The organism is Enterococcus sp. DIV0712 (assembly GCF_050554855.1).
Taxonomy (GTDB): Bacteria; Bacillota; Bacilli; order Lactobacillales; family Enterococcaceae; genus Enterococcus; species Enterococcus faecalis.
Window position 1 is genome coordinate 2,715,001 of the sequence record NZ_CP187333.1, and the last position, 48,762, is coordinate 2,763,762.

The 48,762-nt window shown below is 39.6% G+C and carries 42 protein-coding genes, 1 rRNA gene and 1 other annotated feature (1 of these 44 only partly in view); of the genes, 5 read left to right on the forward strand and 38 right to left on the reverse strand.

Going from position 1 to position 48,762, the window contains the following annotated elements; translation table 11 throughout:
* A 16S ribosomal RNA gene (locus tag IGL42_RS12945) occupies positions 1-1,297 on the reverse strand (it extends 264 nt beyond the left edge of the window).
* Between the two features lie 666 nt (positions 1,298-1,963).
* On the opposite strand from IGL42_RS12945, the gene IGL42_RS12950 reads away from it, so the two are divergent.
* The 3 genes from IGL42_RS12950 (at position 1,964) to serS (ending at position 5,430) form a co-directional block, all read left to right on the forward strand.
* The gene (locus IGL42_RS12950) at positions 1,964-2,653 is read left to right on the forward strand and encodes a response regulator transcription factor (protein ID WP_002355963.1); all 690 of its coding nucleotides are present in this window, start codon (positions 1,964-1,966) and stop codon (positions 2,651-2,653) included.
* A complete protein-coding gene (locus tag IGL42_RS12955; protein WP_002363566.1) occupies positions 2,643-3,824 on the forward strand; it encodes a sensor histidine kinase in 1,182 nt (393 codons plus the stop codon). Before IGL42_RS12950 ends, IGL42_RS12955 begins: the two co-directional genes overlap by 11 nt.
* A 40-nt stretch (positions 3,825-3,864) precedes the next feature.
* Positions 3,865-4,071, forward strand: a binding site (T-box leader).
* 87 nt (positions 4,072-4,158) lie between these two features.
* On the forward strand, positions 4,159-5,430 hold the full coding sequence (serS, locus tag IGL42_RS12960; protein ID WP_002355965.1) for a serine--tRNA ligase: 1,272 nt from the start codon (positions 4,159-4,161) through the stop codon (positions 5,428-5,430).
* Between the two features lie 168 nt (positions 5,431-5,598).
* Here serS and guaB read toward each other — a convergent pair whose 3' ends face one another.
* From guaB to IGL42_RS13120, 32 genes are all read right to left on the reverse strand, one after another.
* On the reverse strand, positions 5,599-7,080 hold the full coding sequence (gene guaB / locus IGL42_RS12965; RefSeq protein ID WP_002355966.1) for an IMP dehydrogenase: 1,482 nt from the start codon (positions 7,078-7,080) through the stop codon (positions 5,599-5,601).
* A 157-nt stretch (positions 7,081-7,237) separates the two neighbouring features.
* Complete coding sequence (locus IGL42_RS12970; protein ID WP_010710938.1) at positions 7,238-8,920, reverse strand: 6-pyruvoyl-tetrahydropterin synthase-related protein; 1,683 nt, start codon at positions 8,918-8,920, stop codon at positions 7,238-7,240.
* Between the two features lie 166 nt (positions 8,921-9,086).
* Positions 9,087-9,776, reverse strand: a complete 690-nt coding sequence (locus IGL42_RS12975; RefSeq protein WP_002363563.1) for a DUF1129 domain-containing protein — start codon at positions 9,774-9,776, stop codon at positions 9,087-9,089.
* A gap of 112 nt (positions 9,777-9,888) precedes the next feature.
* Positions 9,889-11,004 carry a redox-regulated ATPase YchF gene (ychF, locus tag IGL42_RS12980; RefSeq protein ID WP_002355971.1) on the reverse strand — a complete coding sequence of 372 codons (1,116 nt, stop codon included), beginning with the start codon at positions 11,002-11,004 and terminating at the stop codon, positions 9,889-9,891.
* Between the two features lie 56 nt (positions 11,005-11,060).
* Complete coding sequence (locus IGL42_RS12985; protein WP_002355974.1) at positions 11,061-11,246, reverse strand: DUF951 domain-containing protein; 186 nt, start codon at positions 11,244-11,246, stop codon at positions 11,061-11,063.
* A gap of 117 nt (positions 11,247-11,363) precedes the next feature.
* On the reverse strand, positions 11,364-12,254 hold the full coding sequence (locus IGL42_RS12990) for a ParB/RepB/Spo0J family partition protein (protein WP_002355975.1): 891 nt from the start codon (positions 12,252-12,254) through the stop codon (positions 11,364-11,366).
* Positions 12,247-13,008 (reverse strand): ParA family protein, encoded by a 762-nt coding sequence (locus IGL42_RS12995; protein ID WP_002355976.1) that lies wholly within the window; start codon positions 13,006-13,008, stop codon positions 12,247-12,249. Before IGL42_RS12995 ends, IGL42_RS12990 begins: the two co-directional genes overlap by 8 nt.
* Before the next feature lie 15 nt (positions 13,009-13,023).
* Positions 13,024-13,740: a 16S rRNA (guanine(527)-N(7))-methyltransferase RsmG gene (gene rsmG, locus IGL42_RS13000; RefSeq protein WP_002363562.1), complete on the reverse strand. Its 717-nt coding sequence runs from the start codon at positions 13,738-13,740 to the stop codon at positions 13,024-13,026.
* Between the two features lie 247 nt (positions 13,741-13,987).
* Positions 13,988-14,974, reverse strand: coding sequence for a DUF3114 domain-containing protein (locus IGL42_RS13005; RefSeq protein WP_010710939.1), 987 nt, complete (start codon positions 14,972-14,974; stop codon positions 13,988-13,990).
* 558 nt (positions 14,975-15,532) lie between these two features.
* Entirely contained in the window at positions 15,533-17,305 is a 1,773-nt protein-coding gene (locus tag IGL42_RS13010; protein WP_002361446.1) for an oleate hydratase, read from the reverse strand.
* Between the two features lie 200 nt (positions 17,306-17,505).
* On the reverse strand, positions 17,506-18,183 hold the full coding sequence (locus IGL42_RS13015; RefSeq protein ID WP_002359191.1) for a fructose-6-phosphate aldolase: 678 nt from the start codon (positions 18,181-18,183) through the stop codon (positions 17,506-17,508).
* Positions 18,184-18,210: 27 nt separating this feature from the next.
* Positions 18,211-18,567 carry a PTS glucitol/sorbitol transporter subunit IIA gene (locus IGL42_RS13020; RefSeq protein WP_002355981.1) on the reverse strand — a complete coding sequence of 119 codons (357 nt, stop codon included), beginning with the start codon at positions 18,565-18,567 and terminating at the stop codon, positions 18,211-18,213.
* A gap of 23 nt (positions 18,568-18,590) precedes the next feature.
* Positions 18,591-19,586, reverse strand: a complete 996-nt coding sequence (gene srlE / locus IGL42_RS13025) for a PTS glucitol/sorbitol transporter subunit IIB (protein WP_002355982.1) — start codon at positions 19,584-19,586, stop codon at positions 18,591-18,593.
* Positions 19,587-19,602: 16 nt separating this feature from the next.
* A complete protein-coding gene (srlA, locus tag IGL42_RS13030) occupies positions 19,603-20,157 on the reverse strand; it encodes a PTS glucitol/sorbitol transporter subunit IIC (protein ID WP_002355983.1) in 555 nt (184 codons plus the stop codon).
* Positions 20,157-20,642: a transcriptional regulator GutM gene (locus IGL42_RS13035; RefSeq protein WP_002355985.1), complete on the reverse strand. Its 486-nt coding sequence runs from the start codon at positions 20,640-20,642 to the stop codon at positions 20,157-20,159. The genes srlA and IGL42_RS13035 overlap by 1 nt, the downstream gene beginning before the upstream one ends.
* On the reverse strand, positions 20,639-22,501 hold the full coding sequence (locus tag IGL42_RS13040) for a BglG family transcription antiterminator (protein ID WP_002367533.1): 1,863 nt from the start codon (positions 22,499-22,501) through the stop codon (positions 20,639-20,641). The genes IGL42_RS13035 and IGL42_RS13040 overlap by 4 nt, the downstream gene beginning before the upstream one ends.
* Before the next feature lie 15 nt (positions 22,502-22,516).
* A complete protein-coding gene (locus IGL42_RS13045; protein WP_002355987.1) occupies positions 22,517-23,317 on the reverse strand; it encodes an SDR family oxidoreductase in 801 nt (266 codons plus the stop codon).
* 171 nt (positions 23,318-23,488) lie between these two features.
* A complete protein-coding gene (mnmG, locus tag IGL42_RS13050) occupies positions 23,489-25,387 on the reverse strand; it encodes a tRNA uridine-5-carboxymethylaminomethyl(34) synthesis enzyme MnmG (RefSeq protein WP_002396445.1) in 1,899 nt (632 codons plus the stop codon).
* A gap of 19 nt (positions 25,388-25,406) precedes the next feature.
* Positions 25,407-26,804: a tRNA uridine-5-carboxymethylaminomethyl(34) synthesis GTPase MnmE gene (gene mnmE, locus IGL42_RS13055; protein ID WP_104842537.1), complete on the reverse strand. Its 1,398-nt coding sequence runs from the start codon at positions 26,802-26,804 to the stop codon at positions 25,407-25,409.
* A gap of 232 nt (positions 26,805-27,036) precedes the next feature.
* The gene (locus IGL42_RS13060) at positions 27,037-31,731 is read right to left on the reverse strand and encodes an Ig-like domain-containing protein (RefSeq protein WP_104680688.1); all 4,695 of its coding nucleotides are present in this window, start codon (positions 31,729-31,731) and stop codon (positions 27,037-27,039) included.
* A 740-nt stretch (positions 31,732-32,471) separates the two neighbouring features.
* On the reverse strand, positions 32,472-33,341 hold the full coding sequence (gene citG / locus IGL42_RS13065) for a triphosphoribosyl-dephospho-CoA synthase CitG (protein WP_002359201.1): 870 nt from the start codon (positions 33,339-33,341) through the stop codon (positions 32,472-32,474).
* A gap of 6 nt (positions 33,342-33,347) precedes the next feature.
* Positions 33,348-34,520, reverse strand: coding sequence for an NAD(P)-dependent malic enzyme (locus IGL42_RS13070; protein WP_010710949.1), 1,173 nt, complete (start codon positions 34,518-34,520; stop codon positions 33,348-33,350).
* 117 nt (positions 34,521-34,637) lie between these two features.
* The gene (locus IGL42_RS13075; protein WP_002355994.1) at positions 34,638-36,035 is read right to left on the reverse strand and encodes an oxaloacetate decarboxylase subunit alpha; all 1,398 of its coding nucleotides are present in this window, start codon (positions 36,033-36,035) and stop codon (positions 34,638-34,640) included.
* Positions 36,028-36,564, reverse strand: a complete 537-nt coding sequence (citX, locus tag IGL42_RS13080; protein WP_002386428.1) for a citrate lyase holo-[acyl-carrier protein] synthase — start codon at positions 36,562-36,564, stop codon at positions 36,028-36,030. The genes IGL42_RS13075 and citX overlap by 8 nt, the downstream gene beginning before the upstream one ends.
* Positions 36,557-38,089 (reverse strand): citrate lyase subunit alpha, encoded by a 1,533-nt coding sequence (citF, locus tag IGL42_RS13085; RefSeq protein ID WP_010710950.1) that lies wholly within the window; start codon positions 38,087-38,089, stop codon positions 36,557-36,559. Before citF ends, citX begins: the two co-directional genes overlap by 8 nt.
* A 2-nt stretch (positions 38,090-38,091) precedes the next feature.
* The gene (gene citE / locus IGL42_RS13090; RefSeq protein WP_002355998.1) at positions 38,092-38,979 is read right to left on the reverse strand and encodes a citrate (pro-3S)-lyase subunit beta; all 888 of its coding nucleotides are present in this window, start codon (positions 38,977-38,979) and stop codon (positions 38,092-38,094) included.
* Positions 38,967-39,275: a citrate lyase acyl carrier protein gene (gene citD, locus IGL42_RS13095; RefSeq protein WP_002355999.1), complete on the reverse strand. Its 309-nt coding sequence runs from the start codon at positions 39,273-39,275 to the stop codon at positions 38,967-38,969. Before citD ends, citE begins: the two co-directional genes overlap by 13 nt.
* 5 nt (positions 39,276-39,280) lie before the next feature.
* Positions 39,281-40,273 (reverse strand): [citrate (pro-3S)-lyase] ligase, encoded by a 993-nt coding sequence (gene citC, locus IGL42_RS13100; protein ID WP_002356000.1) that lies wholly within the window; start codon positions 40,271-40,273, stop codon positions 39,281-39,283.
* A 32-nt stretch (positions 40,274-40,305) separates the two neighbouring features.
* Positions 40,306-40,440 carry an OadG-related small transporter subunit gene (locus tag IGL42_RS13105; RefSeq protein WP_002356001.1) on the reverse strand — a complete coding sequence of 45 codons (135 nt, stop codon included), beginning with the start codon at positions 40,438-40,440 and terminating at the stop codon, positions 40,306-40,308.
* A gap of 21 nt (positions 40,441-40,461) precedes the next feature.
* Positions 40,462-41,577, reverse strand: a complete 1,116-nt coding sequence (locus IGL42_RS13110) for a sodium ion-translocating decarboxylase subunit beta (protein WP_002383526.1) — start codon at positions 41,575-41,577, stop codon at positions 40,462-40,464.
* Positions 41,578-41,606: 29 nt separating this feature from the next.
* Positions 41,607-42,008, reverse strand: a complete 402-nt coding sequence (locus IGL42_RS13115; RefSeq protein WP_002363547.1) for an acetyl-CoA carboxylase biotin carboxyl carrier protein subunit — start codon at positions 42,006-42,008, stop codon at positions 41,607-41,609.
* Positions 41,992-42,354 (reverse strand): hypothetical protein, encoded by a 363-nt coding sequence (locus tag IGL42_RS13120; protein ID WP_002356004.1) that lies wholly within the window; start codon positions 42,352-42,354, stop codon positions 41,992-41,994. The genes IGL42_RS13115 and IGL42_RS13120 overlap by 17 nt, the downstream gene beginning before the upstream one ends.
* A 403-nt stretch (positions 42,355-42,757) precedes the next feature.
* Between IGL42_RS13120 and IGL42_RS13125 the strand changes: the two genes are divergently transcribed.
* A complete protein-coding gene (locus IGL42_RS13125; RefSeq protein ID WP_002356005.1) occupies positions 42,758-44,155 on the forward strand; it encodes a CitMHS family transporter in 1,398 nt (465 codons plus the stop codon).
* A 133-nt stretch (positions 44,156-44,288) separates the two neighbouring features.
* Positions 44,289-44,984, forward strand: a complete 696-nt coding sequence (locus tag IGL42_RS13130) for a GntR family transcriptional regulator (protein ID WP_002356006.1) — start codon at positions 44,289-44,291, stop codon at positions 44,982-44,984.
* Between the two features lie 43 nt (positions 44,985-45,027).
* Here IGL42_RS13130 and IGL42_RS13135 read toward each other — a convergent pair whose 3' ends face one another.
* From IGL42_RS13135 to rpmH, 5 genes are all read right to left on the reverse strand, one after another.
* Positions 45,028-45,750, reverse strand: a complete 723-nt coding sequence (locus tag IGL42_RS13135; protein ID WP_002363545.1) for a response regulator transcription factor — start codon at positions 45,748-45,750, stop codon at positions 45,028-45,030.
* 177 nt (positions 45,751-45,927) lie between these two features.
* Complete coding sequence (gene jag, locus IGL42_RS13140) at positions 45,928-46,704, reverse strand: RNA-binding cell elongation regulator Jag/EloR (protein ID WP_002356009.1); 777 nt, start codon at positions 46,702-46,704, stop codon at positions 45,928-45,930.
* Between the two features lie 14 nt (positions 46,705-46,718).
* The gene (locus IGL42_RS13145) at positions 46,719-47,546 is read right to left on the reverse strand and encodes a YidC/Oxa1 family membrane protein insertase (RefSeq protein WP_002356010.1); all 828 of its coding nucleotides are present in this window, start codon (positions 47,544-47,546) and stop codon (positions 46,719-46,721) included.
* A complete protein-coding gene (gene rnpA / locus IGL42_RS13150) occupies positions 47,546-47,902 on the reverse strand; it encodes a ribonuclease P protein component (protein WP_002356011.1) in 357 nt (118 codons plus the stop codon). The genes IGL42_RS13145 and rnpA overlap by 1 nt, the downstream gene beginning before the upstream one ends.
* A gap of 203 nt (positions 47,903-48,105) precedes the next feature.
* Entirely contained in the window at positions 48,106-48,240 is a 135-nt protein-coding gene (rpmH, locus tag IGL42_RS13155; RefSeq protein WP_002356012.1) for a 50S ribosomal protein L34, read from the reverse strand.
* Positions 48,241-48,762: the final 522 nt, after the last annotated feature.

A 48,762-nucleotide genomic window follows, 5' to 3' on the forward strand; every position in this document is an offset into this window, starting at 1 on the left:
TTGCATGACCTCGCGGTCTAGCGACTCGTTGTACTTCCCATTGTAGCACGTGTGTAGCCCAGGTCATAAGGGGCATGATGATTTGACGTCATCCCCACCTTCCTCCGGTTTGTCACCGGCAGTCTCGCTAGAGTGCCCAACTAAATGATGGCAACTAACAATAAGGGTTGCGCTCGTTGCGGGACTTAACCCAACATCTCACGACACGAGCTGACGACAACCATGCACCACCTGTCACTTTGTCCCCGAAGGGAAAGCTCTATCTCTAGAGTGGTCAAAGGATGTCAAGACCTGGTAAGGTTCTTCGCGTTGCTTCGAATTAAACCACATGCTCCACCGCTTGTGCGGGCCCCCGTCAATTCCTTTGAGTTTCAACCTTGCGGTCGTACTCCCCAGGCGGAGTGCTTAATGCGTTTGCTGCAGCACTGAAGGGCGGAAACCCTCCAACACTTAGCACTCATCGTTTACGGCGTGGACTACCAGGGTATCTAATCCTGTTTGCTCCCCACGCTTTCGAGCCTCAGCGTCAGTTACAGACCAGAGAGCCGCCTTCGCCACTGGTGTTCCTCCATATATCTACGCATTTCACCGCTACACATGGAATTCCACTCTCCTCTTCTGCACTCAAGTCTCCCAGTTTCCAATGACCCTCCCCGGTTGAGCCGGGGGCTTTCACATCAGACTTAAGAAACCGCCTGCGCTCGCTTTACGCCCAATAAATCCGGACAACGCTTGCCACCTACGTATTACCGCGGCTGCTGGCACGTAGTTAGCCGTGGCTTTCTGGTTAGATACCGTCAGGGGACGTTCAGTTACTAACGTCCTTGTTCTTCTCTAACAACAGAGTTTTACGATCCGAAAACCTTCTTCACTCACGCGGCGTTGCTCGGTCAGACTTTCGTCCATTGCCGAAGATTCCCTACTGCTGCCTCCCGTAGGAGTCTGGGCCGTGTCTCAGTCCCAGTGTGGCCGATCACCCTCTCAGGTCGGCTATGCATCGTGGCCTTGGTGAGCCGTTACCTCACCAACTAGCTAATGCACCGCGGGTCCATCCATCAGTGACACCCGAAAGCGCCTTTCACTCTTATGCCATGCGGCATAAACTGTTATGCGGTATTAGCACCTGTTTCCAAGTGTTATCCCCCTCTGATGGGTAGGTTACCCACGTGTTACTCACCCGTCCGCCACTCCTCTTTCCAAATGAGTGCAAGCACTCGGGAGGAAAGAAGCGTTCGACTTGCATGTATTAGGCACGCCGCCAGCGTTCGTCCTGAGCCAGGATCAAACTCTCATAATAAAAGTTAGAACAATCTTACGATTGTTAAGCTCAATTTGTTTGCTAGCATATTGCTTGCTTGTTAAAAATGTTTGTTGTCTTGAATTGAATCAAGACGCCCTACACATTTGGTTCGTCTATTCTTTGTTCAGTTTTCAAAGGTCTACGTTACCTCGCAGCAACTTTTATATCATAACAAACTTTCGTTTGAATGTCAAGAACTTTTTTAAAAAAGTTTTTTTAAGTTGTTTTGCTCGGTTGTTGTTGTCTGTTGTGACAACTTCTATATCTTATCATCTCGTTTGTTATTTGTCAACAACTTTTTTGTTGTTTTTTCAAACTTTTTTCGAGAGATTTGAAATCAAGAATTGTTATTTAATTATTGATTTCTGAATCGCTCAGCTGTGTGACTCGCCTTGCGACATGTAATAATATACCAAGATTTCAAGCATTGGTCAATCATTATTTTCACTTTTTTTAAACTTTTTTTCAATACCGATTATTATGATTGGTATAGGTATTTTCGTTCGCTTTTTACCCCCTTTCATCCTTTTTTGGCTATAGTTTATTAACTTTTAGCAAAATCTTCTAAATTTATCGTAATATATCAAGGATTTTGTCCTTTTTAGCAATTATTTGTTAAAATATGGAAAAGAGATTTTTTATATATGGAGGAAATGAACGCTTATGAAAATTTTAGTTGCAGATGATGATAAAGAAATTGTAGAACTATTGAGTATTTATATTCATAATGAAGGATACGAAGTCGTGAAAGCTTATGATGGAAAAGAAGCGTTATCCAAATTGCACACAACACCAGATATCGATTTATTAATCTTGGACATTATGATGCCAATCATGGATGGAATGGAAGTAGTGAAAGAACTTCGAAAAGAATCGCAAATTCCAATTATTATGTTAACAGCAAAAACAACCGATATGGATAAAATCAAAGGCTTAGTTGCTGGTGCAGACGATTATGTCACCAAGCCTTTTAATCCTTTAGAAGTAATGGCTCGGGTGAAGTCTATTTTACGTAGAAGCCAAATGCAATTAACCAAAGAAGAACCCGATGAATTAGAAGTCGGCCCATTAATGATTAATAAGGACTCTCACGAAGTCAAAACAATAGAAGGAAAAGAAATTCAATTAACCGCTCTTGAGTTTGGTATCCTCTATCTATTAGCTAGTCATCCAAATCGTGTATTTAGTGCGGATGAAATTTTTGAGCGTGTGTGGCAACAAGAAAGCATTGTTTCTGCTAAAACCGTGATGGTTCACGTCAGTCATTTAAGAGATAAGATTGAAGAAGCAACTGGTGGAGAAAAAGTCATTCAAACAGTGTGGGGAGTTGGATATAAGATCGATGCTCGTTAAACCTAAAAAGATTGAAAAACAAAAACGAATTACCTTAACTTCTAAAGAAATCAGCGAGTTATTAGCAGAAGCAATTGTGACAATTGTTTTATTACTACTATTAAATGTCTCAATTATGTTCCTTTTAGGACAACTACTTAGTGAAAACTCGCCCTTAGCTGGTGTCATCTGGGCCACTAAGGATGCGGTCGCTAAAGAATTAAATACTGATTTGTTTTGGAGCTGGAATAAATTTGTCTTACCCATTTTCTTTTTAGTAGATGCAGCTGTTCTCTATTGGCGCTTAATTCGTCGCTACCATCAAATGCAATTACGTCATATTATCAGTGAGTTACATTACATCGCTGATGGTAATTACAATCACCGCATTCCGTTTGAATTAAGTGGTGATTTAGCAAAAGTCGTGACGAGTATTAACGGTCTGGTGGATAGTACTGTCGCAGCCATTGAAGATGAACGGCGAATTGAAAAATCAAAAGATGAATTAATTACGAATGTCAGTCATGATATTCGGACACCGTTAACTTCTATTATTGGTTATCTGGGATTGATTGAAGATCGTCAATTTCATAGCCAAGAAGATTTACTGAAATATACGCATACCGCTTACGTCAAAGCGAAACAAATGAAATTATTAGTTGATGATCTTTTTGAATATACAAAAGTCCGTCAACCAAGTGTACCGATTCATACGACGACTTTTGATATGGCACAATTAATTGAACAGCTTGCTGCCGATTTTGAATTGGAAGCGAAAAAGATTAATATGCAAATCCAAGTAAAAGCCAATCCAGCTTCTTTAATGATGGAAGGCGATACAGAAAAACTAGTCCGAGTCTTTAACAACCTTCTTTCAAACGCTTTGAAATATGGCAAAGGCGGCCATCATATTGTGATGGAAGTAGACAAAGTCGGCACCGAAGCAATTATTGCTGTTCGCAATGATGGACCAGCTATCCCTAAACATTCTTTAGATCAGTTGTTTGACCGCTTCTATCGTGTCGAAGAATCCCGATCACAAGAAACGGGGGGTACTGGTTTAGGTCTGGCTATTGCACAAAGTATTGTCGCTTTACATGGTGGATATATTTATGCGAAGTCTGATCAAAAGTGGACTTCCTTTATTATTCATCTACCCTTACAGCGTACCAACAAGAAATCAGAGAGTTAATTGACATCCCTGAACTTTTTCGGTATTCTATAGAAAAGAGAAAACTAAGAGAAAAAGTATTTATGGCACTGAATTCCAGAGAGTTTGCGGGGGTGCGAGCAAACATTCATCTATAAAGAAGTCCGTCTCTTCCAGGTGTCCAGCGAAATAAGTTGGAACGGTCTGCAGCCGTTATCTGCAAATCAAGGGCAGTAACATTACTGAACTTGGGTGGTACCGCGAGATTTCCAGTCATTTCGTCCCAAGAATATTTATTTTTGGGGTGAGATGGCTTTTTTGTTGTTTTCTACAACAGTTATTATTGATTATGTACTAATTTTAAGGAGGAAAAAATATGTTAGATGTAAAAATGATGCGTCAAAATTTTGACGAAGTAAAAGCAAAGCTACAAACCCGTGGTGTGAAAGAAGAAATCTTAGTGGAATTTCTGCGTTTAGATGAAAGTCGCCGTGATTTATTAGTCAAAGTCGAAGAAATGAAAAAATACCGGAACGATGTGTCTGCTGAAATTGCTCAATTAAAACGGAACAAAGAAGATGCAACGGCTAAAATCGCGGAAATGAAAGAAGTCGGCGGTAATATTAAAGCGTTAGATGCAGAAATTAATGCTATTGACGAAGAGCTACGTGGGATCACAACTACTTTACCGAACTTGCCAGATGATTCTGTGCCTGTTGGTGCTGGTGAAGAAGAAAATGTAGAAGTACGTCGTTGGAGTGAACCAAGAACTTTTGCTTTTGAACCAAAACCACACTGGGAAGTCGCTGAAAACTTAGGCATTCTAGATTTTGAACGTGGTGCCAAAGTAGCTGGTAGCCGTTTTGTTTATTACAAAGGCTTAGGTGCTCGCTTAGAACGTGCGTTATACAACTTCATGTTAGATTTACATGTTTATGAACATGGGTATACAGAAATGATTACGCCTTATATCGTTAATGACACCGCCATGTTCGGGACTGGCCAATTTCCTAAATTTAAAGAAGATGTCTTCCAATTACAAGATACGGATTTAACGTTAATTCCAACTGCGGAAGTCCCTCTAACCAATTACTACAACAATGAAATTTTAGATGGCAAGGATTTACCGATTTACTTTACGGCCTTGAGCCCTTCTTTCCGTTCTGAAGCTGGTAGCGCTGGTCGTGACACACGTGGGTTAATTCGTTTACACCAATTTAATAAAGTCGAAATGGTTAAATTTAGTGATGCAGAGCATTCTTATGAGGAATTAGAAAAAATGACGAATAATGCCGAAGAAATTCTGCAAAAACTGGGATTACCTTACCGTGTCATGGCTCTTTCAACAGGTGACATGGGCTTCTCAGCTGCGAAAACTTATGACTTGGAAGTTTGGATTCCCGCTCAAGAGACATACCGTGAAATCAGTTCATGCTCAAACTGTGAAGATTTCCAAGCGCGCCGTGCGATGATTCGTTACCGTGATGAAAATGATAAAGTCCAATATGCGCATACACTCAATGGTTCTGGTTTAGCCGTGGGACGGACAGTCGCTGCTATTTTAGAAAACTACCAAAACGAAGATGGCTCTGTGACTGTACCAGAAGTCCTAGTACCTTACATGGGTAACCTAACAGTTATTAAATAAAGGGAAGATGAAGGTCGTTGTCTGATATCAGATAACGGCTTTTATTCTACAGAAAAAGGAGCCTGATAAACGGCGGAAACAGAAGCAACTCCTTCATTCTACAGAAAAAGAGGCAGACGTCGAAATGACGTCTGCCTCTTTTAAATTTCAAAAAAATCAGCTTTTATTTTATTGAACAGAATAGTTTGGTGCTTCTTTTGTGATTTGAACGTCATGTGGATGTGATTCTTTCAATCCGTTACCACTCATTTGAACAAATTGTGCTTCTTCACGCAACGCTTTCAGGTCTGCTGCACCGACGTAACCCATCCCTGATTTCAAGCCACCGATTAATTGGAAGACAATATCAGAAACGCTTCCTTTGTAAGCGACACGTCCTTCGATTCCTTCTGGCACTAATTTGTTTGCTTCATTGACACTTCCTTGGAAGTAACGATCACTTGATCCTTTTTCCATTGCACCCAATGAGCCCATGCCACGGTAAGTTTTGAAACGACGGCCTTGATAAATTTCAAATTCGCCTGGAGATTCATCTGTACCTGCTAACATACTTCCTAGCATTACAGCATGTCCACCAGCAGCTAAGGCTTTCACGATATCACCAGAATATTTAATACCGCCATCAGCGATAATTGCTTTACCATATTCTCTAGCTACAGAAGCAGCATCATAAATCGCTGTTAATTGAGGAACACCAACACCAGCAACGACACGTGTTGTACAAATTGAACCAGGTCCAATACCAACTTTGACAACGTCAACGCCGACATCATACAATGCTTTGGTTGCTTCAGCAGTGGCAACATTACCAGCAATTAATGTTGCTTCAGGGAACGTTTCACGAATTTCTTTAATTTTGCGAATAACGCCGGCACTATGGCCATGTGCAGTATCGATAACAATCGCATCGGCACCTGCTTCTAATAATGCTTCCGCACGTTCGAACGTATCACTAGTGACGCCGACTGCTGCCGCCACAAGTAAACGACCGTGTTCGTCTTTGGCAGCATTTGGGAATTCAATCACTTTTTCAATGTCTTTAATTGTAATTAAGCCACTTAAGCGACCTGCTTCATCAACGATTGGTAATTTTTCGATTTTATGTTTTTGTAAGATTTTTTCTGCATCTTTTAAAGATGTGCCAACTGGCGCAGTGACTAAATGATCTTTTGTCATGACTTCTTCAATTTTGATTTGGTAGTCGGTTACAAAACGCATATCACGGTTTGTAATAATTCCGACTAATTTACGGTTTTCCATTGTTTCTACAATCGGCACACCGCTAATACGGTAACGACTCATTAATTCTTCTGCATCCGCTACTAAGTTTGTTGGTGTTAGAAAGAATGGATCAATGATAACGCCGCTTTCAGAACGTTTGACTTTACGTACTTCGTCTGCTTGTTGGGCGACAGTCATATTTTTATGTACGACACCTAGTCCACCTTGACGAGCCATCGCAATTGCCATATTACTATCTGTAACAGTATCCATACTGGCACTCATCAATGGAATATTTAACTTGATATTTTTAGCTAATTGTACACTCATGTCTACATCATTTGGTAAGACATGGCTTTCTGCAGGGATTAATAGCACATCATCAAATGTAAGACCTTTTTTCGCAAATTTTGTTTCCCAATTTGACATTTTTTTGTCCACTCCTCGACTTAATTTTATATATGAAAATAACAGATAATACTAAGGAAGTCAACTAGATTTGTTTAAATAATCAATGAGGAATAAAGGACAAAACGCCGAAATCGGTTTGTCCTTTATTCAACTCTTCCTAATTAAGGTCCTACTTTCATCGTTGTTCTTTTATCTTGTGTTTCTTTTTTTGTTGTAAAAATCGGCTAAATCCAAAACCACCGACAGAAAGCAAGGTCATCATTGTCCCTATTTTTTGCACTTTTGTTCTTTGGTAACGGATGTCGACATGTCCTGTACCAGATAAAGAAAGAGCGGCTAAGCCTCCTTGGTTGGTTAGGCTCATTTTTTTAGCGCCCGTTTGGTTTTTCATTTGAATCGTGGCTTGATAGCCTAAGTAATAAATAAAAGGAACGGTCACCTTCGCTGATTGATTCACCACTTGGTAGTCAAATGAAATTTTCCCATAAGGCATTCTAACATTTGTAATGGTTACTTGTGCTGCCGAATAATCAAGTTGTCGTTTTTTCTGTTTCAATAATTCCTGATAATTGATTTCATCTGGCAAATATTCATGGCCCGCACCGATATAAAAAGGCGTTGGTTGCTCATACTCAGCTTTTGTTAACAGGTGGCCTTGTTGTGACTGAATACTTTGATATTGATAAATGCCTAAATTGCTGATGGCAAGGAAAACCAACAAAGCCACAGTCCAAGATTTACGGAAAACGCCCCATTCGTCTTGTGCAATGAAAAAAGCGAGCATTACGGAAAGAATCCCTAAAAACCGCCAAGGAAACTGAATCGTATTTAAAGGCGTGTGGTTCAGCAAGTGCCAAGGAAAAAGCGTGGTAACCATCAATAAGAGTACCAGCGTCAAACCAATAAACCGTTTGTCCTGAATTTTTTTGCTGGCAAGCGAAACCACTGCTACAACAAGCCCCACAAACAAAAGGGTTCCTAGATTCGCTGTTTTCGCGTGAAAAACACTGCTCTTTAAACTATTAATGAAAAGAGAAACAATGGGATAACTTCTTTCGGAAATATAAGTGAGTGGATTGGAGGTAACTTTAAACACTTGATTTTTCATTTGTTCAGCAACTGGTAAAAGATAAAAGGCCAGCCAAAGCAGCGTCAGACCTGCAGCCTTCGCTAATGCCCACAGGACCTCCTTTTTAAAAAACTGCTGCCAATAAAACAGAATGTATAACCCAATCCAAATAGAAACCATTTCAATAGAAATAAAGTGAGCCAACCCAATGCCAGTCATCGCCAGCGTTAACAACGGCCAATATTTCGTGGTTCCCTTTCGTAATAAAAACAGGCTCGCTAAGACCAACGGAAAAAAGCTTAGCGCCAAAAATTCTCCTAACGCTTGGCGATTAAACAAGTCTTGCATGCGGTAAATAGATAAGCCATACAAAATGGCAAAGAGATAGCTTCTTTTTTTAGAGAGCGCCATTAATCGGCCTGCATAATAAGTAAGACTAAATGTTGCCAAGTTTACTGCAAACACAAAAATCGCCATACTAGCGACAAAGGAAAGCCCCAGAACACGCAAAAGCGCAGGTAAATAAAGATACGCATCTGGATAAAACAAACTAGAGGCATAGCCATAGCCTCCCAAGAAAAAATAATTGATTTTAGGAAACCAGTCGTTGTTTTTAATTGCTAATGCGAGACCTTCCACCCGATTTTGATGAAAGCGGAAATCACTTGCTCGTAAAAAATTCTCTTGAAAATAGACAAAATAGAGAGAAAGTCCACTTAATAAGAGAAAACTAATAAAAATGAGTAGCCGCTCGTGTTGACGGCACCAAGACTTCACTTGTTGTCCCATAAGAGGCTCCTTTCTTTAGCAAACTTCTGAAAACAGAAGCCTGGGACACTAGTTTTTTCGACTAATCCCCCAGGCTTTAACTGTTAAAACGCTCTATTGAGAGAGCGACTTTGCTTGTTGCAGTTTCTGCGTCAGCCGAGCGCATTCACAATTGAGCGCGCGCCGTTTATTGACGTGTCATGAAACTACCTTGAATATTGTATTTTTTCTTGAAGAAATAGCGTGCTACAAAGGCTAACGCACCGATTACTAAAGCAATCATCGGATCTAAAATGGGATTGATCACTGGTGGCAACATCGCTGAACCAGCGAAAACTGCAATCCACAAGAACATCCCACCAAATAGAATGGCGGTCGTTTTTAACCAACCAGGACGTTTGCTTTTGTCGCCACCTTGACGATCAAAACGGTAAACATATTTGTGCATTAGATAGAAAACATAACCCCCAGCCATCGCACCTAAGATATATGTGGTTAATCCGAGAGGTTGTGCGGTTCCTTTTGAAAATAGAGACATCGCCGCTAACATGATTGTTAATAAACCAAGTAATAGTAAGGTATTGTCGAGCCAAATCATCCAGCCCGCTGGTTCTTTGACTTCTGCTGGTTTATTTAAAATTGCTTCCGTCCGTTCTGAAACAGTGCCAAATAACTGACGGGCTGTTTTACCTGTTTTTTGACCGGCTACTAATTCTGGTAAAATACCGTGTAGAGCCAATGCTAGCTCCTCTTCAGATAAATTAGCCGCTTTTAATGATTTTTTTAAGTCAAAAATGTATTGTTCATTTCTTTTAGTCAAATTCTGTTCTAATTGACGATTCTCAGCCACGATTGCTCGTAATGCTTCTGCTTCCATAGTTGTATCCTCCTCACCCTCATGTAGAGGGAACCTCTTTCTAAACGGCTGAATGGCCTTAAATATGTGGGCTTACCCCAAAACAAATTGCTTGTTGGGCATGGGTCTTTTCTTAAACGTTAAAACGGAACAACATAACATCGCCATCTTGAACGACGTAGTCTTTTCCTTCTAAACGAACACGGCCCGCTTCTTTGGCAGCTTGCATATTGCCATATTTATCTAGGTCTTCATAAGAAACTGTTTCCGCACGAATGAAGCCTCGTTCAAAGTCACTGTGGATAATCCCAGCTGCTTGAGGTGCCTTGATTCCCTTACGGAACGTCCACGCACGAACTTCTTGTTCACCAGCTGTAAAGTAGGTAGCTAAGCCTAACAAATCGTAAGCCGCACGAATCAATTGATCTAAGCCAGATTGTTCAATGCCCATTGCTTCTAAAAATTCAGCCTTGTCTTCTTCAGAATCCAATTCAGCAATTTCTTCTTCTGCTCGCGCACTAACTACGATTACTTCCGCATTTTCACTGGTTGCAAAATTACGAACTTGTTGTACATACTCATTGTTGTCTGGATCTGCCACTTCATCTTCTGAAACATTTGCTACATAAAGGACCGGCTTTGTGGTTAATAAGAAAAGAGATTTAACAATTTTCTCTTCTTCTGGCGTAAATTCAATCGTACGAGCAGATAAACCTTCTTCTAAAACTGGTTTAATTTTGTCTAAAACAGCTAATTCTTCCACCGCTTCTTTATCTTTTGCTTTCGCCATTTTAGCCACGCGAGTATAGCGCTTATTGATTGAATCTAAATCTGCTAAAATTAGCTCTAAATTAATTGTATCGATGTCTGCTAAAGGATCAACGAAATCCGCATCTCGATTTTGTTCACGCATGATATTTTCGTCATCAAAACAACGAACCACGTGACAGATTGCATCTACTTGACGAATGTGACTTAAAAACTGATTTCCCAGCCCTTCTCCTTTGCTGGCACCTTTAACAATTCCGGCGATGTCTGTAAATTCAAACGTTGTGGGAACTGTTTTTTTCGGTTTTACTAGTTCTGTCAAGCGTTGTAAACGGGCATCTGGTACTTCAACCATGCCGACGTTCGGATCAATCGTTGCAAAGGGATAATTTGCAGCTTCTGCTCCTGCTTTTGTAATTGCGTTAAATAGGGTCGATTTACCAACGTTTGGTAAGCCGACAATTCCAGCTGTTAGTGCCATTTGTTTTCCACTCTTTCTCTCAGTCTATTCTCTTTTCTATTAGAGGCATCAAAGCATTAGTCTGCTTTTTTCTCGATTACTTTTTTTAATTTTTTAGTAAAATCACGACGCGGCATCATGACAATATGCCCGCAATTCGTGCACTTGATTTTGATATCAGCGCCCATGCGAATGATTTGCCAACGATTTGCTTGGCAAGCATGCGGCTTTTTCATTTCAACAATATCGCCTAAATCATACATGTTCCAAGCCTTCTTTCTTCTCTTACTTATATAAAAATACCATGATTACAATACCATTTTTTAACGAAACTAGCAAAAGGATTTGTGACTTTCTGTCTTACTTTCTCACTTTGCTTTTTATTCCTCGTCAAAATGAATATCTAAAATATCTAAAATTCTAGCCAAATCCGAAGAGGACAAGTACTCAATTTCAATTTTTCCTTTGCCTTCTTTTTCTTGAATTGCTACGGTTGTCCCAAATTTATCCATTAAGCGGTCTTCACTTTCACGAATATAAATGGGTTTTTCTTTGATGGCTTTTTTCGCTTTTTTGCCCTTTTTGCCTTGTGTTTCGTTTAATTCAGCGACAAGTTGTTCTAATTGTCGAACCGTTAAATTGTCTTTAATACAACGATTAGCTAATGGCAATAGCTGTTCTTTGTTCTTCAAGCCTAATAACGTCCGTGCTTGACCCATTGACATGCTTTGTTTTTGAACCATTGCTTTGACCGCATCAGGTAAGGTTAGCAATCGTAAATAATTGGCAATATACGGGCGACTTTTGCCCAAACGTTCTGCGACTTCCGCTTGTGTTAATTTCAAATTTTTCATTAGCATTTCATAGGCTTCTGCTTCTTCTAGCGGATTTAAATCTTCCCTTTGTAAGTTTTCCAAAACAGCAACTTGCATCATGGATTCTTCATCAAATTCGCGAATAATTGCGGGAATTTTTTCTTTGCCGGCTAATTTAGAAGCCCGGAACCGACGCTCACCTGCAATAATTTCATAGCCTTTAACTGCCGATTTACGAACAATAATCGGTTGAAACACACCGGAATGTAGAATCGAGTTTGCAAGTTCTTGTAAAGAGGTTTCATCAAATGTTTTCCGTGGTTGGTAAGGATTGGGACGAAGTTCGTTTAATAGAATTTCTGTCACTTGTTCGTTCTTAACGTCGACATCTTCTAGCTTTGCGATATCTTGAAACAAGGCATCGATGCCTCTGCCTAAACCTTTGCCTTTATTCATTCTCCAACACTTCCTTTGCTAGTGCTTGATACACTTCGGCACCTTTTGAGCGAATATCATAGTCAATGATTGGTAAACCATGACTTGGTGCTTCGGATAAACGGACATTTCTTGGAATAATCGTATCATAGACTTTTTCACGGAAATATTTACGGACTTCTTCAACGACTTCGGCACCTAAATTGGTCCGAGCATCGTACATGGTTAACAAGACCCCTTCAATTTTCAATTCAGGGTTAAAATGTTTTTGAACCAAGCGAATCGTATTTAGCAATTGACTCAAGCCTTCTAATGCGTAATATTCACATTGAACAGGAATTAGAATCGAATCACTTGCTGTAAAAGCATTGATTGTTAAATGCCCTAGAGAAGGCGGGCAATCAATTAAAACGAAATCATACATGTCTCTTACTTCATCAATTGCTAATTTCAAGCGCGATTCTCGAGCCATCATTGAAGTTAACTCAATTTCGGCGCCTGCTAATTGAATAGTTGCAGGGACAATATCTAAATTTTCACGGCTGGTATGTTGAACCACGCTAGTGATTGGTTCTTCATTTACAAGGACATCATACACATCGTGTGCGACATCTGGTTTAGGGACACCCATGCCACTGGTAGCATTTCCTTGTGCATCAATGTCGATCAGTAAGACTTTTTTGCCTAAGTTTGCTAAACATGCGCCTAAATTTACAGTGGTCGTTGTTTTACCAACGCCGCCTTTTTGGTTCGCTACAGAAATAATTCGTGTCATGTGTGTGCCTCCATCTTATTTAATCGGTTGTTTATTTGGTAATCCAGGTTTTCTGGGATATTTTTTAGGGGTTTCTTTTTTCTTTTGAATCACGACAATGTGGCGTTCGTCTGCCGTAATCGGCAAAGTAAAACCAACTTCTTTCTGAAATTGACCGCCTAATGTAGCGATTGCAGGTTTTGCTTCATTAATTTCTTCTTCACTTTTCGATGCTTTTAAGGCTAAAAAATAGCCTTCTTTTTTAACTAAGGGTAAACACAGTTCACTTAAAACATTTAATCGTGCAACTGCTCGCGCTGTAACGTAATCAAACGCGCCACGAAATTCTGCTTTTTGACCAAATGTTTCTGCACGATCATGATACAAAGAAACATTAGCCAAACCTAGTTGATTCACCAACTCTGTTAGGAAAGTAATTCGTTTATTTAAAGAGTCAACAATTGTGACATTTAATGAAGGAAAAACAATTTTCAAAGGAATACTTGGAAATCCTGCGCCTGCGCCAACATCACAAATGGCTTTGTCACTGGCAAAGTCTTCAAAGAATGCCAACGAAACAGAATCATAGAAATGTTTCAAATAAACTTCTTTTTCTTCTGTAATGGCTGTTAAATTCATTTTTTCATTCCATTCTACTAGTAAATGGAAATATTGGTCAAATTGTGTCATCTGTTGGTTTGTCAATTCAATGCCTTTTTCGGCTAATAGTTGTCTAAATTCTTCGGGTAGCATAAAGACTCCTTCCTTTTTTGTGAAACAGAAAAATGTTTCACAATCATCTTTTCCTACTTTAACGCAAATAGCAATTTCTTGCAATGCTTTTCGGAAGATTTTTGCCTGAATGATAAAAGAAAAACCCGCCTTTTTATGTAGTAAAAAGTCTCTAGCCACGGGCCAAAATGTTCAATTGGCGGCAACGAAAACCGCCTTTCTCTAAGAGTAAAACAAGCCAATGTTTCATGTGAAACATTGGCTTGTTTTACTTACTATAATCATCGCACTTTATTTGTCGTTCTCTGCGGTAGTCGTATTCTTGGATACGGGGACTTAACCAACCTTTTTTGGCTGTTTTTCGTAATTGATGATCAAATCTCCCTGGTGGTGAACTATCTAGTAATTCATGGGTACGATTATTCCGATTTGCATAATTAAACGATTCACCATTCAAGACTTTTTCCTGGTATTCATTGTTTTTGGCCGCTTGATAATAAGCTGGATTACTAATTAATCTGCCTCGCCAGTCTTCAACTAACACATCCCACTGGGTTACAAAGGTCCCTTCTTCATTCAAAATAAACTCACTGTGAAAATTAGGCGTCAATCGTTTCTTATTAATCAAAGAATAAGATGCCCCCTCAGGGTATTTGTTGTGTAAACGAGCAGAGCTTTTTTTCAGTTTCCGCCCGCCCATTCCTTGCGGCTTGGCCGCAAAAACATAGCGTTTTAATGCCTGTTCATCGGTGTCCCCTTCTTGTTTAAAAAAATCGCGGATATACGTGATATTTTGACGATCAATATACATTCTTAATTGATGTATCTTTTTCGCTTTCTCTTGATTAAAGCTCCCAAGAAGACCTAACGGATAGGCTTTTTGAACTGTTTTTGCCAACAAATGCCAAAACGTCGCATGCGGTGCAATCGTCTTCGAGAAACGATAAGGTCCTACTAATTGCAACATGCCATGCTGATCCAACACTGCACCTAATTGCCATAACAGTAACGAGAGCTTTTCTTGCGGACGATAAGCCGAAAAGCGAAATAATCGCTCATACGCTGAAGAGCCCACTTCTTCCACTTCAGAAAACAGTTCCGTGACTGCTGTTTTCGCTTGCTCAAGTGGCAAGAAACGCGTGTCTTTTATGGCGCTTTCCACTAATCCATAAATAGCTTGGCGGTCCCAGCCAGCGTCAATCGCCGCCTCTACACCAGCACTCATTGCTTGTTGTAATTCTTGCCAACGTCCCATCTTCTCGCCGCCTTTTTCTATATACTTCTTCTATAATGATAATCCTTTCCCCGCAAAATGCCAACTGCTTTAACGCAAAAAAACAACCCGCCCTTTGGGGAAGGGCGGGCGGAGGAGTTAAAAAATGAAAAAGTGTTTTGTTAGGGTTTTGTTTATCGGGTATGTTTAAATAATAGCCGTTAAATGTGAAGAAACTATGGTAAAAATGCGCCTTCTTTTCAACAAAATTTTGAAAAAGTCTCTTCAGAAATTAAGATTTTTTTGCGAAGTTGCCCACTGGCTACTCCCATTCAACATATTATATATTTAATATTCATAAAATCATAAAAGAAATATACATAATAATGAATATTTATTCAACGGTTGATAATCCAACAAAAAAGAGCATGGGACAAAAATCACTTTGGATTTTTGCTCCACGCTCAAAAACTGATAAACGGCGGGAACAGAAGCAACTCCTTCGGAAATAAGCCGAAATTCTCCAAAAATTATAGAACAATTTTCGGAAATTCCTTCTTATTTCTCGGAGTTAAACACTTCTATCCCGACCTCTTTCAACTAAATTAAATGATTTTCTCTTAAAATATCACCAATATACGTATCCTCAAATTTCTTCACAAAGTGTTCAACCATTTTGCGTTCCACGAACGGCATATCCATTTCTGTTAATTTTTTCTTGTCAGATAAATAATAAACAGAGTTTGCTAAGACGCGCAAGTCGTATGCAGAAGCAAACACTTCTGGTACTCCGCGTTCAACCTCTAGCAATTGATAAACAGCTTCCATCGCTGTCCGTACAGAATACTCTGTTGTAAACACCGTATCTCGTTCAGTATCTGCGAAGTTCCCAATGAAAGCAAGATTTTTAGAGCCGTTTGGTACAACTAATGGTCGATCGCCTGGTTCTCTTAACATAAAGTAAGAAGTGATAAACGGCATATAAACCGGAATAGTGGTAGCCGATTCTTCTGAAATACGTTCAATTTCCCCTTCTGGGACCCCTAAATGATAAAGTAACTCTTGCGTAATTTCTTGGCCTGTACATTGTTCGATTGGTTTTTTGATATAATTTCCTGGTTTATTAGAAAGTAATCCATATACCCAAGTTATAGATTGTTGATCATTTTGTTCTTTAAAATGCGGTTGTCTATGCATAGCGAAACTCATCATCCAATTAGAGTCTTTGATAGTAATAATACCACCTGTGACAATTTTTCCTGTCCGTAATTTACGATGTGTTAACCGAGAAAGATACGGTTCAATATCGAAATTTTCCCACGTAATCGTTGCTGAGACAAACCAACTTTCATCTGGTAAATTTTCACAGAAAACTTCTGGGTGCCCAAATTCTGGGGATTGTTTTGCTAAGTTTTTCCAGAGATTCCAACTTCCCCCTAGTTCATGAGTAATTGGTGCTGGTGTATGATGATCTCCTTGCGTCGAACTTTCAGTAATTGAGCCATTCGTTACGAAGACTAAATCATTTTCAGTTAAAGGAATTTCTTTGGTTTTGCCCGCTTGTGTCAACAATAATCGCCGAGCAACTTTAGTAGCTCCTTTGATGTCGACTTGGATATCATTGATCGTTGTTTCATATTGAAAGTCTACCCCTTGATTGGTTAAAAAGCTTAATAATGGTTTCACTAACGATTCGTATTGATTGTATTTGGTAAACTTCAAGGCTGTAAAGTCAGGCAAACCTTTGATGTGGTGGATAAAGCGCATGATGTAGCGGCGCATTTCAATGGCAGAGTGCCATTTTTCAAAAGCAAACATTGAACACCAATAGATCCAAAAGTTGGATTCAAAAAATTCTTCGCCGAAAACATCTTCAATTTTTTTGCCAATTAATTGATCTTCAGAAGTCATAAATAAATCAACGATTTCTTTTTGTGCTTTTTTGGATAAAGTAAATTGTCCATCATCGGGGACACGTTCGCCACGGTTATGAATAATGCGGCAATTTGAAGAATTCGGATCATCTAAATCTAACCGGTAAAACTCATCTAGGACAGAGGCATCTTCTACTTCTAATGATGGTACCGAACGAAATAGATCCCACAAACACTCGAAATGGTTTTCCATTTCGCGTCCGCCGCGAGTGACAAAGCCATCATGGGGAATAAATTTACCATCTAAAGAACCGCCAGACAGCGTGAGTTCTTCAAAAATGTGAATATTTTCGCCCTTCATTTGACCGTCACGAATTAAGAAAACAGCCGTTGCTAAACCTGCTAGGCCACCACCAACGATGTAGGCACTCTTGTCATCTACACCTTTTGGTTTTCTTGGTCGAGCAAATGCTTCATAATTTCCATTTGTGTATCTCATTCTCGTTTCCTCCTATCATTTGATACCCTCATCATACTGCTACCAAAAAAAATACCCAAAAGATAACCCTTTTTTTTAAGAAATTCTTTGACAAATAAAGAAAATTGTCTAATTTTTAAGCAAGTGAATAATCGTAGATGTTTCATGTGAAACAAAAAAAGAACGAGAAGAAAAATGGCCGCTTTTTCTTCTCGTCCTTTTTATGCTAATTCGTTTACCGTTTCTACTCCAAAAACAGCAACCCAATCTTCCTGAAAATCAGTTACTGCTTTTTGAATGGCGGGCATTGCCAAGCCTTGTGTCACGAGTTCTGGTGCGATAGTGACCGCTTGCGCCCCCATTTGACAGGCTTGATTAATTTGTGCCACGTTTTTAAAACTAGCAGCTAAGATCTTACTCTTTGCGTTCGTCCGTTTAATTTCTGCAGCTAAATGCTCAATAACCTTTTGAGAATCAATTGTTAAATTCTCCATCCTATTATAATAAGGCGCTAAATAATCTGCACCTGCCGCAATCGCTAGGTAGCCTTGAAATTCTGTATAAATAGCGGTTGCTGTTATCCGATAATTTGCCTGCTTTAGTTGTTTGATGGCTACCAAGCCTGCTTCATTGACTGGGATTTTAATGAATGTTTCTTGGCCTAATTGTTGTACAATGGTTTGGGCATCTTCTAGCATCTCTTCTGTCGTTTGACCGACCACTTGGACGTGCAAACTCGCTTGTCCAATCGTTTTTTTGATTTCTTTCATCTGCGCAAAGAAGTCAATTTTTCCTGCTTGCTTAACAATACTAGGATTAGACGTTACGCCTGCCAGTGGTAAAATTTTCTGATACTTTCGAATAGCCTCAAGATTAATTGTATCTAGCATAAATTCCATCTTTTACGTTCCTCCCTTAAACGATAATTATAGAATAGTGATTGTTGTACCAACAGTTATTTCAGGAATAGCTTTTTCTTCAACATATAATGTACCTGGTAATTCAGGTGTTGTTGCGCCATCAAATTTAATAGTAATGTGACCCAATGTGTCTAAATTAGTTAATACTACCTCGCCTACAGCGGTAATCTGGTAAGTTTGTTCATCAATCACTAACGTTTGCTTGTCCGTAATCGCTTCTGTGACTGGCTGAACCTCAATGTTATAACAATAATCTGCTAAAGCATCTGGTGCATCTTTTCCAAATAAGATGACCATTTTTTCTTCTTTAAATAATTCGGCTTCTGGTCCAATAGACTGAACCTTTGTTGTAAATACTGACATTTCCCATCCTCCAAAAAAATTTTTTAACTATACAATCCAAAACTTGCTAACCAAGCAACTAGTACTCGAGGGGCACCATTTAAGAAACGAGAATATAAAACAGAAGGGACCCCGACTTCAACGGTTTCGGCTTCAGCTTCTTCCAAGCCTAAGCCCACGGGAATAAAGTCGCACGCGTTTTGTGTATTAATAGCAAACAATGCTGGTAAGGCTAGTTGTGGCGGAATGTTGCCTTTCCCAATTTCCACACCAATTAACGTACCAATTACTTGGCTGATTACTGCTCCAGGACCTAATAAAGGAGAAAGAAATGGCAGAGAACAAATAAAACCAATAATTGTTAAACCCACAATGTTTCCTGCCAATGGCGCCATGATATTGGCAAAAAATTCACCAATTCCTGAACCTTGAATCACACCAATTAATAAAGAAACAAATGCCATAAACGGAATCACTGTGTTGATCATCGTTTGTACGCCTTCACGGGCTGATTGGTTGAATGTCGCTACAACTTTTCCTGCACCCATACCAATTTTCGCAACAAAACTTTGTTGTTCCGCTTTTTGTTCAGTAATTTTTTTACTTGTATCATATTTAAATTCTGTTTTTTTCGAGGTGGGCTTTTCTGTATCAGCAGCAGCTTCTTCTGATGTCAATGTAATCTGTTTCGGGCCTACAGCGGAAACATAAATTGTCTCATTAATGTATTGTGCTAAGGGACCACTTTTGCCAGTTGGAACAACGTTAATAGTAGGAATTCCTTTTTTAGGATAAATTCCGCAACGAAGAGTGCCTCCACAATCAATAATGGCTAATGCGATTTCATCATCTGGAATCGATGTCTTAAAACCATTGACCGCTTCCATTCCTGTCAATTCTACGATTTTATCAACGATTGCGGGTTTCTCGCCGCCACCTGTAATGTAAATAAATTTATGTTTTTCTTCTGTCGGTGTAATCACTAAGGGCCCACCATAACCGCCATTTCCTTTAACTACCTTAATACTATTGTACGTCATCTCACCTTGCTCCTTTCTAATCCACAGCAATCTCTACTGTTTTACTAAGGGTAATTCCTTGTTGTTTGCAAACATAGGCGGTAGTGAAATCGGTAACCCAACCGCCAATAAAATTCATTAATATCCCTACAAACATATAGCGAATCGCTAGGTCCATCGAATTTAGTCCTAACGTATCAATCCCTTGCGCAATCCCTAACCAAACGAACAATTCACCAGGATTAATATGAGGAAAAACTCCATTACTGGTATGACAAAATTGCGCTTGTGCAGCATAATAGCTAGGTTTATAGTATTCTGGTAAAAATCGTGCCATCGTAAAGGACATTGGATTGCCTAACATAAACGCGGATAAAAAAGGCAGCACTAAATACCGCGTAACAGGATTTTTGGCAGAAAGTTTGGCTACCTTGGTTACTCTTTCTTCTCCTAGAAAAGCAATTAAAGTATTCATAGCTACCATTAACATCAAAACAACAGGTACGATGCCTGTCATCCAAGAAATAAATGTTTCTGCTCCTGTTTGGAAAAGGTGCATAAATCCTTCCGCAAATTTTGTAATATAAGACATTACTCGACACTTCCTTTCAATTTTGTTTGTACTTTATTTTTCCATAATTGCCATTGAATTTTGGCTCCATTAAGCGGCGTTAATGGTTGTGTTTCTTGATAATTGCCAAGCTCAACACGTAAGTAAATTTCTCGTGCATTTTCCATCGCTTGTTGGGTTAATTTATTTTCCTTTTGTACGAGTGGATGGTAATGATCCATATAATGAATATCCTCGTTCACGTACTGAGGTAAGGGATGAAATTTAGCTAGAACGGTGACACCTTGCATCTTTCTAGCGGCTAAGATTTTCCCTTGCGAATCCACAGCAAACAAGATAATCGTGCCTGCTTTTAACTTCCCTGCACGTCGACCAATCGCGACTTTTCCTAATTGTCGCAATTCTTGGTAGTTTTGATTAAAGTGTTTAATCTGTTTCATTCCCATAGCTATCTGAACGAAGTAAGCTGTTAAAAAAAGCGCCCCGAATACGTAGATAAAACTCATATGATAATCCCCTTCCTTTGCATCCACTCTTTAACTGCTAAAACATCTCGTTGCTTCCGTAACTCATTACGTAAACGTTCGTCTCCTGCGATTGTAAACAAGCGGTCATATAGTTGTAGTAACTCTGCTTCAACAGTGGCAGTCAGCTCTTCTGGAATACCCAACAGCAAAATAACATCAACTTTACCTTCTGGTGTAACCAGTGATTCTTCAAAAACCCCAATCGATAAAATAATCGTTGGTAAGGCTTGATTAATTGTATGGGGAAAGGCAATCCCCGATTCAAAAATAGTTGTTTGTTGATCTTCTCTAGTAAAAATTCGTTCGATAAATTGGGGATCTACTAATTTTTCTGCTTCTAAATCAGCAATCATTTTCTGGATATTCGCTCGGTAACCTTGAGTATTCTCTAATAATTGATAGGTCATATGAATATTTTGAGATTCCACGGAACGAATTTCTTTTGCTCTCTGCCACTCATTTCTGAGCCAAGTATCGTTAAATAAATTAGTTAAATGGATCATCGGTGTTTGTGGTCGAATATTTTTTAAGGGAATGGTTGTAAAAATAGCAAAATATTGATTCAATTCTCTTCTCTCTGCCTCTTCTTCAGAAAAATGGGCAATCTGGACGTCTGGACCCAAAACTTTTTCCAATTGCCGCTGAATGATCAAGGCCGTTCCATGACCTGTACTGCAGATTACAGCGATTTCTTTTTTGGCTCCCGCTTCATAGTTCCCTCTCAATGCTAGCTCAAAATACAAAGCGAGATACCCAAATTCAACCGTCGGCACACAACGATTTAACAAACGGCCCAATTCTTGCAAGCCAATCTTGGCTAATTCATAGGCCAAAGGATATTGTCGTTCAATTTCTCCGTAAAATAAATCGTGACATTCCACATGAAAAACGAGTCGATTCATCACGTTTCTTAAATGATCTTTCATTTCTGAAAACAAGAAGTCCTCATCAAATTCAACAACAACTGAATGATGAATTTTTTTCATCATTTTTTGAAAATAGTCAGCTAAGAGTCCTTCATCAGCCAATAAAGAATTACGAATATGGTTTGTGTTGATGTTAAAAGGAAAGCTGATAAAGGAACGTTCCCATTGGCTTAACGTTACATTATAGGTTATTTCCAAGTGATACATCAGTTCTTCAATCTGCTCGTTATGACGAACATAATCAACATATTCTGGTGGTAGTTCCGTAATGAGTTTTCCAGCTAAAACACGCTGCAAAACAATTGAAACCACTCTTCGTAAAAGAAAACTATCTTGTTTCGCTAGTCTTGTTTCTTTGATTATTTTTTGTATCATTTGTTTGGTAGTTTCATGAAGAAACTGTTCTTCAAAATATTCTTGGACGTAATTCACATGAAGTAAGCGTAAATCAAACTCTTTTCCTTCTAAATGAATGCCACGGTTTGGCGTGCCTACAACCGCAACCTGCCAAGGAGCAATCAGCTCTTTCATGCGCTTAATGTCTTTATTAACTGTGCCGCGACTAACGGCGAGTTCTTCGGATAAATCATAAGTTGAAATAAATTGATCTTCTTCTATTAATCGTTTGATAATGTAGGAAACACGCTTGCTTGAAGAATTAAAATCAGATTCCCTTTTTAGCCGTCCAGACAAAACCTCTTCAAAACCTTCAAAGTTATTGATTTCTAACTGAAAGAGATTTTCCTTCTGAATAATTTGGGCGATACCGATTAATTCATCATTCAATGTATCAATGTTTTTACGAACTGTTTGAGGACTTGCGGCTAATTTCTCTTGCAATTCCTGTAAGCTCATTCCTTTGTGATCAACTAGTAATTTTATTACTTGGTACCATCTATTTACTAGCGTCATTTAGTTTTCCCACCTCTATCCTCTTGTTTTACCTCCAGCTACGTTTGTGGTGATGCCTGTAATATAGCTTGAACGGTCTGATAAATAATAGCATACTAAGTCAGCGACTTCATGGAGTTTTCCGCTACGACCTAATGGAATCGTACTTGTTTTTGAATAACCTGCTCGCAATTGCTCAACAGAAATATTTCGTGTATAAGCCAATGCTTCTTCGTATGCTAAAGTGCGCAAGCCCGTTTCTTCCATAATACCTGGCGCAATCCCCACGACACGGACGTTTGATTTTCCTAACTCTTTAGCCCATGAACGTGTATAACTGCTGACCGCTGCTTTCGTTGCAGCGTAGGCGCTTTGCCCTTCGGATCCTTCTAATCCAGCTTCTGAAGACATATTAATAATGACACCTGCTTGTTTTTGTACAAGAATCCGGCCCACTGCTTGGCTCATTAGGTAGAGCCCTTTTTGATTGATGGCTACAATTTTGTCGAATACCTCATCCGATAATTCATAAGGCCCATGAGGATGATTTTTATCCACCAATAGACGAGGAATATTGATTCCGGCATTATTTACTAGGCCATCTACGGTTCCAAATTTTTCCACCACTTGAGCGACACCAGCTTCTACTTCTGCTCGAGAAGTTACATCGACTTTCACAAAGAGTAAATGCTCATGTTGCGTTTCTGATGCTGAAATATCAAAATTAGCGACATAGACCTCTTGTGCTAACAAGCTTTCAACAATGCTGCGACCAATACCAGATGAGCCTCCTGTAACAATCACTACTTTTCCTTTAATTCCTAACCAATCTGTCATTTGTTCCACTCCTATCATTTGTTTGCGCTTTCAGTATAGGTCAGTTTGTGAAATTATTTAAGACAGTCTTTTTTTGCAGTTTAGAAAAAAAAGTAGACTAATTCAAAACAAAAAAGCAGTTGCTTCTTCACAATCAATCATCCGTGAAGAAGCAACTGCTTCAAATTTTTATTATCCTTGCACTTTCGCGATTTTTCCTTGTTCGATGTAGACCATCAAAATGCTAATGTCAGCGGGGTTCACACCGCTGATACGGCTTGCTTGGGCAATCGTTTCTGGTTGGATTTTTTGTAGTTTTTGTTTTGCTTCTGTAGCCAAGCCGTTAATCGCTTGGTAATCGATGTTTTCTGGAATGCGTTTTGCTTCCATGCGTTTTAGTTTCTCAACTTTTTCCATGGCTTTTTTTATGTAGCCTTCGTACTTGATTTGAATTTCTACTTGTTCAATCACTTTTGAATCAAGCGCCTCTTCAGGTGCGGGAATAAATTGAGCGACTTCTTGATAACTGATTTCTGGGCGTTTCAGAAAATCTCTAGCTAAAATACCATCTTTTAAGCCAGCAGCGCCTTTGGTTTCCAAAAATGCTTGCACTTCTTTGGTTGGTTTAATCCGATGTTTGCCTAAGCGGGCAATTTCCGCTTCAACAGCCGCTTTTTTGACTAGATAGGCGGCATATTGTTCTTCTTTGACTAAGCCAATTTCATGACCCATTTCTGTTAAACGTAAGTCCGCATTGTCATGTCGTAAAATCAAACGATACTCCGCACGTGACGTTAATAAGCGATAAGGTTCGTTAGTGCCTTTTGTAACTAAATCGTCAATCATGACGCCAATATAGCCATCACTACGTTTTAAAACAAGAGGCTCTTTGCCTTGAATTTTCAATGCAGCATTAATTCCTGCCATCAAGCCTTGACCAGCAGCTTCTTCGTAGCCACTAGTTCCGTTCGTTTGACCTGCTGTATAAAGATTTTCAATGACCTTTGTTTCTAATGTTGGGCGTAATTGGTGAGGGACTACCACATCGTATTCAATGGCGTAACCTGTACGCATCATTTCTACTTTTTCTAATCCTTCAATAGAATGAAGCATTTCTGTTTGGACATCTTCTGGTAAAGAAGTAGATAAGCCTTGGACGTAAACTTCTTCGGTATTCAACCCTTCTGGTTCCAAGAACAATTGGTGTCTTGGTTTGTCTGCAAAACGAACAATTTTGTCCTCGATGGATGGGCAATACCGAGCGCCCACACCTTCCACAATCCCAGTAAACATTGGGGCGCGGTGTAGATTTTTTTGAATAATTTCATGCGTTGTTTCATTCGTATAAGTTAACCAACAAGGTTCTTGGTTTTGATTGTAGGCACTATCTGGCGTGCTGTAACTAAAGTGGTTGGGTTCTTTATCGCCTGGTTGTTCCTCTGTCACAGAATAATCAATCGTACTTGATTTTACTCGCGGCGGCGTTCCTGTTTTAAAGCGATCGATTTCTAAACCTAATTCTTTTAAATGATTGGCTAAACCAACGGAAGGTTGCGAATTGTTTGGTCCTGATGAATATTTTAATTCACCAATAATAATTTCGCCACGCAAGGCAGTACCGGCAGTAATCACCACTGCTTGACTACGGTATGCGGCACCTGTTGAAGTTACAACACCACGACAAACGCCATCTTCCACGATTAATTCTTCAACAATCCCTTGACGAAGGGTTAAATTTTCTTCTTTTTCAATGGTATGTTTCATTTCTGTCGCATAGGCATGTTTGTCAGCTTGCGCGCGCAACGCACGCACTGCTGGACCTTTACCAGTATTTAGCATCCGCATTTGGATGTAGGTTTTATCAATGTTTTTACCCATTTCGCCGCCTAATGCATCGATTTCTCGGACAACGACTCCTTTGGCAGGTCCACCAACAGAAGGGTTACATGGCATAAAAGCAACCATATCTAAATTAATCGTTAAAAGTAACGTTTTAACGCCCATTCGTGCGGCTGCTAAGGCTGCTTCAGAGCCAGCATGTCCAGCACCGACGACAATAACATCATATGATTCTGCTTGATATTGATTCATAAAAAATTCCTCTCTTGTCTTATTTTCCTAAACAAAATTGACTAAATAACTGTGTAATTAATTCATCTTGGACACTATCGCCGACGATTTCCCCTAAATAATCCCAACAACGGGTCATATCAATTTGAACTAAATCGACTGGCATACCTGCTTCGATGCCGTTAATCACTTCTTGTAACGAAAGCGCTGCTTGATCCAGCAAAGCAATATGACGTGTATTAGAAATATAGGTAGCATCTTTTTCGCCTGTTTGGCCGCCAAAGAAAAGATCAGCAATTTTCGCTTCTAACTGATCTAAGCCTGTGTTTGACAACACCGAAACGGATAAAATTTCTTCTGCAGGGACTAATTCTTGTAATTCGTTAGGATCTAGTTTTGTCGGTAAGTCCATTTTATTTAAAAGAATAACGCGTTTTAAGCCTTTCGTTGCTTCCAACAGTTGACGATCTTCCTCTGTCAATTCTTCGCTTTGATTTAAGACTAACAAAATTAAATCCGAATCTGCTAACGCTTTGCGGCTACGTTCGACACCAATTCGTTCCACAATGTCTTCTGTTTCGCGAATCCCCGCTGTATCAATTAATTTTAAAGGAACGCCGCGAACGTTAACGTATTCTTCAATGACATCACGTGTCGTTCCAGCAATATCTGTAACGATGGCTTTTTCTTCTCGTAACAGATGGTTTAACAAACTGGATTTCCCGACATTTGGTCGGCCAATAATTACTGTACTTAGACCTTCTCGCAAAATTTTTCCTTGTTTAGCGGTCGTTAATAATTGTTGAATCTGCGCTTTCACAAATTCGGCTTTTTCTAAAAGTAATTTCGTGGTTAATTCTTCGACATCATCATACTCTGGATAATCGATATTAACTTCTACTTGTGCTAAAGTATTTAAAATTTCTTGTCTTAATGAACGAATTAACGCCGACAAGTTACCATCCAATTGATTCAATGCAACATTCATCGCTTTATCTGTTTTAGCACGGATTAAGTCCATCACTGCTTCTGCTTGTGAAAGATCCATTCGGCCATTTAGAAAAGCACGTTTTGTAAATTCCCCAGGTTCGGCCATTCGTGCGCCTTCACGTAACAGTAATTGCAGTAGTTGGTTCACCACGACAATGCCGCCATGACAGTTAATTTCTACCACGTCTTCTCGTGTAAATGTTTTCGGTGACCGCATCACAGAAAGCATGACTTCATCAATCAATTGATCGTTTTGCGGATCAACAATATGACCATAATGAATCGTGTGCGTGGGGACTTTAGCTAAATCTTTAGTGCCTGACCGATAAACTTTGTTTGCAATAGCAACTGCTTGCTCGCCACTTAAACGAACAATACTAATCGCACCTTCACCTGGCGGCGTAGAAATCGCCGCAATTGTATCAAATTCCATTGTAGCTGATTGCATAATTAGCTTCCTTTCTTCATAACAACAAAAAAAGCGCCCACTCCTCCTGCATTAAAAAATTCAGGTTGGATTTAGCACTTTCACTGCTTGTTCCTTCGATTTTCTGAAAATAGAATAGCACATTTTATTCTATTTGGCAATTTTTCTTCATTAAATGGAACGAGAAAACGTATCATTGAGTGGGGAATTCTCAACAATACGTTTTCTCATCTATAGGAATTAAAGGAGAGAGCTAGTTTTTACGTTTGCGTTTGATGATTCCCATGCTCGCAAGGAGTGCGACAAAGGCGCCAAACAAACTTGTTGTCACGGCTGAAGACTCTTTTTCACCTGTGCTAGGTAAGAAGCCTGTTTTCCCGTGATTTCCAGTGCCATAACTGATGGTACTTAGTTTCGGATTGTAGCCACTACCATTTGTACCGAGGACATTGCCTAGTGAACCTAAGCCAGAACCTGTTGTGCCTAAACCAGAACCTCCATTTGGATTTGAACCTGTGTTTGAACCATTTCCATTATTCCCGCCAGTTGCGCCATTGTTTCCTGTGTTGCCGCCTGTATTGCCGTTATTTCCGCCAGTGTTACCATTGCCTCCTCCAGGATTCGTTGGGTCGGCTGGTGTCATGAAGGTTGTAGCCGTACTGTAATGTCCTGCGCCATCGGTAGCTGTCGCAAGTAAACTTTGTTGAGCAGTCGCTTGTCCCGCTGTTAATTGGATAGCGAAGTTGCCTTCAGCATCGGTGGCACCTACAGCAATCACACTTCTTAATAGTCGGTTACTAATTTGAATGATTCGGTTTGGTTCAGCTGTTCCTTTGATGAGGTAGCCGGCTTTAGACGTTCCTAAAACTGAAGAGACAGTTGGTGCCGCAATTTTAATTTCTGGTTCTCCCGTAATATCGGCTGGCGTCATAAATGTGGTTTTAGGACTCACATTTCCTTGTGTATCTGTGGTTAGTGCGGTTAACGTTTCTTTTTCTGTTGCTAACCCTGCTGCAATATGAACGGAGAAGGTGCCTCCAGTAGTTGTATTGCCACTTGCCAATAATTGTTCACTGCTATTGTAAAATTGAACCGTGACATTTGGATCAGCAGTTCCAGTGACTGTATAGCCATTGGCTTTGTTTCCTTCAACCTTCGTAATAGTTGGCGCCGCTAAAACAACATCCGCTGGAATAACGGCTGTAGCTGGTTGACTTTCATTGCCAGCGCCATCTTTGCTAATAATCGTAATCGTTTCTCCTGGTGTCACTACGCCAGCTGGTAGAGTCACCGTATATTGGCCGGTTTCGTTAGCAGTGGTAGCAGCAATGATGGTTCCGTCTGCGTCACGGACATCAATAGTGGTTTTGGGCTCCGCCGTTCCAGTGATTTCGTAACCTTTACCAGAATTTCCGGTAATAGAATCAATGGTTGGTGTGGCTAAGTCGGCTGGTGTAGTTGCTGTAGCTGGCTGACTTTCTTTCCCTGTTGCATTTTTCGCTACGACAGTTATTGTTTCGTTAGCTGAGGCCTTCCCTGGCTCTAAAGTCACTGTGTATTTGCCATCAGTTCCAGTAGTTGCCATGCCAAGGACTGTGCCATCGGCGTCACGCACCTCAACTGTTGTACCAACTTCTGCTGCTCCTACTACTTGATAGCCTTTTGTCGTGCTACCAGTGATTTTGTCAACAGTAGGTGTCGCGACTGGTGCATCTGGATCAGCAGGTGTTTTGAAAGCAGTCGGATTACTTTCTTTCCCAGCAGCATCTTTCGCAATGGCAGTTAAGGCTTCGTTGGCTGTTGCTGTGCCCGTCGGAAGAGTGATTGTAAATGCGCCAGCACCATCAGTCGTTCCCGTAGCAATAACTAAACCTGCTTCATTGTGAATCTCAATGGTGACATTTGGCTCTGCCGTGCCGGTTACTTGATACCCAGTGGCAGTTGTTCCTGTAACAGTCGTCACAGTTGGTGCTGCTACGGTTGCATCTTCAGGGACCGTCACTTCCGTTGGTTGACTTTCATTGCCGTCACCGTCTTTTCCAACAACTGTTAATGTATCACCAGGATTAGCGGCTCCCGCTGGAAGGTCCACAGTAAAGTTTCCTTGATCATCCGTTGTCGTTGTACCAATAATTGTTCCATCTGGGTTCCGCACTTCAATGGTGGTATTAGGGTCCGCCGTCCCAGTGATTTCATAACCAGTTGTTGAATCTCCAGTAATGTCACCAATTGTTGGTGTGGTAACATCAGCGGGTGTCATAGCTGTAGTTGGTTGACTCTCAAGTCCAGTATCATTTTTAGCAACTACATTCACTGTTTGTTTAGCTGTTGCTTTTCCTGAAGCTAACGTCACAGTATATTGGCCAGTCGGTCCAGTTGTTGCGGTGCCTAAAACTGTTCCGTCTGTTGCACGAACTTCAATGGTGGTGCCAAGTTCAGCGGTACCTGTCACTTGATATCCTTGTGTTGTATTCCCAGTAACTTTGTCGACACTTGGCGGTGCCACTACTTCATCTGCTGGTGTTTGGAAGGTTGTCGGTGTACTTGTATTGCCAGCAGGATCTTTGGCTAACGCTGTCAATGTTTCATTCGCATTTGCCGTCCCAGCTGGAAGGTTCACAGCAAAGGAACCAGTCCCATCGGCAGTCCCTGTTGCAATCACGTTCCCATCTGCATCACGAATTTCGATGGTAGCATTCGGATCAGCGGTGCCTGTCACCTGATAACCAGCAACTGAATTACCTGTTACTCCTGTTACAGTTGGTGCTGTAACCGTGGCATCAGCAGGAACAAGGACTTCAGTCGGTTGACTTTCATTTCCCGCGTTATCCTTTCCAATCACTGTTAACGTATCCCCAGGATTGGTCGTTCCCGTTGGTAGCGTTACAGTAAAATCACCATTCGTATCAGAGGTACCTGTACCAATGACTGCCCCAGATGGATCACGAACTTCGATTGTTGTGTTAGGGTCTGCTGTTCCTGTAATTTCATAACCCGAACCAGAGTTGCCTGTGATGTTATCAACTGTTGGTGCAGTGACATCAGCTGGTGTTGTCGCCGTTGCTGGTTGACTTTCCGTGCCACTAGCGTTTTTCGCTACAACGCTCAGCGTTTGATTTGCTGTTGCTGTTCCTGAATCTAAAGTCACTGTATATTTTCCGTCAGTTCCAGTTGTTGCAGTACCAAGGACCGTGCCAGCTGCATCGCGAACCTCAATGGTGGTGCCAACTTCAGCAGTCCCTTTGACCTCATAGCCTTTTGTTGTACTACCTGTTACAGTCTCAACAATTGGCGTCGCCACGGGCGTATTAGGATCCGCTGGCGTTTGGAACGTTGTTGGCGTACTTTCTGTGCCGCTGGCGTTTTTCGCTACGGCGGTTAACGTTTCATTGGCACCTGCTTCACCTGCGGGAATGGTAACTGTAAATGCCCCTGTCCCATCAGCGGTACCTGTACCTATCACGGCACCTCCTGCATTTCGGATTTCAACCGTGGCATTGGCATCGGCAGTTCCTTTGACCTCGTAACCTGCCGTTGAATTACCTGTCACTCCTGTGATTGTTGGTGCGGTTACGGTTGCTTCATCCGCTGGTGTTTGGAACGTTGTTGGCGTACTTTCTGTACCGCTGGCGTTTTTCGCTACGGCGGTTAACGTTTCATTCGCACCTGCTTCACCTGCGGGAATGGTAACTGTAAATGCCCCTGTCCCATCAGCAGTACCTGTACCTATCACGGCACCTCCTGCATTTCGGATCTCAACCGTGGCATTGGCATCGGCAGTTCCTTTAACTTCGTAACCTGCTGTTGAATTGCCTGTTACTCCTGTTACGGTAGGTGCGGTTACTTCACTAGTAGTACCTGCAGCAAAATAAATGTTGGATACACCGTCTGCTGTTGCTAATAAATTAACGTCTAAAAGATCTGTTTGAACGACTGTTCCTACAAAACGAGCATCTAAATTATTGGATAAATTTTGAGGTGTTGAAACGGTAGTTGGTAAAGTAACCGTAGTTGCGCCTAGTAAAGAAGCATCCACTAACTCATTCACACCTGAACCACCAACCGCTAATAAAGGCAAAGCACCTGAAACAGCCACGTTTACCGTGCCTTTGACAGGAAGCAAGGCTGCATTTATGGCTGTGGCGACAAGATTACTTGGGATACTGGTTCCTTTTGCCTCCAAAGCTTGAACTGCCGCATTCAAATCTTGTAAGATGTTTGAAACATTTTGGGCTAAAACTAACCCTAAACCATCACTAATTGGTGCGCTAATGTATGAGCCGTCAGCTGCTAACGTTTCCGGAGCTGTAAATGAAGCAGCACCTAAGTTTTCAATGTTATTCACTAATTCCAATTGACGATTCACTTCCGTCAGATCAATATCAACACCAGTTAAATTCCCTAACGCTCCACTGGTAATTTGAGTAATGACATTGGTTAAATCATTGGCTGCATTCAAAACGGCAGTCAAAAAAGTAACTTTTGAAAGATCAATCGTAACGTTGGTATTGATTGCTGCGCTGCCTGCTGCAGCTACATTTCCTCTTAACTCAGGAGGAATCACTAACACCGCTTGTTTTTGTCCACTAAACACAGCGGAAGCATCTGCTAAAGCGCCACCAGAAACCGTGAAATTAACTGGTTGATTTTGGTTTGCGGCTGTCCAACGATTACTCGTTGAAGTGCCACTGTCATTATTTGACGTAACATTTGATAATAATTCGATATCCAAGACCGCTGCTGATGCACTGATTGTGCCAGAGGTAACAGCTATACTTACAGGGATTGCTAATGACGTAAATAATAAACCACTTGATATTGCTAAATTAAGCATCTTGCGTTTTGTCCATTTTTTATGCTGACTTTTCCGATTAAAATCCTCAACAATTTTCTTTTTCATCTGATCGTCCCTCTTTTCTTTAAAATAAACGATAAATACCAAGATCATTAGCTTCCCCTAGTTGTTCATCTCCCCCTTTAGCGATTTAAATGGATTTAACACCTGCAGTTTAGTACATTTCCTCAGCTTTTCAAAATATAATGCTGTGAATTTTTATATAAAAATTCATTTGATAACAAACATCCTGGATATGTTAAAAAACTCACTAATTCATTAGTGAGTTATTATACAATGAGAGGAAAATGAGGAAGTTTATACATTTCTCCTCAATCATTAAAGATAAATAAATTATTTTATTATAACTTATCGTTTGATAAATTGATAATTAAATAACGGAAAATTTTTTTATTTTTTTGAGAAATTCCACTATTATTTTTTCTGCTTCTTTGACTGTTTTTATCAATTTTATGGCTGTAAGTCATAAAAACTTTACATCAAAAAAATGACTCTAATCTATAACAATTTTTTCTGTTTTTAAGATTTTTTTATGAAATTTTTTATATTAAAAAAATTTCATAAAAAAAGGCGACAGCCGTTTTTGAACGAATGCCGCCTTTTAGATAAACAAAAACCTGATTCTAAAAGAATCAGGTTTAGGAAAAGCAAATCAAGATTCGCTTCAACTGTTTATCATCGTATTTGTATACTCTGATAAGAATGATTTCGTAATAAAATATACTGTGTTTCGTGGTATTTGTCAATCGCTTTCTTGAATTCTCTTGAGACCTTTCCATAAGCATATAAGGTCAAAATAACTGACCAAATCAGCGTTGTAACTATCTTTTTAATTAAGGGGTCAGCCAATTTAATTTCATTAGTTTATCTAAAAACACCACCAAAATTAAAGCATCTGCACTGCCACCAATACTCCAATTTTTTTCTTTGAATAAGTGATTCAATCTTTCTAAACAAAGGGTTCCCCGTAACGTTTGTGTCCCCCCTAAAGCAAAATATTCCTGGATTAACGGTTGATATATTTCAAAAATTTGGACATTTTGACTTCGTTTAATCAAATTCGTATCCTCAACATAGAGCGATAAATAAAGGAGCGTATCAATGAGTTTTTGTTGTTGTGTGCCTTGATGTTTTTGATAATAAGGCACTCCCTGTTCAAAGACAGCGGGATAACCTTGTTGCGCCTCACCACGGATTCCAGTCAAGCCATGCTGAACAAATAGTCGTTCACCCCAAGTTAGTTTTTCTAGCTCATTCGTAGCGAGGTTTTCAAAGTCAGCCAATAAGTCTTGCGTCATTGTTTGAAGCGTTTGTTGAAACAATTGTAAGGTGCAAGGGGTCTCCCAAATCATTAAACGACCACAGACAGCTAAAAAAATACCTAGAGAAAAAATCGCTCCTTTATGTGTATTGATACCTTCTGTTGCCTCAAACATCGCTCGTTCTGCTTCTAAACCAACTTGTCGAATTGCGCGAAATGTTGCCTCAATCGGCAAATGACGTAGCTCTGTCCCAGCTTGAACGAAGGTTTCAAAATAAGGAGTCAAAACCACACTACTTTCTAAAAAAGTGAAAACATCCATATCTTGATGGGCGCCTGCATCGACTGGATCCACCAAGCCTGGTTTATTTAAACAGGTCACTTCATAGAGTAGTGCCAATTGTGCTTGCTGCGCTAATTTACTCCTTGCTTGCTTTGTCATTGCCTTTTACGTCCCTTCTTCTGCCGTGGTCTTTTCTTGTTTTATATAGTCTAGTACAGCATTAAAAACCGTGTCAACTACGCCGCCATCAAATACATTAGGTATAAATTTTTCTGCTGTGGGTTCTGAAATCATAGCGGCCAAGCTTCGTGCTACTGTCATTTGCAAACCGACATCGACTTTTCTGCCTTTCGCTGCCAATAACCCTTTAAAAAGACCTGGAAAAGCTAAAATGTTGTTCACTTGATTCGGATATTTGGAAGAACCAGTTGCTAATAAACGGACGCCATTGGCTTGGGCGAGGGCTGGTTCAATTTCTGGTTTAGGATTTGCTAAAGCAAAGATAATTGGGTCTTGGTTCATTGATTTAATCAGGGCTGGCGTTAGCACATCCGCTTCTGATAAGCCTAAAAAAACATCCTGATTGACGACAGCGGTGGCTAAATCTTTGTTTTCTACTGATGGTTTTATTACCTGTCGAAGCAAAGCACGTTGGTAAGGATTCAATGTCGGGTCTTCTTCTCTTAAAACACCTTGGCGATCTACTAAGGTGAGATGCGTAATTCCCGCTTGAATACATAACTTAGCGGTCGCTACACCAGAAGCACCAACTCCGTTAATCACCACACGCAATTCATTTAAAGGTTTTCCTTTAATTTTGGCTGCGTTGATTAGCCCAGCTAAAACGACAATGGCTGTGCCTTCTTGGTCATCATGATACACAGGAATGTTCAAACGTTGTTGAAGTTTTTCTTCAATTTCAAAACATTTTGGTGCAGAAATATCTTCTAAGTGGATTCCTGCAAAACTATTTTGTAAATTTTCAATTGTTTGAACCATCTCGTCAACTGATTTTTGTTCCAGTGCTAAAGGAATAGCATCGACCCCCGCCAAATTTTTATAAAGTAAAGCTTTGCCTTCAACAATTGGCAAGCCCGCTTGCGTGCCCATATTGCCGAGACCCAGAACAGCTGACCCATCTGTAATAACCGCAATTAACTTACCACTAATGGTCCACTCGCGCGCTAATTCATGATTTTGGGCAATCATTAAACTCAATTCTGCGACACCAGGTGTATACATTTTGGCTAAATCATGATGGTTTAACACCGCTTCTGTTGCTTCAAGACTTAGTACACCAATATTTTTTTGATGAATTGCTAGAACTTCTTCTAACACATTGTCACTTCCTTTCACGGGCTGCCTTTTTTCTATTTGATGAAGTAAGGGTTTGAACAACCGTTATCGTCGCTCAAACCCTTGCTTCTTTATACATTTGCGGAGCACTTGCCCGTTCTATTCTGGCAAGTCAAGTTTGACTGTCACTTTCTGTAACGGTACATCGTAAAAAGGATCTTCACGACGTCCTAAAAAGTCTTTTCCTTGTTGCGGGAACATCGCATATAATAGGACATCCTCTTCAGATTTTGCGTATTGTTGGATTTCCTTTTCTAAACTATGCAACTCTGGTTTCAATAAATCCGCTGGTCGACAAGTAATTACTTCTTCATCCCCAATGATTTTTTGCTTAATCTCTTCTGCGATAGGTGCTGGTGATTTGCCATATTCTCCGCGCACATAATCTTTGATTTCATTCGGTATTAAGGAATATCTTTCCCCAGAAATCACATTCATTAAGGCTTGTGTTCCAACCATTTGTGAAAGCGGCGTAACTAGTGGTGGATACCCTAAATCTGCTCTTACTTTAGGTACTTCAGCTAAAACTTCTTCATATTTGTCTTGTAAACCTTGCTCCGTTAATTGACTTAATAAGTTTGATAACATACCACCAGGCACTTGATAAATCAAGGTTTTCGGTTCCGTATCTTTAACTTTAGGGTTTAAAATGCCTTCACTTCTAAAGCGATCACGAATCGGATTGAAATAGTCAGCAATCTCTGTTACTTTTTCCATATTTAAACCTGTTTCAAAGCCTAAATCTTCTAACGCAATGGCTACAGATTCTGTGGCTGGTTGACTCGTACCGCCAGCGAAAGAAGAGATAGCTGTATCGATGATATCCGCACCTGCTTCAGCAACTTTTAAATAGGTCATCTCAGAAATACCACTAGTCGCATGCGTATGCACCTCTAAAGGTAAATCAATGGCATCTTTCATTTTGCTCACTAATTCAAAACCAGTTTGTGGCGTCAAAACGCCTGCCATATCCTTAATACAAATGGAATCCGCTCCTGTTTGACTTAATTCTTTGGCTAATTTTACAAAGTAATCGATGGTATGAATTTCACTCGTAGTATAAGAAATCGCTGCTTGACAGTGTCCGCCAGCTTCTTTTGTTGTTTGAATTGCTGTTTGTAAATTACGGACATCATTCAAGGCATCGAAAATACGAATAATATCAATCCCATTTTCAACTGATTTTTCGACAAAGGCCCGCACCACATCATCAGCGTAATGACGATATCCTAGTAAATTTTGTCCTCGTAATAACATTTGAAGTTTGGTATTTTTAACTTCTTTGCGAATTTGGCGAAGACGTTCCCAAGGATCCTCGTTTAAATAGCGGACACAGGAATCAAACGTTGCCCCGCCCCACATTTCTAATGCATGAAATCCTGCCTCGTCCATTGTTTTAATAATCGGCAGCATATCTGAGGTTGGCATCCGTGTTGCAATTAAACTTTGTTGTCCATCCCGTAGCACCGTTTCTGTAAAACGAATTTTTTTACTCACTTGGCTGCTCCTTTCGTGTCAAAATTATTTCTGTTATTTTTTCTTGCATTGCTTCAAGACTGTGACGTCGATTTCGTCCACAGACTTTCGCCTCTTCTTGGCACATAAAACAGCGCCGTGGTGGCAAGCCTAAATCTCCTCGATGAAGGCTTTTTAGCTCCTCATTTCCCCATAAAACATCTAGGTCCACTAAACGACCATAAGGATGTGTTTCTTCAATTTTGACCATTCTTTGTTTTAATTCTTGTGGGGCTAACGAAACCGCCAAATAATATTCAGGCCCTGTTTTTTCATTCCGGTAAAAATTAACAATCGGTACTTGATCCAGCAATTGTTGCTCGACTTCGTCAATTACTTCTAAAAAAACAGCCGTTAAGGTGGGCGAATTTTTCACTTCTCCAGGAATATTCATTGTGGCAGATAAGAGACTAGCTTCTGGTGCTGTTTCTAACAACTCCTTCTGTGTGGCAGCTCTTTGTTCGCGAGCATCCAACATCTCTAAAAGTGTTACTTTTTCCCCATTAAACATTGCGTACCACATCAATTAGACTACCATCTCGGTATTCAATTAACGCAACGACTTTGTCTCCATATTTAATTGGTTCCGGGGTGCCAACAATGTTGTAGGCTTTGTCTTTCAACTCTTCTAACGTAAACTGAGGAACGTTTAAGGTTTTAAAACAATCAATTAAGTCTGTTCTTTTTGGATTGATTGCAATGCCAACTTCTGTTACTACGACATCGACACTCGTACCTGGTGTAACGACTGTATTTACTTGCTCAACGATTGTTGGAATCCGTCCACGAACAAGTGGTGCAATCACTAGACTCATTTTACAAGCCATACTTGTATCGGAATGTCCGCCAGAAGCACCACGGATGACACCATCTGAACCAGTAATGACATTTACATTAAAATCTGTGTCCACTTCTAAAGCAGATAAAATAGCTGTGTCTAATTGATTAATAACCGCCCCTTTGCTAAGCGGTGAAGCATACATATTGGCATCAATTTCATAATGATTGGCATTTTCCCCTAAAGAAATAGCTGATGGATGATCAAAGTCTTGGACGTCAATAATTTTTTCTACTAAGCCTTCTTCCAAAAGTTCCACCATTGCATTCGTAATTCCGCCTAAAGCGAAACTTGCTTTAATGCCATCTTTAAGCATTTGTTCTCTCATGAACCGCGTAACTGCTAGTGAAGAGCCACCTGTTCCTGTTTGGAATGAGAAGCCTTCTTTGTAGTAAGGAGAATGTGTAATTATTTTTGCGGCATATTCAGCAATCAATAATTCTTTAGGATTCTTTGTAAAACGTGTCGCGCCTTTGGCAATTCCATCTGGATCACCAATTGCATCAATTTCTACCACATAATCAACATCTGTTTGTGGAATACTAATAGGGGTATTAGGATATGGTACTAATGTGTCAGTAATGATGACCACTTGATCCGCATATTTTGCATCGACCATCGCATATCCAAGAGAACCACAGGTAGCTTTTCCTTTGGTTCCATTCGCATTTCCATAAGCGTCTGAACTTGGTGCACCTAAGAAAGCTACATCAATATGGATATCGCCTGCTGCTACTGCCCGTGCCCGGCCACCATGTGAACGAATCACCACAGGATTTTCCATTATACCTGCTGAAATAGCGGCGCCTACTTTATCTCTCAAACCAGAAGAAGTAATGTTGGTGACTACTCCATTTTTAATGTGTTCGATCAAAGGTTCATGAACATTTGCAATTGAACTAGGTGCAATCGAAATATTTTTCAGCCCCATGGCGGCAATCTCGGCTAAAACTAAATTCATCACATAGTCTCCTTCACGGAAATGGTGATGGAAAGAGATGGTCATGCCATCTTTTAAACCTGTTTTTTCAATTGCTTCACGAATACTTCCTAAAAGTTTTGTCTCCCGAGGTTTCACTGGTTTAATTGCTCGGCTCGCTTCTTGATAAGCATCAATGTGTGCTAATTCTCCTTCATAAATGCCGTATTGCTCTGCATAAGATTGAGGAATGTCTTTGCCTACTTTATTTACTACCATGTCTATATTTCCTCCTCGGTAATTAATTTAGCCGCCAATGCTAACGCAATGACCCGTTCAGCTCGTTCAACAATTGGTTTATCAACCATTTTTCCATTTACGGAGATAACACCGGAACCTTTAGCTTCGGCTTCCCGAATGCCCCAGATTACTTCCTTAGCATTCTGGATTTCTTTTTCTGTTGGCGCATAAATAGTATTAACCAATGGGATTTGACGAGGGTTAATCACCGATTTCCCATCGAAACCTAGCTGTTTAATCAAACGAACTTCGGCTTCAAAGCCTTCCGTATTGTCTACATCTGAATAGACCGTATCAATAGCTGCAATCCCAGCTGCTCGAGCGGCATGTAAAATCATGCTACGAGCAAAGAATAGTTCTTGGCCATCTGGATGGCGCCGTGTTTTCATATTGGTAACATAGTCTTCGGCGCCTAACGCGATGCCAATCAAGCGAGTTGAACTTTTGGCAATCGCGGGCGCATTTAGAACACCTTCAGCCGATTCGATAGCAGCCATCATTTTCGTTGTTCCTACGGGAATGTCATTTTGCTGTTCTACTTCTGTAATGACTGCCTCGACATCAATGATATCTTGGGCTGTTTCTGTTTTTGGTAAACGAATCACATCGACACCAGCTAAGACCATTGCTTCAATATCTTCTGCGCCACCGGCATCTAAAGCATTGATCCGAACAACAATTTCAATATTGCCATAATCGAAAGTTTTCAAAGCAGAATGGACTAAAACACGGGCAGAGTCTTTTTCTTTTAATGAAACTGCATCTTCTAAATCAAACATGATTGAATCTGCCCCATACAATGGTGCATCTCTTAGCATTGCTGCGTTCGCTCCAGGGACAAACATCATTGTTCTTCTTAAACGTTCCATGAGTCCAACTCCTTCCAATCATACGTTTCTTTTTCAGCGCCTCGATGTAAAACTGTAATCATCCGAGCTTTGATTGTACAATCTAATGCCCCTTTATCAATCGCCTTGACCGCAACGCCTTGGACATCTAAATGTTCCAAAGTTGTCGTAATCACCTGACGAATTTGATTGCCAAATTGTTTTTCGACACTACTTTCTAATTCAATGGTATTTTCTGTTGATTCAATGGGTTGGACGGTAATCATAATATCACTTGATTCTACTGTCCCTGCAGTAGCATTTTTGATAATCTTCACTTTCTTCACCTCATTAGTTTCTTGTGTTCTACTAAGTATTGATAACTTGTTGCTGGTAAAAACTTCTTGAGTGTCTCTTTGTCGCCTTCAGCCATCGCTTTGCGAACTTTCGTCGCACTAATCAGCTCTCCATCACTCGCTAATCGCGGGACAATGGTTAGCGTTATCGTTTGTCCGAAAACTTGTTGCATTGCTTGATTGTAGACAGCGGTCACTTCTGAATAAGGCTCTTCTCCCACATAACGTTGCTGAATTTCAAGTATTGGCGCAATTCTTTCTTTAAATAACGTTGCATCAAGCGTTGCTTGAATTGCAGCTACCTCTAATGGCGCTTTTTCTTTCAAAAAATAGGTAGGAAAAGTCGCAGACGAAACTAAGTAATCTTCTGTAGATAGGACTGTCACATTGGGTAAATGGGCGACCCCTTTTTGCACCATTGCGAAACGTGCTTCTTTTGAAAATAGCGATTTATCTTCAGATAAAACAAACACATAAACGTGTGGACTTTCTTTGGCTGCTTTTTCGACTAAGTACTGATGGCCTTTCGTAAAAGGATTTGCATTCATGACAATGCTACTGGCTGGCCCTGCTTTTTTATGCTGTGTCAGGTAACCAAGATAATCGGCAAAATCTGGTTTGCCTTGCTCCATAAATAGCACCTCTTGGTTCGCAACCACTTTTTGAAAGCCTAGCGACTGAAAAATTTGTTCATTTTTTGGTTTTGTATACAAAAAACTGTGTAATTGGTTTTCTTCTCTCAGTTTTTCAAGTAGATGAACCACCAATTGGGTTAACAAATTTTCAGATTGATATTTTTTACAAACGGCCACGCACTTAATCGTTTTGCCTGAAAGCGAGCCAGAGGCGATTAATGCTGTGTCATCATATATGCCAACGGTGTAATCAAGTGCTTCTGTCGTTTGCAATTCGGCTTTTTCCATTAATTCGCGCCAAGCTTGATAAGCTTTTTTATCTTTTTGCAACCAGATTCTTTTCATTGTATATACGCTGCTCACAGCAATAACCTCCTTTATTTTTTAATTGGAAATAATTTTGTTAGTAATTTAGATGCTAGATAAATGATAAATAAAACAACGAAAACGCCGCCCCAACCAAAACCTAACAGTTCAAAAGCAATTTTTAAATCTTCCATGTTAACAGACATGTATTCGTTCTCCTTTCCGTCCTATGTTAAAAAGGCTAATAGTAAGCCACCAGCAATTACAGAAGCGATTTGTCCTGAAACGTTGGCACCAGCAGCATGCATTAAAATAAAGTTTTGTGGGTCTTCATCTGTAGCCATTTTTTGAATGACCCGACTAGACATTGGGAAAGCGGAAATACCCGCAGCACCAATCATTGGATTGATTTTTTCTTTTCTAAATAAATTCAAGAATTTAGCAAAAAGTACGCCGCCGACTGAGTCCATAATAAAGGCGACTAACCCTAAGCCAATAACCATCAACGTATCGACTTTTAAGAACTCTGCATAGTTCATGCTAACGGAAATAGATAGTCCTAGCAAGATACTAATAATATTCACCAATTCATTTTGAGCTGTAATGGATAAACGATCCAAAACGCCACATTCTCTTAATAAGTTCCCAAACATTAAGAAACCAACTAATGGTAATGACACCGGCGCAATTAACCCTGCGACAATCGTAATAACAACCGGGAAAAGAATTTTCGCTGTTTGAGAAACTTCACCGGCCCGATAAGTCATACGGATACGACGTTCGGCTTTCGTCGTCACTGCTTTAATCGCTACTGGTTGAATAATCGGAACTAACGCCATGTAGGAGTAAGCGGCAACCATTATGGCCCCCATGTATTTTGAATGTAAGGTATTTGCTACGAAAATAGACGTTGGGCCATCAGCGGCACCAATAATCCCAATCGAAGCAGCATCGTTTAAATCAAAACCTAATAAAACAGCCATAATAACTGTAAAGAAAATCCCAAACTGTGCAGCGGCACCAAACATCAACATAAACGGATTTTGTAACAATGGACCGAAATCAATCATTGCCCCAATCCCAATAAATAATAATAACGGGAATAACTCTGTTTTTATTCCAAAATCAAAAAGAACATTAAACGGACCCGGCTCGCCGCCAGCGCTCAATACGCCGGAATTAGGAAAGTTCACTAAAATCGTTCCTAAACCCATTGGCACTAAAAGTGTTGGTTCATACTCTTTTTTTATTCCTAAATACATTAATAGTCCACCAATCAGCATCATCACAATGCGTCCTGGTTCTTGGCCCATTCCTATAACACCTTGAATCAGTGTCTCCACACAAATCACTTCCTCTTCTTAAATTAATTCTAGTTAATTGTTATTAATGGTTCCCCTGGATTCACAATTTGACCTTGGGTAACATGAATTCCTGTTACCGTACCTGCTTTCCCTGCAACGATTTCATTTTCCATCTTCATTGCTTCTAAAATTAACAATGGTTGGTTCTCAGACACCGTATCACCAACATTGACTAATACTTTTAACACAGTTCCTGGCATTGGCGCAGGCATTGCATCTGCTCCTGCTGGGGCGGCTGGCTGTGCTGCTGGCGCTGGGGCTTCTTCAACAGCAGGGGCTGGTGTTTCTGTCGTAGCAACTGGCGCTGTTGGTTGTGGCGCAACAGGTGCTGGTTGTGGGACGCCACCGATTTCTTCCATCTCGACTAAATATTCTTTCCCATCAATTGAAATTTTAAATTTGCGTAACATAATGATCCTCCTCAAGGTTTTGTTTTGAAATTCTTTTGACAACTAGCTGAGACTCTTCTGAAAGCTCTGCAGCTATACTGGCTGCAATAATGGCAACTTCTTTTGCTTCTGGATTTCGTTTTGCGATTTTTTTGATAACAAAACGACTTTCTGGAAACTCTCCTGCTGCGATGGCAGTGGCCACAATACTTACCAATTGATATTCTTTTGGCTCAGCAGGAATATATGCTGGTATATCTATCCATCGCTTTTCCAAGTTATCCGCTTCACGTTGGATAACGCTTTCATTAATCTCGGTATCCTGTGTGTGTTGCTCTTTCTTGAATAAGGACTTAAATAGGCCCATATTGTCTCTCCTTTCACTAATTCTTGGTATACGTTCATTATAGAAAAAACCGTTAAAAAACCTAGTGAAAACACTAGCTCAGATTGTTCTTTTATTGTTTATTTTGTGAAAAAAACTCTGTAAACATTGGTATATAAGCATTTATCAGCCGTTAAGATTCTATTAATATTATATTAAGTTATTAATAAGAATTTGATTGTTGAATTGTTTTTTTGATGTTCTTTTTGTTTTAGGCTATTTATTCTCTGCGAAAGTTTGTATATTCTCACACTATAGACAAACACAAAAAATATTTTTTGTTGTAAACCAGAATACTGTGAAACATTTCTCATGGCTATTCTTTTTTATTAACACCGGTTGTTAACGCTTACAAAAAAGTTCTAAAAAAGAAAGGAAGAAAAACATGTTACTCACTATTTTAGCTTATGGTATGATTATCATCTTTATGTATGTAATCATGAAAAAGAAATTGTCACCGTTTACATCTTTAGTAATTATTCCTCTTATTTTTACTTTGATTGCAATTGCAACTGGAGTAGCGAGTCCGCCACCTGGTGCTGACGGTGTTGTCCCTGAAGTCAACATTGGAAATTTCGTCTTAGATGGGATTTCAACTACTTCAAAAACTGGTATTATGTTATTATTTGCCATTCTTTACTTCTCTATTATGTTGGATGCTGGTTTGTTTGACCCAATCACTAAAAAAATGATTTACTTTGCTAAAGGCGATCCAATGAAAGTCTTGATGGCTACTGCGGTAGTTGCTGCTGCTGTTTCCTTAAACGGAGATGGAACAACCACGACCTTGATTTGCTGTTCTGCGTTTATTCCCATCTACAAAAAACTTAATATGAAATTGATGAATTTAGGTGTGCTTGTTATCTTACAAAACACCATTATGAACTTATTACCTTGGGGCGGTCCAACAGCTCGTGCCATGGCCGTACTAGAAGTTGATGCCGACATTCTTTCTTATTTAGCACCTGGTATGATTTTATCTGTATTGTATGTTATCTTCTTTGTTGCTTATCGCATGGGGAAAAAAGAACGTGCTCGCTTAGGCGTGACAACGCTTACTGATAAAGAATTGGAAGAAATGACTATTGTTAACGATCCTGAGTTATTAGAAATTCGTCGTCCAAAGAATTTTGCGTTCAATGGTATTTTAACGATTGTCTTAATCGGTTGGTTAGTCTTAAGTTCATTCGTTGGTCAATTAGGTTTGCCTTCGTGGATTGAAATGCCACCGTTATTATTATTCCTAGTTGGTACTTGTATCGCTTTAATGATTAACTATCCAAAATTAAAAGATCAAAGCAGCCGTATCAGTGCAAATGCTGGTGACGCTGTGCAAGTAGTTATCTTAGTTTTTGCTGCTGGCGTCTTCATGGGCTTATTCCAAGGTTCTGGTATGGCCAATGCCTTAGCAAATAGCTTTGTTAATATTATTCCAAAACAATTAGCCGGCGCTTGGGGCTTAGTGATTGCGTTCATTTCAGCACCAGGAACATTCTTTATTTCAAACGATGGTTTCTATTTCGGTGTCTTACCAGTCCTAGCAGAAGCTGGACGTTCTTATGGATTTGACAATATGTCTATGGCTTTAGCTTCCTTAATGGGGCAAGCGTTCCACTTATTAAGTCCATTAGTGGCATTTATTTACTTGCTATTACGTTTAACTGGTTTAGATATGGGCCAATGGCAAAAAGAATCGGCAAAATATGCCTTAGGAATTTTCGTTATTTTCGTTGTTACAATTGTTGCTTTAGGTCACATGCCTTTATTTATTCCACAAAATTAAACGTCGTCGCTGAAACCGTAGGAGTGCCTTTTCTCCTCGGTTTTCTTTTCATTTTGTCTTTTCTTGCGTTATATTTTCATTTTTAATATTATATTTATTATCTATAAAAATAACCTATAGGGAGGTGCCTCATATGAATCCAACGGTTGAAGCAGTAAAACGGAACTTAGATTTAACCAGCAGTAAACCTCTAAAAATTTGTACCTACGAAGCCTTTAAAAAAACCATTATTTTAGGGGATATTCCTGCGGGTGAACGGATTAACGAAAAAGAATTTTCCGAGCAATTAAACATTAGTCGGACGCCCATTCGCTTTGCTTTACAAGAATTGGTCAAAGAACAATTGGTGGAACATATACCTATGGTGGGTATCGTGGTTAAAGGGATTAGTATGAAAGATGCTTATGAAATTTATGATATTCGTAAATCTTTGGACACTTTAGCAACCATTAAAGCCATGGAACTCATGACACCAGAAGATTTTGATGAATTGGAAGCCTTACTTCTCGAAGGAGAACAATACAATAAAAATAACCAAGTAGATGACTTACTACAGAACTTTTCAGATTTTAATTCCTTTATTTATACTAAGAGTCAGATGCTACGTTTAAAAAAAATTGTGACTGATCTCCATGCTTACTTAATCTATTTCAGAGATATTGCGATTCGTGCCTCAGAACGTCGTAGTATTGCCCTAGAAGAACATTGGTTAATTTTCCGCGGAATGAAAACAAAGAATATTGACCAGATCACACTTTTAACCCATGAACATCTAAATCGTTCGCTTCAATTTATTTTGAAAGAAATGGAACGTCGGCAAATTGAATAAGCAAAAAAGACCCGCAGTCGCTCGTGCAACTGCGGGCCTTTTTTCATTTTTTTTGTACGCAACCATCTGGCGTAAAGGTATAACCAATGCCCCAAACGGTCCGAAGGTAACAAGGTTCTTTCGGGTTTTCTTCTAATTTACTTCGTAAACGATTAATAAAAACCATAATCGTATTCGCATCGACATCCCCGGTACCCCAAACACTGCTGTAAATTTGTTCTTTAGAGAATACTTGCTCGGGATTCTCCAGAAAAAATTGAATTAATTGAACTTCTTTCGAAGACAATGAAATAGGTAAATCCTTTTTAAATAGTTGATAACGACCATAATCAAAACGGAAATCACCTACCTGTAGCTCTTCTTTTTTATAAACATTCAATTGTTTTCGAATCATTCGAGCTCGATTCAACGAAGCAATCACCTGAGCCTTAAAAACATTCAAGGAAAAAGGTTTCGTTATATAACTATCCACGCCCATTTCCAAGGCTGCAATAATATCCTCTTCTTCTTTTTTGCTACTAAAAAAGATAATTGGCACTAGTGGATATTTCTCTCTAATCATTTGGACTAAGTAGTAACCATCACTGTCATGTTCCAAGTTATCATCTAAAATGAACAAATCAAAGGTAACTCTGGACACGATATCTTTTGTTTTTTCAATTGATTCACTTTGGTAAATAAGAATACCTGTTGATTGTAATGCTTTCCAAATCAAGCGACGAACTGCTGCATCATCATCTACAACCAGTATTTTCTCCGTACGCATACCTGTTGCTCCCCCTACGTCTCTTTACAAAACTTTTTCATTTGAATTTACTACTGGAGTAATTACTGATTATCATAACATAAAAAAAGAAACGGAGACGGCTAAAAAATCATTTAACAAAGAAACGTTGGCAACTATTCAGTCCCTGCTGAGAGTTGCCAACGTTTCTTTGTTTGTTTAAAAATACTTCTTAACTGGTTCAACCACTAAATACCGATAAGGTTCATCCCCTTCAGAATGGGTTTTGATTTGCTCATCTTTACTTAGCGTGTGATGAATTTGTTTTCTTTCAAAAGCCGGCATTGGTTCCAAGAAGACTGGCCGCCCAGTGCGTTTGGCTTTTTCCGCGGTGCGTTTCGCTAAACGTTCCAAAATTTCATGACGTTTTTCACGATAATTTCCGACATTCACAACAATCGATAGCTTATTGCTTGCAATGCGGTGAATAAAGACTTGCGCTAAATACTGTAACGCATTTAACACTTTTCCGTGTTTTCCAATTAAGATACCTTGTTTTTCTGTTTCTAAATGGAAGATAATATTGCCATTCTCGCGCGCTATGCGAACCATGGCAGGGGCGTTCAGTTCATTTGAAATATTCGTTAAATACATCGCTAATTCAGTAATAGCAGCTTCGTCTTCCAGATTTTCTAAAGAATGTGTTGATTCCTCTGAGAGACTAGGAATTGCTTCGGTTAATTCCTCAACTGCTTCTTCCACTGCTTTTGCTTCATCGGCAACAACAATATCTTCCACTGTTTCTTCGACCGCTTCTGTGACTTGCTCACTAATCGTTGGTTCCATTGAAATTTGGGCAAGTTTTTTTCCTAGACCTAAAAATCCTTTTTTTCCTTCGTCTAACACATCAATTGTAACATCCTCTTTGGTTAAACCAAGTGCTTGTAAGCCTTTCTGCGTTGCTTCTTCGATTGTATTTCCTTCATAAATCGGCATCTGAACGACCTCCTTTATTTTTTCTTCCCTTTTTTCTTAGGACTTTTTGCTCGTTCAAGCGCTCGCTCCCGTGCTTTGGCTTGACGTGCTGCTTCCTCCCGCTCTTTACGGATTTTGAATGGGTTGTTTAATAACAATGTTTGCCCTGTTTGGAAGGCATTTGAGACCACCCAGTAAAGAGATAAACTGCTGGCTAATGAAATCCCCATAAAGAAGATCATCGCTGGCATAACGTAATTCATAATTTTCAGTGAGGCATTTGTTTCTAGTTGGCTCATACTTGAAAGATACGTACTAGCAAACGTAAAGACAGCCGCTAAAATCGGTAAAATTAAATACGGATCCGGCTTATCGAGGCTTAACCACAAGAACGTTCCTTCTTTTAACTCAGGCACGCGTGAAATGGCTTGATACAAAGCCATCATGATTGGTAGTTGAACCAACAGTGGTAAACAGCCAATGTAAGGATTCACATTATTCTCTGCATACAAACGTTGCTGTTCTTCTCGGAATAAGCGTTGTGTTTCAGGATCTTTTGAAGAATATTTTTGTTGCAAGGCCTTTAATTGAGGTTGCAACTCTTGTGTTTTACGCATACTCTTCGTTTGGAAATGCATCAACGGCAATAAAATAATCCGGATGACTAACGTAAATAGGATAATCCCAATTCCGACACTGCCGCCTAATGATAGGAACTTAATCGCTTGGGCAAAATAATAAACAATGTATCGATCCCAAATTCCTGTACTACTTTCACTTACGGGCGCGGTTCCGCAGGCGGATAAAACAAAGACTAAGGTCACTAACCCAGCCATTAATAATAAGCGCTTATACTTCTTCACTACTCAATTCCCTCTCTTACATCTAATATTTTAGCTAAATTTAACACATGTGTTAAATTAGCTTTCACTTCTTCAGACGATAATTTTTCCAATCCTGGACGTGCAATCACGATAAAATCAATTTCTGGAGAGATACGGTCTTTTAATTGAAATAAACTCGCGCGGATTTTCCGCTTCACAGCATTTCTTGTGACCGCGTTTCCAATTTTCTTCCCAACAGAAATCCCCACTCGAAAATGGGCTTGTTGTGGTTTCTCTAAAACGTACACCACGAAACGACGATTTGCACAAGATTGTTTTTTATTAAACACCTGTTGAAATTCTTTTTCTTTCTTGACACGGTATGACTTTTTCATCGGCATCCCTTTGTTTCTATATTTTTTTACTTCTTAATAATAATAGCATATTTCCGCTCTTTTTTAGTAGCCTTTTCTATAGAATCCTGCTTTCTTTTATTGAAAACAGAAAAAGAACCCTTAGTTATCTTCACATCTTCCAAAAAATTATGGAGATAACTAAGGGTTCTTAGAAATTGACTGTTTAAAAGACCAGACCATCATTAAGCAGAAATAACTTTTCTACCTTTACGACGACGGCTTGCTAATACGCGACGGCCATTTTTAGTGCTCATACGTTTACGGAATCCGTGAACTTTTTGGCGTTTACGTTTGTTTGGTTGATACGTTCTTTTCATGCAATTACACCTCCTGAAATTGTAACTATCCATCAATATATAGACATACTTTGATAGTATAACGAGTAATAGGGTATTTTGTCAATAAAATTTAAGAAATATTTCCTGAGAAAGATTCGTTTCAATTATCCACAAATTAAATTTTCCTGTGAGTAGCTTGTGGATAGTTTTCCACATTTTTTTCTGTTCACAGCCATTTTTCCACTAGTTTTACACAAAAAAACAGCCTGTTAAAAAGTTTTGCACAGGTGTTTTTTCAGCTGTTGATAAGTTCTTGAAACATTATTGTGTCAAGCTTAATTATTCTCAATTTTTTGTGGATAACTCATTCAACAACCACTTTCTTCCGCAAGTGTCGACACCCTGTGGAAAACTTTTTTCACCCTTGTGTACTTTTTTTCCACATTGAACAATTGCTTGTGGAAAAAGTTTTAAAAAAATGCTAAAATCGACTATGCTCATTCTTTTAAGTTATCCACATTTTTTAGATAACCAAAATTTAAACATATAGGAGGTCACTGT

Bases quoted from the DNA above. Each gene is read 5' to 3' on its own strand.
- jag (WP_002356009.1), bottom strand. From the start codon at position 46,704: ATGCCGATTTATGAAGGAAATACAATCGAAGAAGCAACGCAGAAAGGC.
- IGL42_RS13040 (WP_002367533.1), bottom strand. From the start codon at position 22,501: ATGACGCTAGTAAATAGATGGTACCAAGTAATAAAATTACTAGTTGAT.
- IGL42_RS13020 (WP_002355981.1), bottom strand. From the start codon at position 18,567: ATGTCAGTATTTACAACAAAGGTTCAGTCTATTGGACCAGAAGCCGAA.
- IGL42_RS13035 (WP_002355985.1), bottom strand. From the start codon at position 20,642: ATGAGTTTTATCTACGTATTCGGGGCGCTTTTTTTAACAGCTTACTTC.
- IGL42_RS13125 (WP_002356005.1), top strand. From the start codon at position 42,758: ATGTTACTCACTATTTTAGCTTATGGTATGATTATCATCTTTATGTAT.
- ychF (WP_002355971.1), bottom strand. From the start codon at position 11,004: ATGGCACTAACAGCTGGAATTGTCGGCTTACCAAACGTTGGTAAATCG.
- IGL42_RS12970 (WP_010710938.1), bottom strand. From the start codon at position 8,920: ATGGGACAACAAGTGAAGTCTTGGTGCCGTCAACACGAGCGGCTACTC.
- rsmG (WP_002363562.1), bottom strand. From the start codon at position 13,740: ATGCTACCCGAAGAATTTAGACAACTATTAGCCGAAAAAGGCATTGAA.
- IGL42_RS12950 (WP_002355963.1), top strand. From the start codon at position 1,964: ATGAAAATTTTAGTTGCAGATGATGATAAAGAAATTGTAGAACTATTG.
- IGL42_RS12955 (WP_002363566.1), top strand. From the start codon at position 2,643: ATGCTCGTTAAACCTAAAAAGATTGAAAAACAAAAACGAATTACCTTA.
- mnmE (WP_104842537.1), bottom strand. From the start codon at position 26,804: ATGCAATCAGCTACAATGGAATTTGATACAATTGCGGCGATTTCTACG.
- IGL42_RS13045 (WP_002355987.1), bottom strand. From the start codon at position 23,317: ATGACAGATTGGTTAGGAATTAAAGGAAAAGTAGTGATTGTTACAGGA.
- IGL42_RS13010 (WP_002361446.1), bottom strand. From the start codon at position 17,305: ATGAGATACACAAATGGAAATTATGAAGCATTTGCTCGACCAAGAAAA.
- IGL42_RS12975 (WP_002363563.1), bottom strand. From the start codon at position 9,776: ATGGAAGCAGAAGCATTACGAGCAATCGTGGCTGAGAATCGTCAATTA.
- rpmH (WP_002356012.1), bottom strand. From the start codon at position 48,240: ATGAAAAGAACGTATCAACCAAACAAACGTAAACGCCAAAAAGTTCAC.
- IGL42_RS12995 (WP_002355976.1), bottom strand. From the start codon at position 13,008: ATGACACGAATTATTTCTGTAGCGAACCAAAAAGGCGGCGTTGGTAAA.
- serS (WP_002355965.1), top strand. From the start codon at position 4,159: ATGTTAGATGTAAAAATGATGCGTCAAAATTTTGACGAAGTAAAAGCA.
- IGL42_RS13130 (WP_002356006.1), top strand. From the start codon at position 44,289: ATGAATCCAACGGTTGAAGCAGTAAAACGGAACTTAGATTTAACCAGC.
- mnmG (WP_002396445.1), bottom strand. From the start codon at position 25,387: ATGAATCAATATCAAGCAGAATCATATGATGTTATTGTCGTCGGTGCT.
- citE (WP_002355998.1), bottom strand. From the start codon at position 38,979: ATGGAACGTTTAAGAAGAACAATGATGTTTGTCCCTGGAGCGAACGCA.
- IGL42_RS13115 (WP_002363547.1), bottom strand. From the start codon at position 42,008: ATGTTACGCAAATTTAAAATTTCAATTGATGGGAAAGAATATTTAGTC.
- citG (WP_002359201.1), bottom strand. From the start codon at position 33,341: ATGACAAAGCAAGCAAGGAGTAAATTAGCGCAGCAAGCACAATTGGCA.
- rnpA (WP_002356011.1), bottom strand. From the start codon at position 47,902: ATGAAAAAGTCATACCGTGTCAAGAAAGAAAAAGAATTTCAACAGGTG.
- IGL42_RS13060 (WP_104680688.1), bottom strand. From the start codon at position 31,731: ATGATCTTGGTATTTATCGTTTATTTTAAAGAAAAGAGGGACGATCAG.
- srlA (WP_002355983.1), bottom strand. From the start codon at position 20,157: ATGTCTTATATTACAAAATTTGCGGAAGGATTTATGCACCTTTTCCAA.
- srlE (WP_002355982.1), bottom strand. From the start codon at position 19,586: ATGACGTACAATAGTATTAAGGTAGTTAAAGGAAATGGCGGTTATGGT.
- IGL42_RS13105 (WP_002356001.1), bottom strand. From the start codon at position 40,440: ATGTCTGTTAACATGGAAGATTTAAAAATTGCTTTTGAACTGTTAGGT.
- citC (WP_002356000.1), bottom strand. From the start codon at position 40,273: ATGAAAAGAATCTGGTTGCAAAAAGATAAAAAAGCTTATCAAGCTTGG.
- IGL42_RS13120 (WP_002356004.1), bottom strand. From the start codon at position 42,354: ATGGGCCTATTTAAGTCCTTATTCAAGAAAGAGCAACACACACAGGAT.
- IGL42_RS12985 (WP_002355974.1), bottom strand. From the start codon at position 11,246: ATGTATGATTTAGGCGATATTGTTGAAATGAAAAAGCCGCATGCTTGC.
- guaB (WP_002355966.1), bottom strand. From the start codon at position 7,080: ATGTCAAATTGGGAAACAAAATTTGCGAAAAAAGGTCTTACATTTGAT.
- citX (WP_002386428.1), bottom strand. From the start codon at position 36,564: ATGTTTAATGGGGAAAAAGTAACACTTTTAGAGATGTTGGATGCTCGC.
- IGL42_RS12990 (WP_002355975.1), bottom strand. From the start codon at position 12,254: ATGAATAAAGGCAAAGGTTTAGGCAGAGGCATCGATGCCTTGTTTCAA.
- IGL42_RS13005 (WP_010710939.1), bottom strand. From the start codon at position 14,974: ATGGGACGTTGGCAAGAATTACAACAAGCAATGAGTGCTGGTGTAGAG.
- IGL42_RS13135 (WP_002363545.1), bottom strand. From the start codon at position 45,750: ATGCGTACGGAGAAAATACTGGTTGTAGATGATGATGCAGCAGTTCGT.
- IGL42_RS13015 (WP_002359191.1), bottom strand. From the start codon at position 18,183: ATGGAATTTATGCTAGATACAATTAATCTTGAGGCTATTCGAAAGTAT.
- citF (WP_010710950.1), bottom strand. From the start codon at position 38,089: ATGGTAGTAAATAAAGTAGGCAAAGACATTCCTCAATCTTATGCAGAG.